Source organism: Myxococcales bacterium (assembly GCA_016703425.1).
GTDB lineage: Bacteria > Myxococcota_A > Polyangia > Polyangiales > Polyangiaceae > JADJCA01.
The window spans coordinates 342625-399987 of sequence record JADJCA010000029.1 but is presented as its reverse complement, the minus strand read 5'-3'; the positions used below and the strand labels follow the sequence as shown (position 1 = coordinate 399987).

52 protein-coding genes (2 of these 52 cut by a window edge) are annotated in these 57363 nt (G+C 69.2%); 28 read left to right on the top strand and 24 right to left on the bottom strand.

All coding sequences use genetic code 11. From position 1 onward, the window contains the following. A protein-coding gene (locus IPG50_35155) for a hypothetical protein (GenBank protein ID MBK6697392.1) crosses the window boundary here: on the bottom strand, positions 1-1033 show its 5' portion. 266 nt of this gene lie to the left of the window's left edge; the window shows 1033 of its 1299 coding nt (coding positions 1-1033); it begins with the start codon at positions 1031-1033; its stop codon lies beyond the left edge, outside the window. Between the two features lie 183 nt (positions 1034-1216). Next, complete coding sequence (locus tag IPG50_35150; protein ID MBK6697391.1) at positions 1217-2221, bottom strand: LamG domain-containing protein; 1005 nt, start codon at positions 2219-2221, stop codon at positions 1217-1219. A gap of 227 nt (positions 2222-2448) precedes the next feature. Here IPG50_35150 and IPG50_35145 point away from each other — a divergent pair, with 227 nt between their 5' ends. The 5 genes from IPG50_35145 (at position 2449) to IPG50_35125 (ending at position 7189) form a co-directional block, all read left to right on the top strand. Further along, positions 2449-3753, top strand: a complete 1305-nt coding sequence (locus tag IPG50_35145; protein ID MBK6697390.1) for a DUF4388 domain-containing protein — start codon at positions 2449-2451, stop codon at positions 3751-3753. Positions 3754-3909: 156 nt separating this feature from the next. Then, the gene (locus IPG50_35140) at positions 3910-5184 is read left to right on the top strand and encodes a hypothetical protein (GenBank protein MBK6697389.1); all 1275 of its coding nucleotides are present in this window, start codon (positions 3910-3912) and stop codon (positions 5182-5184) included. 73 nt (positions 5185-5257) lie between these two features. Beyond that, on the top strand, positions 5258-5827 hold the full coding sequence (locus tag IPG50_35135) for a hypothetical protein (GenBank protein ID MBK6697388.1): 570 nt from the start codon (positions 5258-5260) through the stop codon (positions 5825-5827). Beyond that, complete coding sequence (locus tag IPG50_35130; GenBank protein MBK6697387.1) at positions 5824-6174, top strand: hypothetical protein; 351 nt, start codon at positions 5824-5826, stop codon at positions 6172-6174. Before IPG50_35135 ends, IPG50_35130 begins: the two co-directional genes overlap by 4 nt. Positions 6175-6370: 196 nt before the next feature. Continuing rightward, entirely contained in the window at positions 6371-7189 is an 819-nt protein-coding gene (locus tag IPG50_35125; protein ID MBK6697386.1) for a hypothetical protein, read from the top strand. A gap of 6 nt (positions 7190-7195) precedes the next feature. On the opposite strand, the gene IPG50_35120 is transcribed toward IPG50_35125, so the two are convergent. The 3 genes from IPG50_35120 to IPG50_35110 all read right to left on the bottom strand — a co-directional run bounded on the left by IPG50_35120 (position 7196) and on the right by IPG50_35110 (position 11381). Further along, positions 7196-9475, bottom strand: coding sequence for a tetratricopeptide repeat protein (locus IPG50_35120; protein MBK6697385.1), 2280 nt, complete (start codon positions 9473-9475; stop codon positions 7196-7198). A gap of 101 nt (positions 9476-9576) precedes the next feature. Beyond that, complete coding sequence (locus IPG50_35115) at positions 9577-10053, bottom strand: response regulator (protein ID MBK6697384.1); 477 nt, start codon at positions 10051-10053, stop codon at positions 9577-9579. Positions 10054-10115: 62 nt separating this feature from the next. Further along, positions 10116-11381, bottom strand: a complete 1266-nt coding sequence (locus IPG50_35110; GenBank protein MBK6697383.1) for a HAMP domain-containing histidine kinase — start codon at positions 11379-11381, stop codon at positions 10116-10118. Between the two features lie 129 nt (positions 11382-11510). On the opposite strand from IPG50_35110, the gene IPG50_35105 reads away from it, so the two are divergent. The 6 genes from IPG50_35105 (at position 11511) to IPG50_35080 (ending at position 15803) form a co-directional block, all read left to right on the top strand. Next, positions 11511-11876, top strand: coding sequence for a hypothetical protein (locus IPG50_35105; protein MBK6697382.1), 366 nt, complete (start codon positions 11511-11513; stop codon positions 11874-11876). A 10-nt stretch (positions 11877-11886) separates the two neighbouring features. After that, on the top strand, positions 11887-12786 hold the full coding sequence (locus IPG50_35100) for a hypothetical protein (GenBank protein ID MBK6697381.1): 900 nt from the start codon (positions 11887-11889) through the stop codon (positions 12784-12786). Then, entirely contained in the window at positions 12783-13382 is a 600-nt protein-coding gene (locus IPG50_35095; protein MBK6697380.1) for a redoxin domain-containing protein, read from the top strand. Before IPG50_35100 ends, IPG50_35095 begins: the two co-directional genes overlap by 4 nt. A gap of 215 nt (positions 13383-13597) precedes the next feature. Beyond that, positions 13598-14140 (top strand): hypothetical protein, encoded by a 543-nt coding sequence (locus tag IPG50_35090; protein MBK6697379.1) that lies wholly within the window; start codon positions 13598-13600, stop codon positions 14138-14140. A 124-nt stretch (positions 14141-14264) separates the two neighbouring features. Next, positions 14265-14849: a hypothetical protein gene (locus IPG50_35085; protein ID MBK6697378.1), complete on the top strand. Its 585-nt coding sequence runs from the start codon at positions 14265-14267 to the stop codon at positions 14847-14849. 261 nt (positions 14850-15110) lie between these two features. Next, entirely contained in the window at positions 15111-15803 is a 693-nt protein-coding gene (locus IPG50_35080; GenBank protein ID MBK6697377.1) for a hypothetical protein, read from the top strand. 138 nt (positions 15804-15941) lie between these two features. Here IPG50_35080 and IPG50_35075 read toward each other — a convergent pair whose 3' ends face one another. Further along, complete coding sequence (locus IPG50_35075; protein ID MBK6697376.1) at positions 15942-16733, bottom strand: hypothetical protein; 792 nt, start codon at positions 16731-16733, stop codon at positions 15942-15944. Positions 16734-17053: 320 nt separating this feature from the next. Here IPG50_35075 and IPG50_35070 point away from each other — a divergent pair, with 320 nt between their 5' ends. Then, complete coding sequence (locus IPG50_35070) at positions 17054-17515, top strand: FixH family protein (protein MBK6697375.1); 462 nt, start codon at positions 17054-17056, stop codon at positions 17513-17515. A 38-nt stretch (positions 17516-17553) separates the two neighbouring features. Here IPG50_35070 and IPG50_35065 read toward each other — a convergent pair whose 3' ends face one another. Genes IPG50_35065 through IPG50_35045 form a run of 5 tightly spaced genes read right to left on the bottom strand, consistent with a single transcriptional unit; the run spans position 17554 to position 25401 of the window. Further along, positions 17554-18909, bottom strand: coding sequence for a hypothetical protein (locus IPG50_35065; protein MBK6697374.1), 1356 nt, complete (start codon positions 18907-18909; stop codon positions 17554-17556). A gap of 43 nt (positions 18910-18952) precedes the next feature. Further along, positions 18953-21127 (bottom strand): cyclic nucleotide-binding domain-containing protein, encoded by a 2175-nt coding sequence (locus IPG50_35060; protein ID MBK6697373.1) that lies wholly within the window; start codon positions 21125-21127, stop codon positions 18953-18955. 54 nt (positions 21128-21181) lie between these two features. After that, positions 21182-22411, bottom strand: coding sequence for a hypothetical protein (locus IPG50_35055; protein ID MBK6697372.1), 1230 nt, complete (start codon positions 22409-22411; stop codon positions 21182-21184). Continuing rightward, complete coding sequence (locus IPG50_35050) at positions 22412-23890, bottom strand: hypothetical protein (GenBank protein MBK6697371.1); 1479 nt, start codon at positions 23888-23890, stop codon at positions 22412-22414. It abuts the gene before it with no gap. A 44-nt stretch (positions 23891-23934) separates the two neighbouring features. Continuing rightward, positions 23935-25401, bottom strand: a complete 1467-nt coding sequence (locus tag IPG50_35045) for a S1 family peptidase (protein MBK6697370.1) — start codon at positions 25399-25401, stop codon at positions 23935-23937. Positions 25402-25640: 239 nt separating this feature from the next. Here IPG50_35045 and IPG50_35040 point away from each other — a divergent pair, with 239 nt between their 5' ends. Then, a complete protein-coding gene (locus IPG50_35040) occupies positions 25641-26495 on the top strand; it encodes a hypothetical protein (GenBank protein ID MBK6697369.1) in 855 nt (284 codons plus the stop codon). 226 nt (positions 26496-26721) lie between these two features. Then, positions 26722-27339 (top strand): hypothetical protein, encoded by a 618-nt coding sequence (locus tag IPG50_35035; protein MBK6697368.1) that lies wholly within the window; start codon positions 26722-26724, stop codon positions 27337-27339. A gap of 28 nt (positions 27340-27367) precedes the next feature. Here IPG50_35035 and IPG50_35030 read toward each other — a convergent pair whose 3' ends face one another. Next, positions 27368-28444: a PEGA domain-containing protein gene (locus tag IPG50_35030; GenBank protein MBK6697367.1), complete on the bottom strand. Its 1077-nt coding sequence runs from the start codon at positions 28442-28444 to the stop codon at positions 27368-27370. Then, a complete protein-coding gene (locus IPG50_35025; protein ID MBK6697366.1) occupies positions 28441-30012 on the bottom strand; it encodes a serine/threonine protein kinase in 1572 nt (523 codons plus the stop codon). Before IPG50_35025 ends, IPG50_35030 begins: the two co-directional genes overlap by 4 nt. Before the next feature lie 207 nt (positions 30013-30219). Between IPG50_35025 and IPG50_35020 the strand changes: the two genes are divergently transcribed. From IPG50_35020 to IPG50_35005, 4 genes are all read left to right on the top strand, one after another. Then, positions 30220-31245, top strand: coding sequence for a hypothetical protein (locus IPG50_35020; GenBank protein MBK6697365.1), 1026 nt, complete (start codon positions 30220-30222; stop codon positions 31243-31245). Positions 31246-31286: 41 nt separating this feature from the next. Continuing rightward, the gene (locus tag IPG50_35015) at positions 31287-32123 is read left to right on the top strand and encodes a hypothetical protein (GenBank protein ID MBK6697364.1); all 837 of its coding nucleotides are present in this window, start codon (positions 31287-31289) and stop codon (positions 32121-32123) included. A 67-nt stretch (positions 32124-32190) separates the two neighbouring features. Beyond that, positions 32191-32607: a hypothetical protein gene (locus tag IPG50_35010; GenBank protein MBK6697363.1), complete on the top strand. Its 417-nt coding sequence runs from the start codon at positions 32191-32193 to the stop codon at positions 32605-32607. A gap of 17 nt (positions 32608-32624) precedes the next feature. Then, complete coding sequence (locus tag IPG50_35005) at positions 32625-34046, top strand: hypothetical protein (GenBank protein ID MBK6697362.1); 1422 nt, start codon at positions 32625-32627, stop codon at positions 34044-34046. 534 nt (positions 34047-34580) lie between these two features. Here IPG50_35005 and IPG50_35000 read toward each other — a convergent pair. The 4 genes from IPG50_35000 to IPG50_34985 all read right to left on the bottom strand — a co-directional run bounded on the left by IPG50_35000 (position 34581) and on the right by IPG50_34985 (position 40205). Further along, entirely contained in the window at positions 34581-36137 is a 1557-nt protein-coding gene (locus IPG50_35000; GenBank protein ID MBK6697361.1) for a DUF1552 domain-containing protein, read from the bottom strand. Beyond that, positions 36137-37795 (bottom strand): DUF1588 domain-containing protein, encoded by a 1659-nt coding sequence (locus IPG50_34995; protein MBK6697360.1) that lies wholly within the window; start codon positions 37793-37795, stop codon positions 36137-36139. Before IPG50_34995 ends, IPG50_35000 begins: the two co-directional genes overlap by 1 nt. 111 nt (positions 37796-37906) lie before the next feature. Then, positions 37907-38734: a LamG domain-containing protein gene (locus IPG50_34990; GenBank protein ID MBK6697359.1), complete on the bottom strand. Its 828-nt coding sequence runs from the start codon at positions 38732-38734 to the stop codon at positions 37907-37909. A 91-nt stretch (positions 38735-38825) separates the two neighbouring features. Further along, complete coding sequence (locus tag IPG50_34985; protein MBK6697358.1) at positions 38826-40205, bottom strand: sigma 54-interacting transcriptional regulator; 1380 nt, start codon at positions 40203-40205, stop codon at positions 38826-38828. 19 nt (positions 40206-40224) lie between these two features. Between IPG50_34985 and IPG50_34980 the strand changes: the two genes are divergently transcribed. Together IPG50_34980 and IPG50_34975 are read left to right on the top strand one after the other, a co-directional pair. Further along, on the top strand, positions 40225-41664 hold the full coding sequence (locus IPG50_34980) for a serine/threonine protein kinase (protein ID MBK6697357.1): 1440 nt from the start codon (positions 40225-40227) through the stop codon (positions 41662-41664). A gap of 30 nt (positions 41665-41694) precedes the next feature. After that, positions 41695-42531, top strand: a complete 837-nt coding sequence (locus IPG50_34975; protein MBK6697356.1) for a hypothetical protein — start codon at positions 41695-41697, stop codon at positions 42529-42531. A gap of 21 nt (positions 42532-42552) precedes the next feature. Here the strand turns inward: IPG50_34975 and IPG50_34970 are convergent, their stop codons facing one another. From IPG50_34970 to IPG50_34960, 3 genes are read right to left on the bottom strand one after another with little or no spacing between them, the layout of a single operon-like run. Then, a complete protein-coding gene (locus tag IPG50_34970; GenBank protein ID MBK6697355.1) occupies positions 42553-44664 on the bottom strand; it encodes a hypothetical protein in 2112 nt (703 codons plus the stop codon). After that, the gene (locus IPG50_34965; protein MBK6697354.1) at positions 44661-45440 is read right to left on the bottom strand and encodes an enoyl-CoA hydratase/isomerase family protein; all 780 of its coding nucleotides are present in this window, start codon (positions 45438-45440) and stop codon (positions 44661-44663) included. The genes IPG50_34970 and IPG50_34965 overlap by 4 nt, the downstream gene beginning before the upstream one ends. A 21-nt stretch (positions 45441-45461) precedes the next feature. After that, positions 45462-46196: a hypothetical protein gene (locus tag IPG50_34960; protein MBK6697353.1), complete on the bottom strand. Its 735-nt coding sequence runs from the start codon at positions 46194-46196 to the stop codon at positions 45462-45464. 48 nt (positions 46197-46244) lie between these two features. Here IPG50_34960 and IPG50_34955 point away from each other — a divergent pair, with 48 nt between their 5' ends. Both IPG50_34955 and IPG50_34950 read left to right on the top strand, forming a co-directional pair. Beyond that, positions 46245-47153, top strand: a complete 909-nt coding sequence (locus IPG50_34955; protein ID MBK6697352.1) for an EamA family transporter — start codon at positions 46245-46247, stop codon at positions 47151-47153. 228 nt (positions 47154-47381) lie between these two features. Next, positions 47382-48500: a hypothetical protein gene (locus tag IPG50_34950; GenBank protein ID MBK6697351.1), complete on the top strand. Its 1119-nt coding sequence runs from the start codon at positions 47382-47384 to the stop codon at positions 48498-48500. Between the two features lie 16 nt (positions 48501-48516). Here IPG50_34950 and IPG50_34945 read toward each other — a convergent pair whose 3' ends face one another. Then, positions 48517-49425, bottom strand: coding sequence for a LamG domain-containing protein (locus IPG50_34945; protein MBK6697350.1), 909 nt, complete (start codon positions 49423-49425; stop codon positions 48517-48519). A 236-nt stretch (positions 49426-49661) separates the two neighbouring features. Here IPG50_34945 and IPG50_34940 point away from each other — a divergent pair, with 236 nt between their 5' ends. Both IPG50_34940 and IPG50_34935 read left to right on the top strand, forming a co-directional pair. Then, complete coding sequence (locus tag IPG50_34940) at positions 49662-49913, top strand: hypothetical protein (GenBank protein MBK6697349.1); 252 nt, start codon at positions 49662-49664, stop codon at positions 49911-49913. A 91-nt stretch (positions 49914-50004) separates the two neighbouring features. Further along, complete coding sequence (locus tag IPG50_34935) at positions 50005-50457, top strand: hypothetical protein (GenBank protein MBK6697348.1); 453 nt, start codon at positions 50005-50007, stop codon at positions 50455-50457. Between the two features lie 6 nt (positions 50458-50463). On the opposite strand, the gene IPG50_34930 is transcribed toward IPG50_34935, so the two are convergent. Together IPG50_34930 and IPG50_34925 are read right to left on the bottom strand one after the other, a co-directional pair. Then, entirely contained in the window at positions 50464-51204 is a 741-nt protein-coding gene (locus IPG50_34930; protein MBK6697347.1) for a hypothetical protein, read from the bottom strand. Between the two features lie 287 nt (positions 51205-51491). Continuing rightward, positions 51492-51917 (bottom strand): hypothetical protein, encoded by a 426-nt coding sequence (locus IPG50_34925; GenBank protein MBK6697346.1) that lies wholly within the window; start codon positions 51915-51917, stop codon positions 51492-51494. A 257-nt stretch (positions 51918-52174) separates the two neighbouring features. Here IPG50_34925 and IPG50_34920 point away from each other — a divergent pair, with 257 nt between their 5' ends. Together IPG50_34920 and IPG50_34915 are read left to right on the top strand one after the other, a co-directional pair. Further along, positions 52175-53680 carry an RtcB family protein gene (locus IPG50_34920; GenBank protein ID MBK6697345.1) on the top strand — a complete coding sequence of 502 codons (1506 nt, stop codon included), beginning with the start codon at positions 52175-52177 and terminating at the stop codon, positions 53678-53680. Next, positions 53677-54747: a 23S rRNA (adenine(2503)-C(2))-methyltransferase RlmN gene (locus IPG50_34915; protein MBK6697344.1), complete on the top strand. Its 1071-nt coding sequence runs from the start codon at positions 53677-53679 to the stop codon at positions 54745-54747. Before IPG50_34920 ends, IPG50_34915 begins: the two co-directional genes overlap by 4 nt. Positions 54748-54761: 14 nt before the next feature. Here the strand turns inward: IPG50_34915 and IPG50_34910 are convergent, their stop codons facing one another. After that, positions 54762-55652 carry a polyprenyl synthetase family protein gene (locus IPG50_34910; protein MBK6697343.1) on the bottom strand — a complete coding sequence of 297 codons (891 nt, stop codon included), beginning with the start codon at positions 55650-55652 and terminating at the stop codon, positions 54762-54764. Positions 55653-55709: 57 nt separating this feature from the next. Here IPG50_34910 and crtI point away from each other — a divergent pair, with 57 nt between their 5' ends. Together crtI and IPG50_34900 are read left to right on the top strand one after the other, a co-directional pair. Further along, entirely contained in the window at positions 55710-57233 is a 1524-nt protein-coding gene (gene crtI, locus IPG50_34905) for a phytoene desaturase (GenBank protein ID MBK6697342.1), read from the top strand. 125 nt (positions 57234-57358) lie between these two features. After that, positions 57359-57363 carry the 5' end (the start) of a carotenoid 1,2-hydratase gene (locus IPG50_34900; GenBank protein ID MBK6697341.1) on the top strand. The gene runs 763 nt beyond the window's last position, so 5 of the gene's 768 nt are visible here — the first part of the coding sequence; the start codon lies at positions 57359-57361; its stop codon lies off the right edge, out of view.

Here is a 57363-nt window from a genome sequence, read left to right as displayed (position 1 = left end):
CGTTGGCGGCGAGCGCCGGATCGAAGCGGGTCACCTTGTTCTTGAAGTCGTTGATGTACTTGGTCGGGATGCCGGCGCTTCCGCCGCCGTTGTCGATGAGCGCGAGGCGGAACGTGCCCTTCGTCTTCTCGATGAAGATGTTCATGTTGGTGCCGAGGCCGTAGCGGTCGCGCTGACCGTTCAGAACGTCGACGACCATCATATGGTTCAGCTGCTGGGCGACCTCGAGCTCCGTCGATTCGGCGGTGTGGCTGGCCTTGGCAGCCTCGTAGCCGGCGTCTTCCCGCGTGATGATCTCGTAGGTGCCGCCCTTCGCGATCAAGTAGACCGCGTCGCTGGTGGGCTGCCGCGAGCCGTTGCTCAAGAACTTCGCCACCGCGTGCGACGCGTTGAGGCCATCGTCCTTGACGAGCCCCTTCACGTCGCCAACCTTCGTGTCGGGCAAGAACTCCTTGTAGATCCCGACGAAGTAGTTGGGGTTCTGCGCCATGTATTTCAGCTGATGATCTTTGTTGCACGCCTGGATGCCGCGCACGTTCATCCCCTCGATCATCTTCTTGTACGCGGCGCTGCCGGTGCCGTTGAGCGTGAGCCGAGACGCCGGGCCGGCCCAATCGCCGTGCCCGAAGAGCCGTGAGAGGTTGAACGCGAAGATCTCTTCGACGATCCACGTCGAGGCGTTCGGCGGAATCCACAGCCCGTGCCGCTTCGCGCCTTCGTCGACGTAGGCGTAGAGCGAAGAGCCACCGATCTCCTTGGGCTTGAACGAGAAGGTCTCGCTCCCGGCGTTCATCCCCTCGGCGATGGCCGCTCCGCGGCGATACATGTCCGCCCAGCGGTCGGCCTCGGGCAGCGCCTGCCCCTTGTCCCACGCGAACGCGTAGTCGCTCGGTAGCGCGGCCGCCTCCGCGGAGAGCGCGCCTTCGTCTTCTTCACCGGTCTCGGCCGTGCTGCTGCAGCCGGCGGCGAAACACGCGGTGGTGAGGAGGGCCAGGGTCGAGACGGAGCGAAGAGCAAGTTTGGATAAGTTCATGCCCGCTTCGTCGCAACGCGCGTGCCCGGCGGTTTTCCCCTCCGAGCGGAGCCACAGGCTCCACAAACGCCGAGAAACTTCAGCGCTCGGGGTGGTGCCTAGGCGACCACAGCCGGATCGCTTTTTGGCTGCGTTGGCCGTCGGGGACCTCGCTGGCCCATCGCTCTTGGGTGCGACGGGAGCTCAGAGAGCGCCGCCGACCCACGGCGACATCGCGAAGGTGAAGTTCGTGAGGGTGCCGTGGTGCGCCCCAGCGGTCTGGTCTTGGGCCGTGGCCGTGGAACCCGACTCGTCGAGCTTCCAGTAGCCCTGAAGGCCCGCGCTATTGGCCGCGACGGCTTTGTTGTAGTTCGCAGCGATCTCGGCGCCGGTGCGCTCGACGCTCCACAAGCGAACTTCGTCGAGGTCGCCGGCAAAGGAGACGAGCCCGCTCAAGAAGCCGATGTGGCCGTAGCCGAGGACGAAGTCCGTGTCCCACGTGAAGGTCGACTTGTTGGGCGTCGCCGCGCTGCCCGCGAGGGCGCCGTCGACGTAGAGGCGCATGCCGCCGGTGGCGCCGAGGGTCCCGGCGATGTGATGCCACTGGCCGTCGTTGAAGCCGGCCGTCGCGCCGCACATCTCCGTCGTGGGGCTGCCGTAGACGTAGAAGCAAGGCTTGCCGGCTTCGAGGTAGATGAACCGATCGGCGCCGCCGGTCTTGCCGTAGACCTCGAAGAACGTCCCCGTCAGCGCCGTCGTGCGGAACCAAAGTTCAACTGTGAAGGCCGTCTCGTTGGCGGCCCCTGCGTCCGGGGTGGTCGGCAAGTACACGCGGTCGTTGACGCCGTCGAAGTGGAGCGCGCCGATGCTCGCGGCGCCATCGGACGCGTCAGCGGCCCCGTCGCTCGGCGCGTCACTCGGCGCGTCGCTGACGCCGGTCGCGTCGGTCGCGGCGCCGTCTCCGCCATCGAGGCTCGCCGCATCGCTCGTGCTCGTCGTCGTGTCGGGCCCGGCATCCGCGCTCGGCGAGGGCGTGTTCACGTCGGGCGCCGCGCTCCCGTCGGCCGACTCTTGGCCCTGAGCGTCGAGCGCGCCGGCTTCGAGGCTGAGCCCCGGACCGTTCTCGGCGTCGTCGGTGCACGCGCTGGCGAGGGCGAAGGCCGAAAGGAGGACACTGACGACCGACACAACGCGGGCGAGCTTCATCAAGGGGCGGGACCTTACCTGAAGCCCCGGGATCCGCCACAGGTCGCGGGCGCCGGGCCTGGTCACCGAAGCGACCAGTGCTGCGCCGTTCAACTTCCGCCGGCGGCAGATTTGATCCGTCGCTACTGGACAGCGCCCCCTTCGGCTCGCGGAAGTTTCTACGAACTCCGTTAACGACCGCCGCTGCGACTGGCGCGCAAAGACTCTCGGCCTAGACTGCCTGACCCGTCATGGAGTCCGCCCGTCGTCCCCCCGTCCAGCTCGGCGTCCAGCTCGGCACCGCCGACAGTGGTGCGGCGACGGTGGGCGGCGCAGAAGGGATGTTGGCGCGAACGCCACTGGCGCACCTGCTCGCCTACGCCGAACAACGGAAGCTCACCGGCACGCTTCGCCTCGAGTCCCCCACCGAGAAGGTGGAGCTCGGCATCGAAGACGGCTCCGTGTGCGCGGCCTCCACCACCGCGCCCGTCGCTTACCTCGGCCAAGTCCTCTACGAACTGGGCGTCATTGATTCAGCGGCCCTGAACAGCTCGCTCGCGGAGCTCGCTTCGCGGCGTCGCGTCACGCCTGGCGTGCGCCACGGCGACGTCCTCATCGACCAGGGGCTCGCAGACGCGCGAGGCGTCGCCAGCGGCCTTCGCGAGCAGCTGGAGCGCAAGGTCGTCCACGCGTTCTCATTGCCGCCGAGCACTCGATACGTCTTTGCGTCCGGTGAACTCAGCGCCAACCGCACGAGCATCGTAGACCCGCTCCGGCTCGTGTGGCTCGGCGTCCGAGCCCACCGCCCGCTCGAGCAAGCGCTCTCGACGCTGAGTCGATTCGGCGTGCCGACGTTTCGCCTCGACGCGGGGGCGGAGCTCGAGCGGTTCGGCTTCTCGAAAGAAGACCGCGCCCTCGCCGAGTCCTTCCGCGTGCTGCGCGCGCCCTCGGGCCCGACGGAGACGCTGCTCGCGTACACGCTCGTCATCACGCGCGCCCTTCGAGCCGAGCGCGAGGCCACGCCCATGACCTCGCAGCCGGCGCCGCGGATGTTCACGCCTCCGGCCATGGCGGCGACGCGCGAGGAGGTCGCGCCAAAGTCGGTGCGGCGCCCGCAGACGCAGGCCCCCGCCCGCGTCTCCAACGACGCCCGCGTCAATTTTCAGAACGCGGAGATCGCCGTCGCGCAGCGCGATCTGAGCGCCGCGGAGATCCTCTGCCGACGCGCGACGGAAGACGAGCCGCATCAGGCCGAATACCTCGCGCTGCTCGGCTGGGTTCGCTTCCTCCGCACCGACAAGACGAAAGAGCCTCTCGAGATGTTGGATCGCGCCTTGGACATGTTCCCCGGCTGCGAGCGAGCTTACGTGTATCGTGCACAGGTCTACCGAAAGGCCGGTGAGCTCGACAAAGCGATGCTGGACTTCCGCACCGCCCACACGCTCAACCCCGCGAACGTCGAAGCCGCGCGAGAGGTGCGCCTCGCCGAGATGCGCGCCAAGCAAGGCGTGCGAAGCTCAAGCGGACTCTTCCAAAAGATTCTGAAGAAGAGCTAGGCGGGTCCAACCTTCGCTGGACAGGCGGCGACGGGCGCCCCCCCGCGGACGGGACGGGCGCTCCTGGTGCAGAGACACCAAGGGAGACGCTTGGAGACCAATATCCATCGAGTTCTGGGGCCATTTTGATGGCCTCACCTTTGCTTACATGGCGCCATGCTCCGCTGGTCCGCCCTCGCCGTCGTCGGCGCGCTCGTGGTGGGCTGCTCGGCCACCGGCGCGAGCGCCGACTCCGAGAGCGGCGCCATCACCGACCGCGTGCCGGTCGCCGTCCGCGACCAACGCGAGACCGGCAACTGCTGGCTCTTCGCGACGGCCGCGTGGATCGAGCACCACGAGACCCTCGCGCTGCGGGAGCGCGCTCCCGACGCCGTGGCCGAGCCGCTATCCGTCGCCTACCTCGACTACTGGGATTGGTACGAGAAGATCACGCGCGGGCGCCTCGTCGGCGAGGCCGCGCGTGATCTCGTTGACGAGCTCGACAGCGGCGGTACCTGGGGCGCCGCCACCGAGCTCGTCCTAAAGTACGGCGTCGTCCGCCGCCGGGACTTTCATGGGTTCGGTGGGCAAGGCGCGGCGACGAAGGACGCGACCAGCGTCGAGCGCGCCAAGAAAGCGCTCGCGACCTCCCTCGCCAATGGAGCGCTTCGCACAGAGGCGTCGCGACAAAATGGAGCGCTGGTGCGGCGCGAGCTCGACGCCGCCTTCGAACTGAGTGACCGAACGAGCCGAGCCATCACCGAGGTGTTCGGCAAAGACGGCGCGACGAACTTCACGAGCGGCGCGGCGGCCGCTCTGCCCATCGGTTCGCCCAAGGAGCTCCTCGTCGCGGCGCCGAAGCCCGACGGCTCGCGGCCCGTGGTCGCGCTCACGGAGCTCATCGGGAAGCGAGCGCGCGGAGGCAACCCCGACGTGCGAACGGGCGCCCACGCGTGGACCAGCGTGCCCTTCACCGCGAACAGCGCCCGAGAGACGCGCGTCTTCTTCCGTCGCATCCAGCGGGCGTTGCACGCCGGCGCGGCGCTCCCCTTTGCGTGGTTCTATCCGTCGAACGCCGACGCCGATGGCTCCGGCGAATTTCGGTCGGTACCTGAGGAGCCCGGCGACGACGTGGAGTCGGTCGAGCACGAGACCTTGATGGTGGACTACGAGGCCGACGGCGTACCAGGCTTCGGCGCGCTCAAGGCCGGCGCGGCAGCGTCGCCGGAGGCGCGCGAAGCGGCGCTCCACGACGACACGAAGATCCGGTTCTTCCGGGCCGTCGACTCCTATGGCGTGCTCCACGAAGGGCGTCGACGCGACACGTCGGACCTCTACGTCGACTACCTGCTCGGGGAGTTCGTGACGTGCCCCAAGGGCGTGATGCCGCCTTCGCGCCATTGCGAAAAACACCGAGGCTTCGTGGAAGTGACCTTGCCCAACGGCTTCTGAGCACGTGCCGGCTCGCGCGAGCCGCCCCTCGGAAAGCTGTGCCCTGCGGAGGCTTCGTATAGTCTCCGCGACCATGCAAATCGCACGCGCTCTCCCATGGGCATTGGCGTTGAGCTTGGCGGCGGGAGCCGCCAGCGCCGACGCCGGAACGAAAACGGCCACCCCCGCGGCGTCAGCGCCGACGACGCCCGCACCTGGTGCATCAAAGGGCGACGCAGGCACGAAGGACGAGAGCGAATCGCTCTCGCTCCGCGAGCGTCGCAACTCGTACGTCTCGACGACGCGCAAAAAGATCCGCGAGGCCGTTCGCGCCAACGGCAAGGCGACGACGCAAGAGGAGCGCATCGTCATTGGGATGCACTGGCGCCATACGATGCGGCTCTTTCGCGTCCGCCACTTCGCCGAGAAGGCGAACGACATGGCGACGGTCGGTCGATGCGATGGCCTCCTCAGCAAGGCCGACACGAAGTTCTTTGCCAAGCTGGCGGAGCTGAACGCCAAGGCGCCCCCCAAAGAGGCCAAGGACGCGAAGGCGGGCGACGGCGGAGCGCCCCCGAAGGGCGAGCACAAGGGTGACGGCAAGGGCAAGGGCGAGGGCAAGGGCGACAAGGACAAGGCCGAGAAGAAGGGCGACAAGCAATGAAGACCGTCACCAAAGCGCTCCTCTCGGGCCTCGCCGCCGTCGCGTTGGCCTCGTTCACCGTCGCTTGCGACAAGAAGGACGACAAGGCCGCCACCCCCAGCGCGCCCAGCGCCTCTGCGGTCGCGGCCACGCCGACGCCGTCGGCGAGCGCGGCGCCTTCAGCCTCTCAGGCCACCGCCGCGACGGCGACACCCAAGCCGGCCGAGGCCGCGAAGGTTGAAGCGGTCGACGACAAGGACGACGACACACCCAACGAATCGGAAGCGAACGAGAAGGCCGCGAAGGAGATCACCGCCGCGAACTTCAAGGCGGAGCTCGACCGCGTCGAAAAAGAGATCGGCAAGTAGGCGTCTGGCTCGCTTCGGGGCGGGTGCTCGCGCCCGCCGGTGACCGTGCCCGTCACGCGGTCCGCGGTGCACACCGCGCGAACGAACAGGAAGTGCAACGCCGCCCCGCGAGGGGCGGCGTGCCGCGCCAAGTCGTTGATGCGGAACGGGAGCGACGGGCCCAGCGAACTGGCGCGCCCCTTGCGAGTGAGGGTGCATGCGCCTCGCTCCGCGGCCCCTCCTCGTGCTGTCTCTTGGTCTCCTCACCGCCGCCTGCAGCGACAGCGTGACCCGCGGCGACGACCTCTCGGGACGCGCGGAAGAGGTCACGGCCCCGCCGTCGCTACGGCCTTCCGGCGACGCCGGCGTGGCGGCCACGACGATGTCGGCGCCGAGCCAAGAGATCTGCGGCAACGGCCTCGACGAAGACGGCGATGGGCGCGTCGACAACGGCTGCGGCTGCGCCGCCGGCGCCACGCAAAAGTGCTTCGTCGGAAGCCCGAGCCTCGCGGGCGTGGGCGCGTGTGCCATGGGCACGCAGACTTGCGTCACCGTCACCTCGGCGAGTGAGATCAAAGCCACCGAGTGGGGCCCGTGCGGCGGCTCTCGTGGCCCCACGGCCGAGACGTGCAACGGCACCGACGATGACTGCAACGGAAAGGTCGACGACGGTCTGTCGGCCGGCTCATGCGGGCCGAAGCCGAATCCCGGTCCGGCCCCCGACCCGGCGATCGCGTGCACGGGTACCGGGCTCATCTGGCAGAGCGTCGGCGACAAGTGCATCGACGATGGCGGTCAAAGCGACGAGGACGACGACCTCCAGATCTACTGCGTGAACAACATCGCCCGCTATTGCCTCTCGAAGGAGGCTTGCCCGTGGCGCAGCGGCCAACCGACAAGCGACGCCGTCACGTGTTCGCGCGCCGGTCTCGCCGGCACGTACCTCGCGTCACCGCGCCAGGCGTGCGGCGTCTTCCAAGGGCACAACCGCTTCTGCTGCAGCGCCGCAGGGCAAATCAGCTTCTCCGGCTGCTGACGCGCGCTACGCCACTTCGAGCGTGCGGAGCGTGATGCGACCCGCGAGCGGAACGGCGCGCGAATCGAGCGCGCGGTTCGTCTCGCGCACACGCGCCTCGACGGCTTCGCTCCACGGGCGGTTACCGACGAAGGTGAGGCTCGCGATGCGGCCGCTCTCGAGCAGGGACGCCCAGAGGCGAACGTCGTCGGCGCCAAGGTGAGCGTCGCCCATGACGGTCGCGTCGGCCTCGAATCGCCCTACGTAAGCGTCACCGCTGTGCGTGAGGCCGCTCACCGAGAGCGCCTTCTGAGCGTGAGTCGCGACGCCCCACTTGCGCGCAAAGGCGAGCGGCACATCGAGATACCAGCCGGCCACGAGCAGACGACCTTCGGGGATCATCGACGCGACGACGGTGATGGGAAAGAGGTCGGCGGCGCCGCTTCCGCCCAACATGGCGCCGGGGGCTACGGCGCGACCCGCTGGTGGCTTGGGCCCCCCCTTGTAACCGTCGGCGGCGGCCCTCGCGAGCTCGATCTCGGCCGCCATGGTCGCTGGCGCATGGGAGAGGAACGCTTGAAGCGCTGGCCTGCCGTCGTGGCCCAACGCGAGCTGGGTGCGCCCCTTCATGAGGAGCGCGAGCGGCTGCCTCGGCATGAGCTCGAGGGCCCGGTCGAAGAACTCGATGGCTTCGTCAAAGAGGCGATTCTCGGCCACCCTCGCGCCCTGCTCCGCCCACGCCTGCGCCTCCGTCACCTCCGGCTCGCTCTTGACCTGTCGACGCAGGTCGTCGAGGTACGCGCTCAGGCGTTCATCACCGTATTTGATCCGCTTGAACGCGCGCATGAAGGGCAAGACGAGGACGCTCTCGTTGCCCGGAGCGACCACGCCGGTCGAGTAGGGCGCCGGGTTGTCGTTGCAGCGGTCGACCCACGTTCCGCCGGTTACACGTCGAAAGACCTCGCCCAGGTAGGCGCCCACGCCGACGATGAGATTTCTCGTCGGCTCATCGGGCGCCCACTCGTCGCCGGCGCCAACGGGCACCGGGACCGAAAGGTCGAGGAGCAGATCGAGCGCCATGACGCTGGCGGGCGAGAAGTCGAGATGAACATGGGTCTGCGCACCGAAGCCCGCGGCGAAGCTCTCGGCAAAGGTCGTGTAGTCGAGGCGCGCGGGCGAAGGGTCGTTGCCGATTGCCGCGGGCTTCGCACCGGTCAGAAGGCCCTTGCCCTTCATCCACTCGAGCGAGTTGCGCGCGTTTGTGTTCCGAGGATCGACGGCGAGGGCGCGATCGTAGGCGTAAGCCGCGTCGGGGTAGCGCTGGAGGCCCAAGAGGGCGTTGCCCTTGTTGTTCCACGCCAGCGAATCGCGCGCGTCGATGGCGAGGGCGCGATCGTAGGACGCGAGGGCCTCTTCGGCGCGCCCGAGCTTCCGTAGCACGGTCCCTCGATCCACCCACGTCTTGGCGTTCGCCGCGTCGAGCTCGACCGCCTTGTCGAAGGCGGCCAGCGCCTCACCGGCGCGACCGAGGTCATCGAGGACGTCACCCCGGTTCGCCCACGCGAGCGCGTACTTGTCGTCGCAGCGCAGCGCCGCGTCTTGGGCCGCCAGCGCGTCCTCGAGGCGCCCCAGCACCTTGAGGCAAACGCCGCGGCTCACGTGCAGCGGCGCCGCGGAAGGGTGACTCGACAGGCCCGAGGTCTGCGTGAGAAAGACGTCGAAGATCGCCAAGGCCTCGGCGTGTCTGCCCTTCTCGATGAAGGTGCTCGCGCGCCGCAACATCTCGTCAGGGCTCGCGTCGGGGACCGACGTCAAGCTCGGCCGGGCTGCGGGCATGCTGCCGGTGCGCCGGGCCGCGCTCGCCTCCAGCGTGGCCTTCAGGGCGCGCGCCTCGTCGAAGTCGGGCATCACCGACAGGCAGCGCGCCAGCGCCTGTACGCCCAGGCTCGGCTGCGCCGCGCTCGCGTAGGTGCGGGCGAGCGCGAGCCATGCGCGACCATGGTGCGGGTCGACGGTGACGACCTCCTCAAGCATCTGCGCCGCATCGCGAAAGTGACCCTTTTCGCGCGCCTTCTCCGCGTTGTGAAAGAGTTCGACGCGCGCGATGGCGATCTCCGACGCCGTCGGTCGTCGAAACTCAGAGGTGGCCCGCTGCTGCGTGCCGCAAAGGGCGCAGCGTGGGGCGCCCGGCTGAAGGGGGCGTCCGCACTGGCGGCACGGGACAAGGGCCGAGAGCCGCGTGCCGCAATACATGCACGCGGGGCGACCATCAGGCACCGGCCGTGTGCACTTGGGACAGGCGGCCACGAGAGCAGCGTACACCGCGCGATCGGGGCGAGTCCCGTTTGTCACGAAGTTTGGCCGCCTCGGTCATCGCGGCGCGCTCGCATCGATAAGTGGCCGCAGCTCTACCGTTTGACGGGATGCTTGTTCAGCTTTCGCTGCAGCGACCGGCGGTGAAGGCCCAAGACGCGCGCGGCCTTCGAGACGTTGCCGTCGCTCTCCATGAGGACCCGGTTGATGTGCTCCCACTCGACACGAGCGAGGGTCGGCGGCTCGGAGGCGAGATCAACGGCCACATCGGCGCCGTCGCGCGAAAAGGCCGCGAGCAGATCGTCTACATCGACGGGCTTGGTCAGGTAGTGGCACGCACCGCGGCGCACCGCTTCGAGGGCCGTTGCGATGCTCCCGTACCCTGTTAGGACAACGACCTTCGTGCTCGGGTCGACGGCGCGGAGGGTGAGAACAACATCGAGGCCTGAAGCATCGGGCATGCGGAGGTCGACCACGGCGAGTTCGGGGCTGTCCCGCTCCGCGGAGAGCTGCGCTTCTGCGGCGTTGCGCGCGCCGCGGACGTCAAAGCCGCGGGCCCGGAAGGCGCGCATGAGGCGCTCCCGGAAGGTGTCGTCGTCGTCGACGACGAGGATCGAACGGGCCTCGGCCGCACTCACAAGTCGCCCCGAGGTAGCGACAACAAGGCGACGGTGCCAACCCCAGGCGAAGACTGAAGGCGAAGCGCCCCACCGAGACGCTCGGCAACCGCGCGTGCCAGGAACAGACCGAGGCCCATGCCGCGCCCTGCGTCTTTCGTCGTGAAGAAGGGCTCACCGGCGCGGGCCAAAACCTCCGCGGTCATACCTTCGCCGCGATCTTCGATGGCGCACCGCAGGATGCCGGGGCGGAGTGACAGCGAAACGCTGACCTCGGTGTGGCTGGCCTCGAGACCGTTGCGCACGAGCGTGCGCAGAGCTTGAAGCACGGCGACCCTCGGAAGGCGCGCGTCGGCGTCTTCCGCGTCGACCACGACGCGCCTCCGCTCCTCTGGCGCCAACGAATCGACGAGGTCGCGTCCGAGCTGCGAGAGCGCGAGGACCGACTCGACCTCGCCCGTCGATTCACCAGCGCGCGCATGAAGCTGATCGAGGATCTTCCGACAGCGGTCTACCTCTCGACGAATCAAGCGCGTGTCGTCGACGAGTTCGTGACGGAGGGCGCCCGGCGTCGTTGCGAGGCATCGCTCAAGCTCCTTCGCCGCAATGGCAATGGTGCCGAGCGGGGTGGCGAGCTCGTGGGCTGCGCCGGCCGCCAGCGTAGAGAGAGAGACGAGCTTGTCGCTTCGTGCCTTCTTGTCGTTCAGCTCGAGGATTCGAGCCTCGCGGAGGCGAAGCTCGGCGGCGAGGCGGGTCACGAAGAACACGATGGTCGTCGCGGCGGCCGCGAAGGCGAGCCACATGCCTTGCAGGTGCATAGGGCCGTGTCGCACGTGGCAGGGAGCGACAAGGAAGAGCGCTCCGAAGGCACAAACGGCGACCACCGCGAGCAACCAGGCGAGGCGCGCCCCAAGCACCACGGCAGCCAACGTGACGTGCACCATGAGTAGTGTGCTCATGGGATTCGCTGGCCCGCCCGTCAGCGCAAGGATGGACGCCAACAGCGCGACGTCGACCAAGAGCGCACCGGCGAGCACCCGATCGCCCCGCTGCACGGTCTCTTGGCGCAAGAAGTGGCCCGCGAGCGCGACGTTGCTGGCGGCCATGAGGCCCACGAGAGCCAGGGGACCTGCCAAGCTGACGGCGTCCGGCGCCTCTACCTTTGCGAAGGCCACAGCGAGGAGCTGGCCGAAGACCGCGGCCCAGCGGAGGCTTACGAGCCAACGCCACGGCACGAGGGCCGGCTCGGAAGGAGCAGCGGGTCTCTCAACGGTCTCGCTCATGACGGCTCTGCCTATAGCGCCGCTGCACCCCGTGTGCACGTGCGGCAACATGCCGCAGGGAGGAGCCCATCTGATGGGGTAGGGTCCCGCCCGAGTCATAGGGGCAACACGGCCCCGCCCTGAGGTCACATGCTTATCCGCACCCTTTCCGTCTCTTCGTTGCTGGCTCTGCTCGTGCCCCTCACCAGCGCGTGCCACTCCGACGACGACCACAGCCACACGAGCACCTTCGCCTCGTGCACCGCCATCATCGACGCCTGCCACCCGGTCGACGTGGGAGCGGGGGCCATTCACGACTGCCATGAGGCAGCCCACAACGCGACGAAGGAAGACGACTGCGCTCCCAAGAAGGCGACCTGTGTGGCCCTTTGCGCGGCCGCTGGCGACGGCGGGGCCGCCGCCGACGGAGCACACTCGCACGCTCCCGCAGACGCAGCCCTGTCGGTTGATGCCCACGATGCAGCGCACGCGGAAGACGCCGCGCACTCCCACTGACCCACCTTTCATGTTCAGGGCCGCAATCGTCGCGGCGCTCCTCGTAGCCGCCAGTCTCCACGCCTCGACCGCGCACGGGCAGGCGTGTTGCGCGTCGGGCAGCGGCCTCACCCCCGGCTGGCTGGGCAACCACGACAAGGCGCTCGTTGGGTTGCAGGTCCGGGGCTCCGCCACCTGGGGCACTTACCCCTACGGGGACGGCTTCTTTGAGCGCGCGGCCACGCGCGACGCACGCTACGAAGGCGGCCTCTTCGGTGCGCTTCGGCTCCTGCCACGGGCGCAGGTCGCGGCCTTCGCGCCCGTCGACGTGACGCGTCGCTTCGGCGCCCACGGCAGAGAAGCGGGAGGCGGCGTTGGCGACCTCTCGCTCATGGGCCGCTACGATCTCGTCCGCACCGGCGAACTGCGGATCCCGGGCATCGCCCTCCTCGCTGGCGCGCTCCTCCCCACGGGACGGCCCGTCGACCGAGCCACCGGCCTCTTGGCCGCCGACGCGACCGGCACCGGCACCTTCGAGTTCGATTTGGGCATGTCGGTGGAGCAGACCTTCGGTCGAGCGCTCCTGCACGCGACCGCGCTGGCCGGGCCCCGCCTCCCACGGGACGTCCTTGGTCAACGGGAAGCGCTTGGTACCCGCGGCCTCTTCGTGCTCGCCGGTGGCTACGTCTTCGAGGGCGAGACGTCGCTCCTCCTCTCGCTCTCGCACGCGTCCGAGGGCGACGCCTCCATCGACGGCGCCCGGGCGCGTGGCACGGGAACACGCACGACACAGGCCGCCGTGATCGCGGTCGTGCCGCTGTCCGATTCCTTGAAGCTGCGCTCAACGGTGTTCAGTGACTTGCCGCCGCTGGGCGAAAACCGACCGACCCTCGCCGGCTCCTCGTTGGCGATCCTCTGGAGCTTCCGATGAAACGCGCACTCGTTATCTTCATGGCCCCGCTCGTGATGAGCCTCGCGGGGTGCGGCGCCGGGAACACGGTCGCTATCGCCCCCAACGCACCGCTTGTGGCCGCCGAGGGCGACACCTCGCTCGAAAGGCTGCATCATGCACGCTACACAGTGCTCGTCTTCTTCACCGCGCACTGCCCCGTGCAAAAGGCGCACGATGCGCGCATGCGGGAGCTCGCCGACGCTTTTCGCGCCCAAGGCGTGGCCTTCGTGGGCGTCGCGTCGGAGGTCGGTGCCGACGCACCGTCGGTCAACGAGGCGGCGCGGACCCGTGGCCTTCCCTTCCCCGTGGTCGTCGACCGCGGGGCGCGCCTCGCCGACGCCCTCGGGGTCGAGTACTCGACGCACGTGGTGGTCCTCGGCGAGCCTTCCAAGGCGGCCGCCAACGCCGAGGCACGGCGTTCGGTCCTCTACTCGGGCGCCATCGACTCCGACGGCGCGTTCCTCACGACGTCGGCGAAGCACTACCTGAAAGATGCGCTCTCGGCGCTCGTGAGCGGGACCACGGTATCGACGAAGCGCACGGAGGCCCTCGGCTGTCCGCTTCGGAAGCGGTGAGTTGCCGCAGAGGGGCGCGGCGCCGTGCTGGCGCTCAAGCGGCCCTTCAACATCGACACGGTCGGCGGCGTGCGTGGGCACTCCCGATCCACGCTGATCGATTCTGCGCCTGACCGTCGTGCCCCGCGGTGGCACAGATCGCGCGGACCGGCGGAGCAGCGGAGCGTCCGACCTCGACCAACAGCGTGTGGCATGCAGACTGCACACAGCGTGACATGCGATACCCCATCCTCGTGCTCGTCGTCGTTGCCAGCTTCGGCTGTAGCAATTCGGCGCCTCCTTACGCGAGGCAGGTCCCCGAAGGTGTCCCCGCGGGGACCGTGCGCTTTCTTCTCAGCAACCCAACGGGCGTGCCGCTTTACGCGGTCGTCAGCTGGGTCAACGGTGTCGTCCGCGAGCTGGATGTGCTGGCCACCACGGAGGCGGTCAGCCCCTACACGACGACGCTCTGCGACGGCGACGGCACGCACGACGATCCCTCCTTCGACGTCCGCCAACTCTCCCCGGGAGGCGGCGTAGACTACGTCTGGGGCGGACGCACGGGCGGCGCCGCCGAAGTCATCCCTGATTCGGCGCGCAACTGCGACCACATCCGCTATGTGGCGCCGGGGCCGCGCACGGTGAGGGCTTGCCTCTTTGAGAGTGCTCCCAAGAATCCGAACGGTCTGCTCGATGACGCGCCTCGGCGCTGCCGGGATGCACAGTTCGAAGTGCCGGCCTCGGGCGAAGTCACCGTGGAGCTCACCTTCGGACCGTGAGAACCGAACGACGGCACTGCGCGAAAACGATCCGCGCTGAGTCGTATGACGAGCTCGTTCACCGCCCACGATCAGAGGATCATGGTCGGCGCGGCACGTGGGCGAGGGCGCCGCGGAATCCAGCGTGGCATCGCTGTTGCTCGGCGCCGCGGTCATGCGCAAGGTCTCTCTTCTCTCGCTTCTCCCGGCTCTGGCTCTCGCCTGCGGCGGCGACACCATCACCGCGAGCACCAGCTTCGATCCGACTACCGGCGGACTCCAGGGAACACCGCCGGTGGCGCTCGCGCCCTTTTCGGCGGCGGAGGTTGCCGGCGCGCTCGCAACGTGCGCCGGACCACACGGCTCGGTCGACGAGCCCACCTCCGCGCAAGACCTCGCGACGAAGCTCGTGGGCGCTTGGATCTCGTGCAAGGCGAAGAGCAAATACGATGCGCTCGAGCTTCGGGCCGACGGAACCTTCGCCTACCTGGAGCGTCAGGCGCACGGCGATCTGGAGGCCGCCACCGGCGCCGTCGACGCTGGTCGCTGGAAGCTCAACGGCATCGATAACCAACGGCAGCCGGCCGACGGCGCCGGGGCGATCTACTACCTCGACCTCTACTGCGGCGCCTGCGGTGCGAGCGAAAGCCCCGTGCTCGAGAAGAATCCACGCCGCATGGTCCGTCACCGCTGGGACGGAGGGCCCTACTGGGTGCCGCTCACGCACTGATCTCGGCGCGCCCAAAGCAGAGAGCGCTCCAGCGCGAGCTGTCGTTCTGCGATCGGGGGATTTTGGCGCCTCGCGCGCAATGTGTGGGGCCGGCACGAGACGGCCTGCGCTACTTCTCTAGGGAGCGGCGCTGCCAGAGCCGCTGGTCACCAGGACTGATGAAGGAAGCGAGCGAGCCCCGCGGATCCAGCGCAAAAATCGCTGCGAAGGAGCCTTTCCCGTGAGCCTGATGGATGGCCTGGTTGATGCGTGGGCACGACCATGCATACGCCCTCCTTGCGGATCCTCTCTGCCTTGACCCTCGCCGGCGCGTTCATCGCGTGCAGCGACGTGCCCAACCCCACCACCTGCCGCGACGACCCGAACATGGCCCGTTGCAAGAAGGCCACGCCTTCGATGGCCGAACCGAGCAGTGGCGCAAGCACCATGGCGGCGCAGCCACCACCGCAGCTGCCGGCGGTTCCCGATGCGGGACCACGACCGCGAAAGCCCGATGCGGGGCCTCCGGCGCTGCCGCCGTCGACGATGGCTTGCAGCGACCTCTTGCGGTGCTGCATGCGGGTGAGCGACATCATCGAGCGGGCCGCGTGCCTCGCCATTGGTTACGCGAAGTCCGTCGACCAATGCGCCAACGCCGTCATCGCGTATCAGGTCTTTGGTGGATGCAACCACGACCCGTTCTCCCTGCCCGACATCTTCAATTCCGACGGCTCGCGGAACGAAGCGCGCGACTGCGCCTACTTGCAGGACATGTGCGATCGCTACGGGCAGTGCGACGCGTACAACCAATGCATCGGCATCCAGTCGCCTTCGGGGGGCTTTGGCGGATGGGGCTCGGAGAGCGGCGGCGACCCCTACGGTCCACCTAGCCCCTGCGACGGCTACCCGCGCGGGAGCCAGGATCGCGAGTGCTGCGTCGATCCCTACTCGTACGCTTGCATGGGCCCCACCTAGGAAGAGACACGCCCATCATCTGGCGCCAATGTCGCTCGACCCCAATCGCTCCGTGGCGCACCTCGCCGCGTGCGAGAGCCGGTCGCGGTGATCGCTTCTTGAACGTGCCGCTGAGCGCCCTGGGCCGAGCGCTCATCGCTACTGCTCGAAGCAGTAGAGCCGCGCTCGGTTGTAACAGGGAGCTACGGCGTCGACCCCTCTCAACGAGTAGTCGCTCACGGCGGCCGACCACTCGTTGGCCTTCCTGCAGTCGCCCATCGTGGCTGTCGGGTCAACGGGGAGCCAAGGAGCTCTGCCGAGGGCCCAACTACCCGCGTGGACGTCCGTGCAGCCTTGGGTGAAGGAGCCGAGTCGCGTTCCGGTCCACACGGCGGCCTCCGCGGTCCTTGTGACGCGCACTCCAAGTTCATCCAGATCGATCGCGTGCGAGAGTGTTGCGCTCAACTCGTCGACAGAGGCAACCGCTACCGTGCCATCCAGGAGGTGCCACGGGCTCATGTCCGCGATCCGGGAGGCAGCGTGCACAGTCACCCCGCCGACGACCCCCGAGACGAAGGCCTTCCACGTTCCGCCGAGGTGGGCGCCGGTGGCCGCCGCCTTACAGAGCTTGTCGGCTCCCGCAATCCCGTCGGGAGCGTTGCCCGCTAGTTGCAAGTTGCCCTCGAACGTCGCCGCCGTGACGAAGACGCGCTTGCGCGGAGCGCTCCCCGCGTCGGCTCGCGAGGAAGGGACCGTCTGCGGCGCCGTATCAGGCTTCGGGCTCGCCCCAGCCGCGGGCTCACCAGGCCCGGCGGAGCCATCGACCGCAGGAGCGCCGGCGCCGAGCACTGCCACGGGGGGGTCATCCGCGGCGCCGCCGCACGCCAAGGATGCGAGGCCGACGCCTAGCAAGAGGCCCGTCACGCACCGCCTCAGCAGCGAGTCGCTCAAGCTGGTCACTCGTGCGGGCACCCTCGTTTCTCGGCTCATTGTTCAACTCCCTTCGCACGTTTCTTCGCGCTCGGATCGTCAGCAATTCAAGCGTCGAGCCAGAGCCCTCGCGCGAGCAACACCCAAGAGAAACGTGACCTTGGCGGGGGTTATGCGTTCGTCCTCCGGGGTGACGATTGGTGCGAACCGGATCGAGAAGGGGACCGGGCCACGGCGAATGCGCATCTCGCGCAAGTGCATGCGGCGGGAGGTCGCGGAGCTGAGAGCCACTTCGGTCTCTGGCGGCCACACGCCAAACATGCGCTACAGTAGAGCCTCTCATGGTTCGCTCCGTAGGCCTCTTTGCGCTAGCCGTTGCGACGCTCGTCGCCTGCAGCTCCGATGGCGGCGGCGGAGGCGGCACCGGCACCACCGCGTGCGACAAGGACTCGCGAAAAGACGTCTACGTGAGCGGTCTGTCGAAGAGCGCCGCGTCGCTCTCAGTTCGCATCGTCGAGGCGACGCCGGGCCCGCCGGTGAAAGGCACCAACGCCATGACCCTCGAGATCGTCGACGCGGCGGGTAAGGCCGTCGAGGGCGCGTCGGTGGCGGTTGTTCCGTTCATGCCGGATCACGGTCACGGCAGCGCGGTCACCCCGGAGGTCACGCCGACCGGCGGCGGGCGCTACGCCGTCTCGAAGCTCTACTTCGCGATGGCCGGACTCTGGCAGGTCACCGTCGCGGTTACGCCGCAAGGCGGAACGAAGTCGGAGGCGACGTTCGCCTTCTGCCTCGAGGGCTGACGGAGCTCACTTCCGCTTCCTTCACTTCGCGCGTTCCTTCACTTGCCACAGGGGCCTTCGCCGTCACGCCACTCTTTGACCGCACCGGCCAGGTCGAAGGTCGGCACTCGCTCCACCACGGCGCGCTCCAGATCTCCCGATTGTACGAGGTCGTCCAAGACGTCGAAGTCGATGGGCCGCATCCGGACGCGCATCTTGATGCGATCGGGCGCCGCGCCGCCGATGAGGTAGCTCCGCGTGACGGCGTGAAAGAACGCCGGATCGCTCGGGTCGCTGGTGACCGCCGCCGGCAGCTGCTGGGGCTCGACGCGCGCGGCCTCCCAGAACATGTGCACCTCGCGACCCGCGGCGTCGAAGATCTTGTCACGCAGGAGCCAAAGGTTCGGGTCGGCGAGCTTCGCGGCCGCTTCGCCGTCGCGGACGACGCCGCTCGAGTAGACGACCGCGTCGCCACGTGTGGCCACGAGCTCCACCCAGACGCGCCGGTCCTGCGCAGCCCCGCTCGGGAACGCGTGACCGGCGAAGGCGTTATCGAGCGAGACGTCGGCGACGAAGCCTTCCTCCGAACGCCGCACGCAGAGCTTCGCGATGAGGGAGCCGTCGAGGAACTGCTGCACGCGGCGCCGCTGATCGTCCGCCTCGGGGAACGGCGTGAGGGCGACGTCGACGGCGGGCATCGAGTGGTCGTGGAGCCGACGCGTCGGCGCGTCGGCGACGGCGGCGGCCTTGCCGAGGCGACTCTCCATGTGGCACTTGCCGCAGGTGAGCTGTGTCTTGGGGCTGGGCTTCGCGTAGAGCGACTGCGTCCACTCGAGGAACGTCCGCTCGATGTGGGCGCCGTGCGGCGTGATCACGTCGTGGCACGCGCCGCAGAGCGACGACGACTCGGCGCGCTCGCGATCGTGGAAGGCGGAGGCCCGCGCGCCGTGCGGCGTCCCCTTGATGGGATCGGCGATGGCGCCGCCGAACTGCGCGTCGTCGAGCGTGAGGGCCGCGTCGTGGCTCCCCGTCACGGCGGCGACCGAGTGGCAGAAGTAGCAGGTGACCCCGCGAAGCTTCTGAGGGAGGTCGGCGAGGTTCAGGCCATCTCTCGTCTTGCCGAGGCGCACGGCCATCGGCGCGTGGCACTTGACGCAGAAGTCCCCCAGCGCGCCGTTCGACTCACGCTGCATGCGCCGGTTCATGGCGAGGAACACGGGGTCCTCGGCGGCGTAGGCGTGCATGCTGCCGCTCCACTCGCGAAAATGATCGGGATGGCACGAGGCGCAGGTGTTCGGATCAAGGAGCGCCTCGCCCGTCAACGTCGGCCGCGGCGGGTCCGACGAGCACGACGCCAGCGAGGCACCGGCCAATAGGCCGATGGAAAGGAGCGTGAGCGCGCCGCTGAGCCGCATGCGTCTCCTTATGTACCCCGGACCGAAGCCGGCCGCGAAGGCGTCAGTATTCGAAGCCGCTTTCGCCGATGAACTCCCGCAAGATCGACGTCGACGGCACGTGATCCGGGTAGATGGTCACGAAGCGGTCGAGCAGTTGGCGGAGGCGATACGCCGTGGTGAAGGCCGGGTGGTCTTGCGGCACCTCGAGGAGGTAGCGCTCGGCGTACACTTTGATGACGCTGGGCTCGTAGACGAGCGAGGAGTCGAAGACCGCGTCGGCGAAGCGAAGGAACGGAAAAATGTGGAGCTGCTCGCCACGTCGGACCGACGCCCACCGGTCGATGTTCTCGGTGGCGCGGTAGCCGCGCGAGTGCCGGTCCCGCACGATGCGGCGAAGGAGCCTCAAGTCGGGCGGCGAGACCACCGTCAGGCGATCCAACGGGAGCGTCGTGGCGGGATGCACGAAGACGCGAAAGGCCTCCTCCGGCGCCACGCTGTCGCCGAAGAGCAGCGGGTTGAGGCCGTGGATCCCTTCGACCAAGAGAACGGAGTCCTTCGGGAGCGCGAGCGCCTTGCCGCCGGTCGGCAAGCTGCGGCCCGTGATGAAATCGTAGCGGGCGGTGAGCACCTCTTCGCCGGCCATGAGGCGGCGCAGGTGCGCTTGCAGGAGCGCGTGGTCGATGGCCTCGAAGGCTTCGAAGTCGTATTCGCCCTTTTCGTCGCGCACCGTCTTGTCGCGGTCGACGTAGTAGTCGTCGAGAGAGAGCTGCAGCGGCCGGAGGCCGTTCACCTCGAGTTGCACCGTGAGCCGCTTGATGAAGGTCGTCTTTCCTGACGACGACGGCCCCGCGATGGCGATGACACGCACCGTCGGCCGGCGCTCCGCGACGATGTCGGCGATGCGAGCGATGCGCTTCTCATGAAAGCCCTCGCTCACGCGAATGACCTCGCTCACGCGACCCGAGACGCAGAACTCGTTGAACGTGCCGATGCCCGTGACGCCCATGGACCCGAGCCATCGCCGTTGCTCGAGCGCCATTTCGCCTCCGAAGCGCGGCAGCGCGGCTTCGCCCACGAGCGGATCGACCTCGTCGCCACGGCCGCTCCACGACATGTGCGGCCGTAGCGCGTCGCCGTAGTCCACCAAGAGGCCGTCGGGATGCGGTCGCATGACGAGCGGGCGGACGAGGCCCGCGTGCGGCAAAAGAGCGCCCGTCGAGAGCGCCACGACACGACCGCAAGTCGCGAGCATCACCGTCGGCTCGCGAATGCCCAAAAGGAGGCTCGCCGTGTCGCGCCAGCCGCGCTCGGAGAAGTGACTGCGCGCCTCGCTGACGGTCCACAGCTCCTCGCGGAAGGGCGCGCAGGCGTCGATGAGCGCGTGCAAGCCGCGCTGCAAGCGGCGCGCGAGCTCGGCCGGATCGAAGGTCCCCGACACGCGCATCAGCTGGCCGGCGCTCAACGAAGGCCCCATGCGAACGCTCACCTCGGGCGCGACGCGCTCAGCCGCCTCGAGCAGCGCGAGGCCTGCGCTGCGGCGATAGACGTCGCGGCCGGCCCAGTCGGCGAGCGTCAGCGGCTCGAGCGTACCGTCGGAGACGATGGGCGCGTCGAGCGCGATGGGCTTGTGGTCGTGGAGCGCCGCCACGACGGTGAGGCCACCTTCGATGGGCGCGAGGAGTCGCCGCGCCGGTGTGCCCGTGGCGGCGATGACCCGCTGGCCCCGAATCAAGAGCGACACCTCCGCTCGCCGCGGGAGCGAGCGCGTCCGGAGCAGCGTGCCCACGCGGTCGACCAAGATCGAGAGCTCGCCGGCGAGCGACGACACGAGCGATTGCGTCAGATGGAGCGCCAGCGACGGGTGATGCTCGGCGAGCGTCACGTACCGCGCCCGCGACAAGCGGGCGAGGCGCATCGTCGTGGCCGCTTCGACGCTGCTCGTGTGCTTCACGCCGACGAGGGCGAGCTCGCCAAAGTGGTCGCTGGGGCCGAGCGTGCCGGGCCCCATCTGGCTGTGCCGGACCCGAGCCTCGCCCTCGAGGATGAAGAACATCATGTCGCCAAGGGTCGCCTCGGCGATGAGCTCGGTGTCTCGCGTGACCGCCACTTGATCGAGGACGTCGATGAGCTGCCCCAGCTCTTGCGCGCGCAGACGACCGAGCAACGGATCGCGGCCGAGGGTCTCGAGATCTTCCGGCCTCGCGCCGTATTTCAGCGGAGTCACTTCGTCGTTCATGGCCTCGGGGAGAGTAGCCGCGAACGGCTCGGAGGGCTCGACTCGGTGAAGGAGCTAGGGCGTCACGATCCACGGATTGTGGCGCAGCATCGAGTATTCGACGGGGCCCGCGCAGAAGTCCTCCTTGCGCACCAGCGGAGCCATGCGCGGGACGTTGGACCGCCGCGCGTCGACCGAGACGTCGACGCGTGCCGCATCACCGCGCGCCGCAAGCAGGCGGCACAACCGCTCGGCGGTCCCGACAATCACGATGGGGTCGCAGCGCACGCGGTACTCGAGGTTCAGGTTGATGAGGGGGACGAAGCGTCGCTCGCCGGCGCTCGTGGTCATCACGGCGCCGCCCTCGCACTCGACCTTGGCGTCGAACATGTGGAGGGCGAAGAGGCGGCCCTCGCCGGTGAGCCCCGGATCGCCAGGAAACGTGTAGGGCACGAGCTGAAAGAGGGAGAACACGACCGCGACAGCCGCGGCCGTGCGCCACGCGCCCGCGTGAGAGACGGCGGAGATGGCGGAGACGGACAGCGTCTCATCGGGTGCCAAGCGCCAGACGATGGGGAAGAGCGCGAGCAGCCCGAACATGAGCAGCGGGTAGAAGAAGCCCACAACGGCGAACGAGACGGCGTGAAAGAGCGCCAACTGCGCCAGCACCAAGAGCCGGACGCTCGTTCGCTTCGAGTAGAGGCCCCACACAATGGCGAGCTCGAGCACCAGCACATAAACGCAGGCCGCGGGGATGAGCGCGTCGGGCACGAGGCTGGGCTTCGCGTAGAGCGCGGAGCCGCTGATCCACTCGCTGTTCATCTTGAGCGTGCCGGCCCAGAAGTAGAAGAGCGGCAAGAGCGCCTGGAGCGCCACCAGCTTCCGCGGCGCAAGCAGCAAGACGACGATGACCCACGAGAGCATGTACGACTGATTGAAGCGCAGCCGGTAGTCGAGCGAGTAGATGGCCAGGCCCACGACGAAGGTCGCCACGAACGACGCGAATGCGAGCGCCGAGCGTCGACGCAGGATGGCCCAGAGCGCGAGGAGCGCGAGCGCGACGTACGCGCCGACGAAGGTCCGCACGAGGCCGGGTGTCAGGTGCGCTCTGAGCCGCCAACAGTCCGCGAAGAGCGGCCAGCAGACGACGTCCTCGCCGCTCACGAGCGAGACGATGTGTTTTTGCCTGAACCACGCGTGCGCCGTCAGCACATGCAGCGCAGCGAGCACCGCACCAAAGGCGCGCAGTGCCGGCGAGCCGAAGGTCGCCTCACCCCGCGCCGCGAACCAACCGGCGACGTTCACTCAGTCGATGGGTTCGGTGACAGCCGTCAGCTTGAGCGTGCCGTCGGCCGGGAGGATCGGCACGAGGCCACCGCCCGGTCGATCCTCGTACATGTTTTGCGACGGCCCGACGGAGGCAGAGACCTGCCGGAGCTCGCGGTAGCCCGGCAAGAGGCTCGAGTCGACGAACACGAGCGTCGGCGTCTGGTTGACGGACGACGTGGCGCTCGGCGCGTAGGCGGCGAGCGCGGGGGGCAATTGCGGCGCTTGGATCACCTGAGTTTGCGGGGGGACGACCATGGTCCAGTGTCCCGAGACGTACGGCCCGCCGTCGGTCGGCGACTCCCACCAGCGCACGCGGACGAAGAGGCCGTCGGCGGTGACGGGCGTGCTCGAAGCCCAAGTGACTGCGGGACGAGCCGGGACACCGGCGTCGACGTCCGCCGCCGTTAGCGCTGGCATCATCTGCGCGACGTCGATACTCGGACTTCCCCCGCTGGCGCTGCGCCCAGCGATGGCGCGAAAGGCGACACCGCTTGAGAGGTCCTCCCGATAATTAACTTCGTATTGACCGTTTGCCGCGACGCCTGGATGCACCTCGAAGGAGAGCTGCAGCGGCCCGCCGTCTGCGTTGCCGACGACGTTCGTGAACGAAGAGATGGCTCCGCTGTTCATGATCTCGGAGTAGACCGCATTGCCAGAGGCGACTGGGTCGGCGCCGACGACTTGCAGCGCCTGCGCTCCGGCGTCGGCCCACGTGCCGCCAACGTCGACGGGCATCGGCGTCACGACACCGGCGTCGGCGATTGACGCGCTCGCCAGCGAGGCGAAGCCTAGCGTCGCGGAGCCGGCGCTCTTGGCCTCCACGACCACCGACACGGTGGACCCGTTCGTGCAACCAGGATCGAGGGTCACGTTGATGGGGCCGGTCTGCCCGCCGTCGACGACGTTGACGCTGTTCGAGCAGGAGCCCACGCGCGCCACGTAATAGGCGGTCCCCGCCGGCGGCGACGCCGGTGCCGATTCGATGTCAATCGAGGGGAATGGCGGCTGGGCCGCCGCGAGCGGCTCAGCGGCGCGGAGCACGTCGCCTGGTTCGACGCCGGCGATGGTGACGAGCTCCGGATTTGTGACGGTGCCGAAGACCGCGGTGACTTGCGAGCCGGCGGGCACGACCATCGCGGCTTGGCCGCTGGCGTCGGTGGTGCGCGTGTCGAGCACGGCGCCGCTCGCGTCGTGGAAGACCACCGTCACGCCGCTCGCGGGCGCACCGGCTCGCGTCAGGATCACGGTCACGGGCGCCGGCGCGGCGTCGCCACCGGCATCGATGCCGACGGGCGGCACGCCGGTCTCCGGCGTCGTGCCGTCAGGCGAAGCGGCGTCGAGACCGCCGCCGTCGAATTGGAAACCCGGGTTGGACGGATCGTCGTCGACGCACGCGGCGTAAGTGCCGACGGCGACGATCATGGACGCTAGACCGAGAAAGGAAGTGCGGCGCATCGCTGGATGATAGCGCGGCGCAGCGGGTCAGCACACGGCTTCGCTCAGGGTATGCGGCGGCGCCGCACCCACGCGAGGAGCGCCATGGCCAGCCACGAGGCCGACGACGTCGGGGCGGAGGACGCCCTTCCGACGACCGCGCAGCCTGAGTCCTCGGCAGGCGGTGCCGCCGCGGGCGCGGGAGGCGCCGAACCCGCGTCACCTTCCGGTGGCGCCTCGGCGAGCGGAGGCGCGGACGATGACGGCGGCGCGAGGCCACAATCGGCGGCGCACTTCGAGGCGCGACACGCCTCCACCGCCTTGTAGGCCGCGTTGGACGCGCACCCGGCGAACGTCCCCTTGGTGGCGAGGCACCGGTTGCCCACGGGCTCGTGCGCCGCCGTCGTCACCTCGCTGCAGCAGCTCGCCTCTTGGCACTTGCCGCACGGGGTGAGACCGACGTCGACGCTGCACTTGGGGACATTGCCGCACGCCGACACGCTGCCGCACTTGCTCTTGCACTCGCCGAGGCACGCGCAGTTGGCCCACGCGAGGAGCGGCCCCACGGCGAGCGGGTGTTTGGACTCACACGTCGCGAAGCAGGCCGCGGTACTGCACGTGCTTCGACAGTCGCGGAGCGCGGCGCATTCGGCTTCGCTGTTGCAGCGCTCGTAGGCCGCGTGACACGCGTGCGAGCCGACCGTGGAGACCTCGCGGCACAGATTGCAGCCGCTCAGCGCCGGCGCCTTGTTCACCTCGCCGTCGATCCATGCGAGGGCCGACGACACACGCTCCGCGACCGCGTAGACCTTGCAGTCCGAGTCCGAATACGACGTGACGCCAGCGACGTATTCCTTGCCGCCGGAGACGTAGAGCGACGGGCCTCCGCTGTCGCCCTGGCACGTGCTGCCGATGGCGTAGCTGGTTTCGAGCTCCGTCGCCGACACCTTGGTGAGCGTGGTGGTGACGCTCCGGCGCTTGGAGTTGTCGCCAGCGTCGACGACGCCGCTGATCTTGCCGTACCCAACCTCGACGATGGACTTGCCGATCGCCAGATCGTCCAAGTTCGCGGGCAAGATCGGAATCACCGGCGTCGAGGCGTCGACGCCGAGGATGCGCAAGACGGCGAAGTCATTCTGCGGCGGCGTCGTGCCCGTGAGGGCGACGTAACCGGGGTGCATCACGGTCTCCGAGACGACGAAGTCCGTCGCGCGCAGGTACGGCTGGGGATCGTTCTGGCCCACGGTGTAGTCGTCCACCATGCGCACGTACGCGGCCTTCTTTCCGTCGACGCAGTGGGCGGCCGTCAGGACCCACCCGACGCCGGTGACCGGGTCGGTGCGAACGATGGTGCCGGTGCAGACGCCAGCGTCGAGCATCACAGCGACGACCGCCAGGTGCGTCGCGTCGAGCTGCCCACCGATGATTCGGCCTCGAGCAGAGCCGAAGGTCGCCGCCGACTCGGAGCCGCAAGCTGCCACGGTGGTCACGAGGCCGAAGACCGCCGAGAGCAAGACCGTGACGTGACGCATGAGACCTCTGGCCAGGTTGTGGGCGCCGGCGCGCTCTCGAAATCGGCGCGCACCGGGACGCCACGAGCGTAGCCCAGGGCAGCTCCGCGCTGACAACAACGCTGGCGATGCCGAGCCCTTAAGGGCTCGCGCATGCGGCCGTTCGCAAGGGTATGGAGTGCCTTCCGTGGTTCCGTGGTGCACCTCCTCGTGGGCACGGCGTCGGGCGTCTTCTTGGCGGGGCGCTCTTGGTGGCGACGATGGGCGGCCTCCCCGCTTGTGGCGGCCAAGTGGTCGCGACGCACACGGTGTCGCCGGCCGAGGCCCGCCGCGACGCGCTTCGGCCGCTCGCGATCATTCGCTCGACCAAGCGAATCCCCCTGCCGGAGGGCGCGCGGGTTGATCGCGGCGAGATCACCCTCGTCGCAAGCGAGCCCGTCGAGTTCGGCGCCGTGATCGAACAAGACGCGGCGGGCCAAGTCATCGCCGTGCGGCACACCAACGGCAGGCGCGTGGTCTTTCGACCCGGCACGGCGGCGATGTCGCGCTCCGGCGATTCGGTGCGCGGCGTGACGACGGGGCCCGACGCCACCCTCGAGCTCCTGTCGCACGATCGCATCGAGGTCGAGAGCGCGCCACGGCAGGACATCGAGCCGGTAAGGACGCGCCCTTCCGCCGACGGGGTCGCCTCTTCGGAGGTGTCGAGGCCCACCGGCCTCCTCATCGGCGGCGCGACGGTCTTGCTCCTCGCCTACGCGCCGACGGCGTATTTCGGCGCCGCCTCGAAGCGCAGCGCCGATCGCGAGCTTCTGATCCCCGTCGCGGGGCCGTTCATGGCCTTTGCGAAGCGCCCCAACTGCACCCCGCCGCCCGGCTCCGAGTTGATTCCCGTCGATCCGTGCATCGAAGAGACGGCCACGCGCGCCGCGCTCATCACGAGCGGCGCCATGCAGACCTTCGGCGCGTTGCTCGTCGCCCTCTGGCTGCCGCCGCGCACCGTGAGCGTCGGCCCCGCGAGCGCGACACCAAAGACCAGGCCGGCTCGGCAAGCGAACGTTCCGTCGATCGCGTTCGTTCCGATGGGCGCCGGCGCAGCCGCCGTCGGAACCTTCTGAAGGGCCTCTGACCGCTGAGGGCTCCAGCCAAAGGGTCTGCAGAAAGTTGGCCCGACGGATCCCGACGTGGCACCTGTCGACGGTGCCCAGCGAGTGTAATTTTCGCGCAACGGCCCGGCGGATCTCCGCTGGTCCATCGGTCGCCGACGAGAGCCTCGAGAGCGGCACCATGAGCGGAAATGGGACACCGAGGGCGTCCGGGCGGTTCCAAACGACGCCCGCAGGCGTGAGCACCAAGTTTGCAGAATCCATCGAGGTGGAGCCGTTGGACCGCGCGGAAGAAACCCCCTCGACGTTTGCCGAGGCCTGTCGCGAGACGGGGCTTGCGTTCCTCGACGGGGCTCGCGACGGCTGGGACAAACGCGACTTGGCGGAATGGCTATGCGGTCCATATCGCGCCCTGGCGAACGTGAGCGCCGAAGCCGAGGGGGCGGACGACGACGGCGCGAGCGAGTCACGCCACGAGGCCGCGCCCATCAGCGAGCGCTCCATCGCCGAGCTCCTCGCGGCGACCCGTCGCGTCGTCGTCGACGCGTTGGTTGAGCTCTCGGAGGGCGAATGGAACGCAGTGACGCTCGCCATGCGCGACGGTCATCTCGAGCCAGCGCGTCATGCCGGAGAGCTCGTGTGGCTGCCCGTCGATCAGCCCAAGATGCGCCTCGCCGCGCGCGTCCTTTCGCTCTTCCTCGTCGACTACCTCGTCGACGCCACGCCCTACGAGGCGCTCACGGTCTGCCGGAGCTGCGACGACGTCGGCTTCGACGGCGCATGCGCGTCGTGCCACGCGCCGTCGTCGGCGAGCTACCTCCGCGAGATTCGACCGCGGCTCGCGAGCTCGAGCTGACGGGCGCGTCGGTGGGCCTGACGCCGGCTTATCGGAAGCGGACCGACGCCTGCACGTTGCCCGGCGCCAGGTTTCCGATGGGAGCCGGTTCGGTGCGATCCTCGGGGCGAAAGATGACGACGGCGCCCACGGTGGCACCGGCCGCGAGGAGCACGCCGCCGCCGATCCAAACCCAGGCGGGAACCTTCGAGGGCGCTTCCGGCTCCTTCTCGAGGGTCACCGGAACGGTCCGGGCCTGCTCGTCTTGCACCACGATTTCTGACTGAAACGGCCTCATGCCCGGAGCGATGACGCGAATCTGGTGGCCGCCGCTCTTGACGACGCCGTCCCAGCGGCCCGTGCCCACGAGTTTTCCGTCGACGTAGATCGATTGCCCGTCCTTGGCCGTGACCGACAACTTCCCTTCGTGCACGATCGGCACGAGCGAGGCGACGAGGGCGACCTCCGCGCTCCCGCCCACAGGCATCTGCGTCGTGAACTCCTTGTGGTCGTCTTTGCGAACGCGCACGCGACGCATCCCGATGTCGACGATCACGGGCTCCGTCATGGGCGACGTGCCGACCACGACGTCGTCAATGGCCACCTCGGCCCCGGGCACGTTGACGTTGACGCGAAGCTTCGTGGTGAGCGGCTCGACGGTGCGAAGAAGGTCGGTGGCCTCCGCGCGATCCTTGTCGTCGAGCTTGTCGCCGCCCTCGGCGAGGTACCGGCGCACGAGCTCGAGCACCTTGGCGTAGTGGCGAAGGTTCTTCTCGCAAGCCGCCATGTTCCAGAGGAGGCGCGCGTCAGCGGACTTCTTGTGCGCGCTCTCGAACTTCACGAGGGCGCCGGCAAAATCGCCGTCGCGGAACAGCTCGCGACCCGAGTCGTAGTCGGCGCGCGCATCGCCGCTGAGGGATTCGGCCAAGGTCGGCCGCTGGGGCGCCACTGGTGCGACCGGAGCGACGACGGGCACGGGTGCGGTCGGTGTGACGGGCCGAGGGCGGCGTCGACGTTGCGCCTCGGAGGGCGCTGCGCCGAGAAGTGTGGCCGCGGCGAGGGCGACGACCAAGCACCAGCGCGGCGCGGCGGTGACGAAACGCGAAGACCCGATGCGCGTGCTCATTTCAGCTCCATAAAGAGGCGACCTTTGTCACTCGAGGCAGCCGGTGGTGCCGGCGGCTTCTTGGGTTCCGTTCGCGTTTCTGTTCGTGCAGGCGGTGCCGCGGTGCCGACGCGCACGGGGGCCGGCGTAGACGAAGACGGCGACGCAGAAGAAAGCGCGACGGCGGCGCTCGGCGAAGGGGTCGTCACGACGGACGCCGACGCCGACGCGGGTGGTGCGGCAAGGACGGACGGCACCGGGGCCTCCGGCGAAGCCGACGCCGGCGCATTCTCCGCGGTGCGCGCGCCCGCCGTCGTGGTCGGGGTACTCCGCGCGAGCGTGAACGCGAGGGCGCCGCCGCCGAGGACCCCGAGGACGGCGATCACAGCCCGAGAGCGCGACGACGACGACGGGCTCTCGGCGCGCGCGTCCATCGACTGGGCCACCGCAGTCTTCGGGCCCGTCGCGTGGCCAGCAGACCATGCCGTCGCCTTGCCGGCGCCCGGCGCGGCCTCCGCCGACGGCTCCGTTGACGACGGCGACGAGTAAGGCCCCGACGAAGGAGCGGACGAAGCCTCTGACGAAGCCTCTGACGAAGAGAGCAGCGTCGCCGCACCGGCACGCGGCGTCTCCGTCGCTCCCTCGGCGCTGCTGGCGGGCGGACGAAAGGTGGCCGCGTGAGCGGCGGTGCCGGAGAGGCGCGCGACCGAGTCGGCAGAGGCGTGCCCCTCGGCGTCGGCGACGAACGGGGCGAGCGCGAGTGCGAGCTCGCCGACATTGGCGAAGCGCGCCTTCGTCTCGGTCTCGAGGCACCGGTGCACCGCGCGCGCGAGGGCCTCGGGCACATCGCGACGCACCTTGCTGAGCGGCTCGGGATCGTTCTGCAGGATCGCTGCGACGATCTGCGGCATCGAATCGCCGGGGTACGCGAGGCGCGCCGTGAGGAGCTGGTAGAGGATCGTCCCGAGGGCCCAGATGTCGGTCCGTTGGTCGACGCGCTTCGAGGAGCTCAGCTGCTCCGGCGACATGTAGTGCGGCGAACCGAGGATGGAGCTCGTGCTGGTGAGGGCGCCGGTCGTTGGATCGAGGGACTTCGAGATGCCGAAGTCGAGCACCTTGACGATGGCGGTCTTGTCGGGGCGACGCGCCAAGAAGAGGTTCGCCGGCTTGAGATCGCGGTGCACGATGCCCGCCGCGTGAGCCTCGGCCACGGCCTCGAGCGCCTGCATGACGTAGGAGACGGCTTCGCTGACCGGCAAGGGGCCGCGCTCGTTGACGATGTCCTCGAGGTCTTTCCCCTCGAGGTACTCCATCACCATGAACGGCGCGCCCGAGGCGAGCTCACCGACGTCAATGACGCGCGCCACGTGCTCGGTCTTGATGCGCGCCGCGGCCCGCGCTTCGCGGCGGAAGCGGTGAACGATCTCTTCGCTGGCCAACGCCTCCTCGAGGAGAAACTTCAGCGCGACGCGCTGTTCGAGCTGCAGGTGGGTCGCCGCGACGACGATGCCCATGCCGCCTTCCCCGAGCACGCGCTCGACGCGGTACTTGCCGGCGAGGACCTCGCCCTCACGCACGGGGGCGCTCATCGCGACCTGCCCAAAACGCGGCCCACCGAGAGCGGCGGCACGAAGAGGTGGGCGCGTGGGCGGAGTTTGGGCACGACGAGCCATGTTATCGAGGCGAAGGGCTCGTGACCACAGGAGCGCCGGAGGGCCGTGACTCCCCCCGCCGGCTTGCGAAAAACCCGTCGTCGCGAGGTGCATTCGCGGCGCAAAGTGCGCTACACGACGGCCATGAATCGCGCCCTCCCGCTCGCCCTCGTCTTTGCCAGCTCGGCTCTTGCCTACAGCGCCTGCGGCGATGACGACCCCTCCCCTTCGACGGGTGGCTCACTCGATGCGAGCTTGGATCTGAACCAGCCGACAGCCGAGGCCGGTGCGCCCGACACGGCCGTCGCCGATAGCGGCGGGCCTCCCGACGCAGCGAGCGCGGACAGCGGCGCTGACGCCGACGCCGACGCCAGCACGCTCGACGCGGCGGGCGACGCCACCAACGATGCGGACGCCGCGACGGCACCGACGCTCTACGCGCACTTTCAGGGAAGCCTCTATCGCGTGAACCCGTCGACGGCAGCGCTCACGCTCGTCGGCGCGACGGGACACACCGACGTTCGCCTCGCGTGGAACCCCGTCCGCGGAGGTCTCTTCGCCGTCGTCGACGCGCTCACGGCGCCCAAGCTCGCGACGGTGGATCGCTGCACCGGCGCCATCACCGTCGGTCCGCGCGTGACGAAAGCGCCCACCGGCGGCGGAGACGCGGGCCTCCTGAAGCGCATGGAGTGTTTCGCGGCAAACCCCATCACGGGCGAGTTCTACGCGTCCGGCGACTGGGTTGACAGCGCGACCAGTCTCACCGGCAGCTTGGTGAAGGTCGACTTCGACGCGAGCGCCGCGTCGCGCCTCGGCTCGCACCAGACGCTGCAAGACGACGGCGACAGCTGCTCCTTCCGCGGCGGCACGCTCTACATGATGGACGTGATGCAAACGACGCCCACGACCGGCAGCAGCGCCATCTACACGATGAACCTCGCGGACGCCGCGGCCACGCTCGCCATCACGACGACGCCCCGCATCACGCGCATCGGCGTCGAGAGCACGCTCGACACGATCTTCGCCATCAACGGCACCGACAAGACCCTCATGCGGCTCGAGTTCGACGCCGGCACGAGCCTCATTGGGTCGTTCGGCTTCGACGCGGCCACAACGGCCGCCGACTTGGACTCGCTCGTGGCGGCGCCGGAGCCGGCGGTGTGTCCGTAGGGCTCAGGACTGCGCAGCGCTTGCGGGTAGACTGAGCCACAATGCGACTCGGCCTCGTTTACTTGCCCGACCCTGAGTCGATGGCGCGCTGCGTCGCGCTCTCCGAGTCGCTCGCGCGCGGCCAAAAGGCGCGCGTCGTGCTCGGCGACGGCCGCGTCCCGCACGTGACGTTGCTGCATGTCGAGACGAACGGCGCGGGCGCGGCAGAAGCACTGTGGCGCGAAGCCGTTGCGTCGCTCCCGAAGGCGATGCTCATGTCGTTCCGCGCGCTGGCGCTTCTTCGCTACGACCGACCCTACAACGCCCCAGACAACGCGCCCGACGGCGCACCGCCCGCCGCGATGGCGTATCTCATCGTGCCGTGCACCAAGGCCCTTCGCGAGGCGGAAGAGCGAGCCCTGGCGCTCCCCTTTGTGCGCGGTGTGACGGTGACGACAGGCAACGGCGAGCGCTTCATGCCGCACGTCACGCTCGCCATCTGGGAAGGCCTTCGTGGCCCCGAGACGTTGACGCTGCCCCAGGACACCGTGGAGCGCGACGGCGTCGTCGGACCCTTGCGCTGGGTGTCATCGGTCCGAATGGCCGCGGGGGGGCGGCGGCCCCGGGCCGGGGGGGGGGGCGGGCGGGGGGGGCCCGGGGGGGGGGGGGGCGCGCGCGCCGCCGGGCTACGCCGCTGCCCGCGAAGTAGCGCGGCCGCACCGCGTCCCTCGAACTGCGCCCACCGAAAGTTAGGCAATCGCGCGACGTCCCTTCGCTGGGGGGAAGGAGAATCGGCGCGGCGCGACGACGTGGTCGCCAACGTAAGGCCAACCCAGACCTCCTCAATTCACTGTTCTGAAGCCGTTTTCACGCGCCCGGCACGCGCGCCATCGACGTGAAGGGCGCGCTCGTGGCATCGCGCGGGGCGGGTGGCGCGGCGCGACAGCTCGGCTATATGCTGGGGTCGTGACTTTCTTCCGCCCCTCGGCCCCTCCCTCGTCTTCGTGGCCTCGCGGCGGGCGGCTCGCGCCGGTGCTCGCCACGTTGCTCCTCGCGGCAGCGGCCGGCGCCGCCAGCGGCTGCGTGAAGAACGATCCGCCGATCATTCCGCCGGAAGGCGCGGACGCGTCGATCCCGCCGCTCCCCAGCGCGAGCACGACGAACTTGCCACCGCCCGTCGTTGACGCGGCGCCCACGCCGACGCTCGACGCGGGCTTCGATGGCGCGGCCTTCGCGTCAGGCTTGGGCGCCGGCGCGGTCGTCACGAAGAGTTCGAAGTTCACGCTCATCACCAAGACCGGCGGTAGCCCCGGCGGGCACGGCATCGCGGCATCACCGGCGCACACGGTCGTCAGCGGCGCCGCCGCTGGCGCGAAGAAATAGATCGACGGAGGTTCGTTGTGACACGAAGCGCAGACCAGCGGCAGGACAGCAAGCGCTCGAGCCGGCCGAAGCGAACGCGGGGCCTCTACGTGCTCGGCATGGTGGCGAGCCTCGCCATCGCGAGCCACGCGGCAGCCGCGGTCCCGGCGACCATCACGCAGCAGGGGCTCTTGCTCGACGCCGCAGGTCAGCCCGTGTCGGGCCCAGTGACGTTTCACTTCGCGATCTACGACAGCGCCGCCGGCGGCACGCCCATCTGGACCGAGAGCCAGGCGCTGACGCTCGACAACGGCTACTTCACGACGCAGCTCGGCAAGCTGACGCCCATCGGCGCTGCGCTCTTCGCCGACGGCGGGACGCGTTACCTCGGCATCCGCATCGAAGGCGACGTGGAGATGGCTCCGCGCGAAGCGATGTCGAGCGTGCCTTACGCGCTCGTCGCTGAGAACGCCGTCGGGAACATCCATCCCAACACGGTGACCGTCAACGGCACCCAAGTGATCGACAGCACCGGCCACTGGGTCGGTCCGCTGACGGGACTCGCGGGCACGCCCGGGCCGACAGGCCCAGCTGGAGCGACGGGCGCGCAAGGCGCCACGGGCGCAGGCGCAACAGGCGCCACGGGCCCAACCGGCGCGACGGGCGCGATCGGCCCGACCGGCCCTGCCGGTGCAACCGGCGCGCAGGGCGCGACGGGTGCAACAGGCGCAGCAGGCTCCGCGGGCGCGACGGGTGCGCCAGGCGCTGCGGGCGCCACGGGCGCACCAGGTGCAGCGGGGGCCACGGGAGCACCGGGCGTAGCGGGCGCTACCGGAGCACCGGGTGCGGCTGGCGCCACAGGAGCAACAGGAGCACCGGGCGCCGCGGGCGCGACGGGGGCCACTGGGGCTCCCGGAGCAGCGGGCGCCACTGGCGCGACGGGCGCTCCCGGAGCGGCAGGCGCAACGGGAGCCACCGGTGCACCGGGCGGACAAGGCATCCAGGGGATTCAAGGCATCCAAGGAATCCAGGGCGTGCCGGGCACGACGAGCCCCGTCTCGTCCGGCGGCGACACCAAGATCCCCGGTGCGACCACCGCGGAGTTCTCGCCGCTCGTGCAGATCAACGTGAAGGCGGGGCAGACCGTCTTCATGACGAGCACCGCCGCACTAATGGTCTCGCAAGTCGATGCCCAGAGCGCCCTTGCCTACGCCTGCTACTACGACGGCAAGAACTGGTCGCCCTTCGACGACGAAGCGCCGCCCGCCGTGGCCCAGACGATGGCCATCAAGCCGCTCCTGGCCAACGTGGCCATCGGCGTGACGCGCGTCGGACTCCAGACGTTCAAGAGCGCCGCGACGGTGTGGGTCGCCATGTGCGGCACCGCACCAAACGGCTCGAAGGGCACGCCTTGGATCAGCGGCGGCTCCGCCAAGACCGTCACGATGATTGTCGAGTGACCTCCTGAGTCCGTCGTGACCCCATGAGCCAGGCCTCACGCACGACGCCGCTGGCCATCGTCGGCGGCGCCTGCATCATTGCACTATCCATCTATTTCGGCCTGCGCGCTCGGCCCGCGGCTAGCCCTCCGGCGCCGCTGGCTCCCTCGACGTCCCAAGCATCAACGCCGCAGCAGGCTTCGCCGATCGCCAGGCCGTCCCCGTCGATCGTGCCGCCATCGATGGCGAGGTCACGCTGGCCCTGCAGGCGCAGCGCCCGCTCTTTCGCCAGCGATGCGCCGCCCAGCTAGCGACCGCCGACGCCGGCGCGGCGACCTACGGCTTCGACATCGGGCTCGCCCCGGACGGTCGGGAGATCAGCCGCGGCGTGAGTCCACGAGCGGGCGCGCGAGGCGAGGTCGCCGATTGCTTGCGCATGATCGTCGCTCCGATAAAGGTCACGCCGCCGGGCCGCTCGATGACCGTGCGAACGACCGTCGAGCTGCCCGGCCTGGTTGACGACGCCCCGCTTCAACCACTCCAGTCGGGCAGTCGTTAGAGCAAGAGCTCCGGCACGTTGCCGCTCACGTCGCCGAGCGTCGTCGCCGGCACGCCCACGGCGTTCATGCACGAGATGAGCACGCTCGCAGGATGGCGGGGCTTGGCGCTGCCGTTGGGGTGCGTCCCGCTCGCGGCGGGCCGGATGTGTTGCCCCTTGCGCAGCTTGCCGCCACCGCCGCCTCCGATGAGCATGACCATGTTGTCGGTCGAGTGCGCCGCGAAGTAGTTGCCTTCGCCTTGTTGCCCGTCACGGCCGTGGCCCGCTTCAAGGGCAAACACCACCGCCGTGTTGTCGAGCACGGTGCCGTTGCCTTCCGGGAGCGCCTTCAGGTTTCGGACCAACCGTCCGAACAGACCCACGTGCCACTTGTGCGACAAGAGGAAGTCGGCCGCCGAGCCGCTGTGGCCCTCCTCGTGGACATCGATGGCATGCGCCGGGAGACGGAACATGGGCATGCTGAAGGAGATGAGCAGCGAGGCGACGCGGGTGAGATCGCACGCGAAGGCCATCGTGATCAGGTCGACGAGCAGCTCGCCGCGCTTGATCTCGTCGTTGTAGTTGGCCCCCTTGGTGAATGCGCCAGGTTGCGTCGGCTTCGAGCACGAGAGCGTGGAGGTCATGGGAGGCGGCGCCGACGGAGACGAGGGCGAAGACGGCATCGTGGGCAACGCGGCTCCCGAGAGGAGCGCCACGCGCTGTTCGAGGGCGCGCACCTGATCGAGGTGATCGCTCAACCGACGCCGGTCCGCGGCGCCGAGGCGCCCCGAGAGCTCCTTGGCGCTGTTCATGACGGCGTCGAGGACGCTACGTCGACGGAGGTTCTTTTGCTGGAGGGCGAGGTCGGCGGCGGAAGGGCCGCCACCGCCTACCGGCGTCCCTCCGCCGCCACCTCCACCACCGCCGCCTCCGGCGGGCGGCGCCGGCGGCACGAAGGAGCCGAAGAGCGACTGCCAAGCGAGCGCCGGATCGGCGACCGAGTTGTTTACGGGCTTGTTCGCGGCGGCGTAGGAGATCTCCGCGTAGTGGCCGTTGAACTCGTCGAGCTGCACGCGGTAGACGAGCTGCTTGTAGACGCTCGACGCGCCGAGCTGCTGCGCCACGAGATAGTCGGACGTCGCGCCGTTCGCGCCGTAGGAGCCATTGGAGTGCGCCTTGCCCGCCAAGAGCGGGCTGAGCGTGCTGTCGTGGGTTGCCTGTACCTTACCCGCAACGGGCACCGAGCCGTAGCCATCGAGCCCCAGCGACGGAATCTGGAGGCCCGACACGATGCTGAACTGATCGACGATGTCCGCGAGACCGGCGACGGCGGGCCGAAGCTCGGCGGCCTTGAGCGCGCCGACGGTCGCCGGCACGTAGAGGCTGGGCGCCACGTTCTGCCCCGAGTCTTGCCCCGTCGACTGACCCGAGGTCATCACAACGTAACGCTTCACCGGTGCGCCTTGGGCGTAGGCGGGCTTCGCGTCGAGCATGACGTCGAGCGCGGGAAGCGCCAAGGCGAAGCCGCCGACTCCGCGGAGGACGGCCCTGCGACTGAGCTCAAGCTTCTTCATCACTTCTCCTCCCGACGGTGCGTGAACGTGTAGTCGCTGACGAGCTCGCGAACGAGCGTGACGAAGTGGCGCCCATCGCCTGCGAAGGCGGGGCCGATCTTCTTGATCATGGCGAAGTCCTCGGGCCTAAGCTCGCGCCCCAGCGCGAACGTGTAGAGCTTCTCGGCGACGCACTCTTCGAACTTGCCCGAGTTGAGGACCAACTCGCCGAGCGCGGCGGGGCCCTGAAACGCTCCGCCTCCGCTCGCGCCCGACAGCTCGCCTTGCCCGGAGACGGCGCACTCGGGGCGACCGTCGTCGTGGGTCCGGTAGCGCCCGAGGGCGTCGTAGCGCTCGAGACCGAACCCGACGGGGTCGATGGATTGGTGACACCCGGCGCAGCTCCCCGACGCGTGCTCCTTGTAGCGGTCAGTCTTGCACGCGTTGGGCGTCGCTCCCTTCGGCCCTTGGTCCGCGTTCACCGTCGGCGGCGGCGGCGGAATCGCTTGGCACATGAGGCGCGTGCGAATGAAGATTCCGCGGCGCGTCGGGCTCGTGTCGCCGTTCTTGCTGCCGTAGGAGAGCACAGCCCCGTGCGAGAGAATCCCGCGTCGCTCGGGTGCCTTCGTTTCGACCCACGCGCCCCCTGCAGCCGACGGCGCGGGGAGTCCGTAGTGCGTGGCGAGGGCCCCGTCGAGCCACGTCTTGGGGCTTCGAAACAGCTCTGCGTAGTCGCGGCTACCTTCGAAGAGCGTGGCACCGACCAGCGCGTCCGACTCAGCGCGCATCGAACGCGCAAGCGCTTCGCTCTCCGTGAGGCGGCTGTAGCCGAGCCACATGGCGTGGAACCGCTGGAGGTGCGCCTTCGCCTCCGGCGTCCCGAGGAGTCGCTCGGCGGCCGCCGTGCGCGGCGCGAGCTCTTCCAACTCGCCCTTCGCGGCGGCGTCGAGGAGCGCGTCGTCGGGCGTCGTGCCCTGCAAGAGAAACGAGAGGCGCGCGGCGATCTCGAAGGCCGTGAGCGTGACCTCACCGGCTGCGTCCACGCTCGCGCCGGCTTCGAAGCGATAGAGGAGCGACGGATGGGAGAGCATGGCGCGAAGCGCGAGCGCCGCGCCGCTGTCGAAGGCGTTGTCTTCCACGCTCGCCGCGTGGAGTGGAAGGAGCGAAGTGATCTCGGCTTCCGTGAGCGGCCGGCGAAAGGCGCGACGACCGAAGCGCTCGACGAAGGTGCGGAAGCAGGCGGCGTCTTTGGCGCCCGTCGGCTGACACCCGTAGAGGCGCGCCTTGACCGCCGGCTGGGTCATGACCCACGCCGCCACGGCTTCGGCGATGGCGTCAGCGCCCTCGACGAGCACGCCGCTCGCGTGCTGCAACGCGATGTCGTTGTCGAAGGGCACACCCTCGTCCACGGCGAGTTGCTCGAGGGCCACGGGCGCCTCGGGGGCGATCAGCGTCCGAAGGGTCGCCGCGTATTCGGCCTTCGTCAGGCGACGGGCGCCAACGGCCGCCGTCGTCGGCGCCCCCGGCTCGCCAGGGCCACCGGTCCACTTGACGCCCGGGCCCGGCGCCCCGCCGAAGGCGCGACCCGCGAGGAGCTCGTCCTCGGCGCAAGCGGCCGCGAGGGCCACGGTTCCCACGAGAGACGCGAGGGCGAGCGAGGAGCGAAGAGGCACGTGCATGACGGCACCCTCGAGCACGCGTCATGCCCGGAACTCGCCGTGCGAAATCGAGGAGTTAGCTAGTCACGATCCCTGACTGTCAGGGGACGTCAGGGGACAGCGTGGCGGCGCTCATTGGCACTTTCCAGCGGCCTTGCAATGGGCGACCACGCGCTCTTCCGAGAGCGCCTTGGTGTAGAACGCGAGCTCGTCGATGCGGGCGCCGGCGTACAGAGCCAAGGCCGGCGTCCACTGGCTCCCCGTCAGCGCCCCCGGCGAGCTCACCCAGTCAACCCCCACGCCGTCGACGAACATGGTGAGCTTCAAGCCGTCGTAGGTACCTGCAAGATGCACCCATCGTCCGGTGGGCACATCGACGGTCGCCGGGTGATCCCAATAGCCGCAACAGTGGCGGGAGATCAGAACCCCGGGCTTCGCCGTCGACACATCACCAATGATGAGATCGATCTCTTCGCCTAGCTTCACCGTGAAGCCGGTCTGCCCGTTCTCGAGATAGCCCCAACACTCGACCGTGAAGGGCGCGTTGCCGGCGCCGGAGATCGCTCCGATCAGGGCCAAGTTGGCCGCCTTTCCGCTGACGCCAACGGCGCGGCCCACGGCCCCCTCCAGGTCGCGAACCATGGTCCCCGGGTACGAGCCCGCGTGGCGCCCCGTGGCATCGCGCACCGTCCCGGACGCGGCGTCGTCGTCGAAACGAAGGTAAGCCTCCGGTCCGTCTTCGAGCACCGCTTGAGCGTAGGCGTTGACGCCGCCGTCGGCCTCGGTCGCGCCCACGCCTCCTTCGACGTTGAGAGGGGTCGCGTCGCCGCCGGCGCCCGCGTCCGCCAGCGTCGACTGTGCGCCGGCGCGGGGACGCTCGAGTTGGTCCCAGTCAAGGAGCGAGCACGCCGACAACGCGAGCGCGGGCGTGATCCGCAGGAGATGCCGCCACGCGCCCATGAGCCTCATCATTGCTGCAAGGCGCGAAGACGGCAACCCAACGGACAGCCGCGCGCGTCGGCATCGTCTCCGTCGCGTAAGACTTCGCGCGTCAACGGAAGCTGTTGGGGTCGAGTCCAAACTTCTTCAGCCATCGGTAGAGCTGCGTCGGATCGCGCTCGAGCTCGCGGGCCACGGCGGCCACGTTTCCGCTGTGCCGCGAAAGGAGCGCCGCCAACGCTTCCGCGCTCGGCGCCGCCGGCTTCGCGTGTCCCGCGGCGGGGGTCGCGCCCGGCGCGCCCGGCACCCGAGGCGCTAGAGCGACGCCAAAGTCCTTGGGCAGATGGGCGACGCGGAGCTCACCGTCTTGGCTCAGGCTCGCGGCCCGCTGAACGACGCTGACGAGCTCGCGAACGTTGAACGGCCAATCGTGGCGGACGAGCTTCGCCATAAAGGGAAAGCTCACCGCGAGGCCGCTCGTGAGCGCGCGCACCAAGAGAGCGATGTCTTCCTTCCGCTCCCTGAGCGGCGGGACGAAGATCGTGTAGCCGGCGATGCGCGAGTAGAGATCGGCGCGGAAGCGCTGCTCGCGAACGAGCGCCGGCAAATCCTTGTGCGTCGCGCAGACGACTCGCACGTCGACGGCGACGGGTCGCGTGGCGCCGACGGGCAAGACCTCGCGGGCCTCCAAGACCCGCAGCAGCTTGGCCTGCGCTTCGAGGGGGAGATCACCGACCTCGTCGAGAAACAAGGTGCCGCCATCGGCGCTTCGCACGAGGCCGTCGTGTTGCCGCACGGCGCCGGTGAAGGCGCCTCGCTCATAGCCAAAGAGCTCGCTCTCCACGAGCTGCGGCGAGAGGGCGGCGCAGTTCACGGCGGCCAGCGAGCCTTTGCGGCGCGAGTGCTCGTGCACGGCTCGCGCGACGAGCTCCTTCCCCACGCCCGTCTCGCCGAGCACCAGGACCGAGACGCCGGAGCGGGCCGCGGCGGCAACTTCCATCGACAAGCGCGCCATCGAAAGCCCGCCCACGGCGTCGGGGATCGTGATGGGCATCGCGGCGGTGTCGCACGAGCCGTCGAGTCGGTACTGACCGTGAAGCGCGGCGTCGTCGTCGACGAAGACCAAGATCGCGTCGCCGATGCGGACGTCGTCACCCGCCGAGAGCGGCCTGTCGCCAGCCAATCGCTCGCCGTTCACCCAGGTGCCGTTGCGGCTGCCCTCGTCCTTGACGAAGACCGCCTCGCGCGTCACGCGAAACGACGCGTGATGGCGCGACACAGCCGGCTGCGCGAGCACAAGGCCCCCGGGACCGGGCTCGCGGCCCACGACGTGAATGCGGCCCGCCAAGACAAACGAGCGCGGAGAGGCCAAGGGCGCCGCCGCATAAGCGAGCACGAGGCCAGGCTCGCGGGCGCGGCTCGCGCTGTCGTCGTCGGCGTCTTTGCCCGCCATGGTGCTCGTGTGCTCGGACATTGGGCCGCGATCGCGCATGGTACGATGTTTCGCTCTTATGGCCGAGTGGATCGGGCGCTACCGAGTCTTCGAACAGATTGCCTCGGGCGGAACGGCGACGGTGCATCTCGCGCGCATGGCCGGGCCGCACGGCTTTTCGAGGGCCCTCGCCGCCAAGCGACTCCACCCGCAGCTCGCGACCGACTCGGAGCTCGCGCTGATGCTCCTCGACGAGGCGAGGCTGACGAGCCGCATCCGAAGCCCCTTCGTCGTGTCCACCGTCGACGTGGTGGCGCAAGGTCAGGAGCTGCTCATCGTGATGGAGTACGTGCTGGGCGAGTCGCTCGCGGGCATCCTGCGGCCCGCCGGCAGCGCGGTCACCCGTGAATCGAGGGGCGTGGCGCCCGACGTCGCCGCCGCTGTCATGGTCAACGTCTTGTCGGGCCTTCACGCGGCCCACGAGCTCAAGAACGACGTCGGCGAGAGCATCGGCCTCGTGCATCGCGACGTGTCGCCGCAGAACATCCTCGTCGGCGCCGACGGCGTCGCTCGCGTCCTCGACTTTGGCATCGCCAAGGCGATGGGGCGTTCGCAGACGACGCGCGAAGGGACCATCAAGGGCAAGCTCGCGTACATGTCTCCGGAGCAGATGCGCGGCATGGAGGTCGACCGCCGCACCGACATCTTCGCGGCGTCGATCGTCTTTTGGGAGCTCTTGACGGGCGAGCGCCTCTTCGGGGGCACCGACGAGCAGAGCACCATCGGCAAGCTCCTCATGGCAGAAATTCCCGCGCCATCGACGGTGCGGCCGGAGCTGGGCCGAACCGTCGACGAGCTCGTGATGAAGGGCCTCTCAAGAGACCCCAGCGAACGCTACGAGACCGCGCTCGCGATGGCATCGGCCATCGAACAGGGCATGCCGGTGGCGTCCACGTCGCGGGTCGCCACGTGGCTCGACGAGCTCATCCACGACGACTTGGCGAGGAGGCGCGAGCGCTTGCGTGTCGTCGAACAGCTCGAGGACGACGACACGACGCCCCCGCCCATGAACGCGCCGATGAACGCGCTGCTCGGCGAACAGACGGGCTCGGCGCAGAGCTTGTCGGTCGACTCGTGGAGCCAGCCACGCGCTCGGCTCCCAGCGCGGCGTCGCGTCGTCTTTTCTTTGGCGTTCGCGGCGGCGTTGGCCATCGGCGCCGGCGCCTTCGTCGTGTCGACGCGACCGGACGCTGTGGCATCGCCCGTCGGTTCAGCGACAGCAGCACCCACGACCTCGGCCGAGGCCTCCGGCGAAAACGGTGCGGAAGCCGCGCCGACCGCGAAGGGCGCTGCTCCCCTACCGTTGGCTGGCGAACCGAGCACGGCAGAGCCGCCCGCCCCACCGCCTGCCAAGGTCAGGACAACAAAGCCGGCGCCTGCGAAACCCGACTGCAAGAACCCCTACACGTTCGACGAGCAAGGGCGGAAGCGCTACCGCCGCGAGTGCCTCAAACCATGAGTTCGCCGAGGACCATCGAAGCGCACTACGATGGCGGCGGTGTTTTGGGGCGAGACTCTGCGCACGTGGGTGAAGCGCGGCGCGACGGCGCCCTTGTTCGCGTGCCTTCTCATGGCGGGCACGGCGCGCGCCGAGACGGCCGACACGGCTGATGCGTGTGCGACGGAGGCCGAGCGGGCCAGCGACGCACGCGACGCCGGCCGAATTCGCGAGGCCCTCTCGGGGTTCGCCGGCTGCGCGAGAGCCACGTGCCCCAGAGTCGTGCGCAACGACTGCCGCGAAGCGTTGGCGAGGCTGCGCGAGAAGGCGCCCCGCATCGTCGTGCGGGTGCGAGACCAAGAGTCTGACAAACCCGAGGCGACCGTCAGCGTCGATGGCGCGGTGCTAACGGCAGAGGAGCGCGCGCAGGGCGTCATCGTTGACCCGGGAACGCGCGAAGTGCGGGCCACCCTCGCCGACGGCCGCTTCGTCGAGCGCAAAGTCGCGATCACCATTTCAGACCGAACGCGCCCCGTCGAGCTGGTGCTGCCTCCCCCTCGCCGAGGTCCGCTGTCGCTGGGACCGCGCCAGCAAGCGAGCACGGCGGAAGGGCCGATGACCTCGCCCGCGGTGTCCCGCGACCGAACCGCGGCGTACGTCACCGGCGGCGTCGGCTTGGGTCTGCTCGCCGCGTTTGGCGTGCTCGGCACGTGGACTTACCTCGACTACCAGCGCCTCGACGAGCGCTGCGGCGCGGGCTGCAGCGCGAGTGAGGTGCAGGGCCCGCAAACGCGCGCGCTCGTCGCAGACGTGACGCTCGGCGCTTCCGTCGTGACGCTGGGCATCGCTACGGTGCTCTACTTCACGGCGCCGCGTTCTGCGCGGTAGCGTTGCTCACGCTCGCGCCGCTCACTCCTTGGGCGGCAATCCGAGATCGAAGCGGAGGGCGCCCTTCAGCTGCACTGTGGCGCGGCAATCGGCGAAGGGCTTGAGCTTTCCGTTGACGACGCAGCCGAGGACGCCGTCGGGCGCCTCGCCGCCGAAGAGCTCGACCTTGCCTGTGTCGAAGCGAACGGCCGCGAAGGTGTCGAAGAAGAAGATGCGCGCGAGGGCCACGCCGACCCGTGAAACGACGGTTCCCTCGACGACGCCGGCGCGGTAGTGCGGCTCGAGCGCCACGTTCGTTTCGCCAACCGCCAGAATGGTCGACGGTGCTGGCGAGTAAAGCGACTGGGTGCGCTCCGATCGAAACGGCACGCGCCGCGTCACCGCGAGGTCCGGCAGGGATAGTTCAACCCAGCTCACCTCGTTGGCGTCGCCGACTCGTGTCGTGCAAAGGGTCAGCGCCCGCGCCTCGTTCGCCGTAAGGGCGCTGCATCGACCGTCGAGCTCGACCTCGCGATCTTGTTCGCCAAGAAGGAGCGCCACCTTGGTCTGCACGCCGGCGCTGGTCGCTTGGCCTTTCGGCTTCGGCTTCTTCCAGGACTCGAGCGCCAAGGCGCCGTGCGCCGTCGCACCGCGAAACGCGAATCCCGGTGGGAGCGGCGGCACGGAACACGCGCCGTCGGCGCAGACGCAGTAGACGCGGCCGTCGAAGTACGCGTCTTTGGCTCCCATCTTTCGATGAACGCGCCCGGCCATCGCGGGGCAACCGGCCGGCACGGCGTCGTCGGCCTTCGGCGCGACCCCGGCGCCGACTTGGTAGAGGCCCGCCACGGCCAGCGGCGGCCCCTTCTTCGGGGACCCATTGATCCGAACCGCCTCGACGAAGCCTGCGCCGGCGCGCACCTCGAGGCGCGTTTCGCTCGCTGGCGCGCCCCAGCGACTGAACGCTTCACCGGTCTTGGCATCACCCCATTCGAATTGGTGACGATGGAGAAGCAGGTAGCGGGCCCCATTCGGCGAGAGGCGGGCCTCGCACGCGCGGCTGCTCGGCTCGAGGTTCCCGAGACGACAGGTGTCACCGTCCTTCGAGAACGCGACGTCGACGTCGTGCTCCGCGTCGTAGCGCATCGGCGGCGGACTCGAAGTCTCGCGCACCGACTTGGCGCCCGGGTCGGCCACGAAGAAGGCGCCTTCGTCCCATCGAAGAACAATGGTTGCGTCGCGGCCGACCCACAGCAGCGGCGAGGCGAATTGACTCTGAGGTGGCACCTTGAGGGCAAGCTCGACGCGCGACAGCGGCTCGACGCCCACGACGACGAGCCGCTTGCCGCAGAAGCGAATGGCCCGCTTGTTTGTGACGTCGATCTCGTCGGTCGTTGGCACCTCGCCGCAACGCGTGGGCGTTGGCACAACGGACCCTTTCGCCGCATCGACGACGACGATCTCGTCCTCCTCCATGAGGATCGCGCGCCCTCCGATCCACATCGGCTCGCGCCCCGGGGTTGCCCGCTCGTAGACGCTCTTGCCCTCGGCCGTGTAGACGCCGCGCGATGTGACGACGAATTGCCCCGTCGGATCGAAGCGCGCGCTATCGCCAGGCACCTCCGCCAACGGTTTGCCCGACAAGACGTCGAGCACAAGGATCGTGTCACCGGAAGCGCCAGCGCCAACGGCGGCCCGCAGACCGTCGGCGCTGAGCGCCGCCGTCGCCCGAACCGACGGCACCGCGATGACGTGGTTCGGCTTACCTGGCGTGAGGAACGTCACCTTGTCGTCTTGCGTCACGACCATCGCGACGTCGGCTTTGTCGGCGGACGCGACGGCGACGATGTTGGCGTCGAAGGGGAGCACGGACACATCGAGCGCGCGCTCCGGAGCGCCGCGGTACAGCGAGCGGCGCGAGTTCGCCAAGAACTCGCCGGTCTTCAGCCACCGCGCCTCGGTGATGGCATCGTCTCCCGCGAAGACGACGGCCTTGGCCGCTGGGCGCGGCGGGGGCGGCGCCGCGGGTGCTTTGGTTTGGGCCAACGCCGGTGGCATCGCAGCGGGAGCCGGCGGCGTGCAGGCCGCGAGTGCCAACACCAGCGCGCTGCCGGCAACCACGAGACCTTGGGTCAACATGAAGCGCGCCGTCATGCTCCCACAAACTTCGCCGGTCGCTTTTCGATCCACGCCGTCACCCCTTCGATGCAGTCCTTCGAACGAAGGAGCTTGAGCTGCGATTCCCGCTCGCGGGCCAACGCCGCGTCGAAGTCGCCGAGGCTGGCGAGGATGGCGGCCTTTGCGGCCGCGTACGCCAAAGGAGGGCCCGCTTCGAGGCGCGCCGCGAGCGCCAAGGTCGTCTCGCGGAGGGCCGCCGGCGCGACGACGTCGACGGCAACACCAAGGTCCTTTAGGGACGCGGCGTCGAGCTTGTCGCCGAGCAAGACGAGTTGCATCGCGCGCGCCTTGCCCACGAGGTGCGGCAGCCAGAAGGTTCCACCACCGTCGGGCATCAGGCCGATGTGCGCGAACTTCTCCTGCACGTAAGCGTTCGTGGAGCAGACGCGGAGGTCGCACGCGAGCGCGAGATCCGCGCCGAAGCCAACGGCCGCGCCGTCGACCATGGCGACGACAGGTTTGGGCGAGCGCACCACGGCGCGCACGAGGTGATGAAAGTCGTCGATGTACTCGTCGAGCCGCTCCATCAGGTTCGGCACCTCCGCGAGCGTTCGCCGAAGGTCGGCGCCGGCGCAGAAGTGTCCCCCCGCTCCCGTCAGGACGATGCAGCGCACGTCCGCATCGGCCGAGGCCTCGTCCACGCCTCGACCGAGGTCGCGGACGACGTTCATGGTGAGCGCGTTGCGGGCCTCTGGTCGGTTCAGCGTGAGGATGACCGTTCTCCCCGTTCGTTCCGTCAGCACGTCGCTCATGGCGAGCAGCGTAGCGCGGCTTCAGCGCTTCGGTAGGGTCGGAAGGCGCAAGCACAAATCGGCGCCGGCACGGCGCGGCGTCACGACAGCAGCGGCGGCGGGCCTCTCTGCGTTGCTCGCCGGTTCAACGCGAATCGCCAGCAGCTCCGACGTCTCTTGCCCGCAGAAGCGAGCCTCGGGCATCGCCGAAAGCTCCTTGTCGGACACGACCTCGAGGCGGCCCAAGACGAGGGGCCCTGTTGGCCCGTCGCCGAGGCGCACGAGCAAGTCTTGGCTACCACCGGCGACCACCGCCGGCTGAACCGCACGGATGCGCAGCGCGGCCATGTCGCCTGGCGCGAGCGCTCGCGTGAGGACGTCGGCGGGCAGCCGCACGGCGATGCCCGCCATCGTGGAGCGACCCAAGAGCGGCGAGGCGTTCGCAGGACGCCGACGCTCGTAGGTCCAGGAGAGCGGCACGCCGCGCTCACCGCGCGGGGCCTCGAGGTGCCCTTTGGCCACGGGCACGAGGTGAACGTCAATGGCGCGAGGAACGCCTGGTGCTCCGAAGGCGACGAAGACCTCTTGGTCCTCGCCGCGCCAGCTGCCGCGGGAGAGGTTGACCTCCTGTGTCACAACGACGCGTGTCGAAAGCTCTACGCGCACTTTCGCCACGCTCGCGGCCAGGAGGAGCGGCCTATCGCCGTCTTCACCGGCCGCAGCACGCGTCAGCGCGAAGACGAGGAGCCCCACGACTGCGCCCTTCTGCCCGTGCACGGCGCCAGCATGGCACCGCGCCGTGGCGCGCGACAAGCGTCCTCCGCCGTGTTTCTGTGGACGCGTGATCGTTTCGCCGCGAAGCCCGAGCGTTGCACACCGAGGCTGCGCGCCGTGATCTTGGCGCTCGCGTTGCTCTCCGGGTTGCTCCACGCCGCGTGGAACGTGCTGGTCAAACGCACGAAGCTCGAGCGCGGCGCGACGGTGGCAGTCTTGACCGGGGCATGGCTCATCACCTGTGCGGTCCTTCCGTTCACCGCGTGGCCGTCCACCTTGAAGTCAGCGTTGCCGTATGTTGCGCTCGCGGGCTTCGGCGAGGCGGCTTACGTCTATGCGCTGGGCCGTGCCTACGCCGCCGGCGATCTGGCGCTTACCTACGCGGCCTCGCGGGCTTCGGCGTTGGTCTTCGTTTGGCCGCTGTCGGGACTCTTCTTCGGAACGATGCCCTCGGCGTGGGCAGTCGCCGCGTCGACCCTCGTCGCCGGCGGCATCGCCCTCGCGACACCACGGACGAGACCGCTGACGACGCCCGCGCGCCGCGACGCCGCTTGGTCGGTGCCTTGGACCCTGGCCACGGGGCTCGCCATCGGCGTCTACCACTCGGGCTACAAGGGTGCGGCGAACGCTGGCGCCAGCCCCGTCGTGACGCTCGCGCTGGCGCTTTCGCTCGCGTGCCCGATCTTGTGGCTGACGGCGAACCACGACGTTCGCAAGGAGGCGGCGGAACTCGTTCGCTCGCCCATCTTGTGGCTCGCGGCGGCGGCTTGCGCGGGCTCGTTCTTGCTGGCGATCGTCGCGCTCGCGCGCACTGACTCGGGCCGCGTCCTGGGCCTCCGCAACTCGTCGGTGGCCTTCGCGCTGCTCATGGCCGCATGGCTCGGCGAGCGCCCGTCGCGACGACAATGGGGCGGCCTGGGCGTGCTGGCCTCGGGAGTCGTGCTGTTTGGGTTGGAGTGAGCGTCGCTAGCGTAAAATCGGGGCTCCGTGGTGGCGCGCACGAGGGAACAGGCCCAGCACGTCGCCATGAACGCCCCTACGAGCGCACGAGCGCGCCTCCTTTCGCCCTGGGCAGCGGTCGCAGTGTTCGCTTGCGGCTCCACGGGCGAAGGGGCCCAGGAGCCCGCTCAATCATGTGGCGCACAAGCCACCTGCCCGAGCGGGCTTGTCTGCGTAGACCTTCGCTGCGTGGCGGCTGGCGGCAGCGCGAACCCAGGGGCGGCAGCCCAGGGAGCAACCGACGGTGGCGCTATCGGCTCAGCTCACGCGGGCGCGAGCCACCCAGCGGCGCCTTGCCGCATTCCAAAGGGCGTCGGGATTCGGGTGGCGGCCCACGGCGGCGCCGACACCGCCTGGCCTGTGATGGTCGGGGGTTCGTTGCTCGTTGCGTTGCCAGACTTTGTGGACGAGTTTGGCGCCTTCCTCGCGCGATACGCAACGAACGGCGTGAGGCTCGGCGCGACGCGGCTGGACGGGTCAACGTACTTCATGGAAGGAGCGCTTTGGACGGGCTCGTCGCTCGCAGTCCTGTCGCTCCAGAGGTCGAGCCCCTCCGACATCCTCGAGGCTCGTCTCTTCGACGGCCTTGGCCAGCCGCTGGGGCCCACACGGCGCATCACGAGCGACAGCCGGGGCCCGAGCGACTCGACCGCACTCGCGGCGCACTCAGGCAGCGGCTTTGGAGTCGCGTGGCGGAGCAGCATCGACCTTCGGTTTCGAGCGTTCGACGCCACCCTCGCGCCGCTCGGCTCCGAGATTGCTCTGACCGATCCGGGGTACGCGGGAACAAGCCCTCAGGTCGTCTCCAGCGGAAAGGAGTTTGCCATCGTCTGGCTGCGTGGCGGTGCCGTTCACATGACACGGGTCGGCCTCGACGGAACCCACCTCACGCCCACGCCGCTCGTGGTGGCCGATGGCGCCAAGTACCCCCGGGCTTTCGTGCGCGCCGTTTGGACCGGTGCAAGCTACACGCTTCTGTTCGAAACGGACAGCGGCGAGCTCGCCCTCGCTGCGATCAGCGAAACGGGAGCGTCGCTGGCGGCGCCCGTCGTGGTCACCAAACTGGCAAAACATAGCGATGGCACCGGTCTCGATTTGGCGTGGAACGGAACCGATCTGGCCGCCGCGTGGGTCGACGATAGCGCGCCGCCGGCGGCCCCCCTCTTCGTCCGACGCTACACGCCTTCGCTCACACCGCACGGTCCGGCGGCCAAGGTCGCTGATGCCGCCGCAACGCCGCGCCTCGCGTGGGCCGGTGACGAATACGTCGTGACCTTTGGCTCGACGCTCCAAAGCGTTTGCGATTGAGCCCGCGCCGCCGCCGCTACTTGCAGCGAGCTGCGCCGGCCGCAAAGACCGCCTGGATCTCCGCGGCAGAGAGCGCGCGGTTGTAGATCGCCAGCTCGTCGACGGCGCCGTTGACGGGACGCACGATGCCCGAGTCGTGTGCGGCGCGCCCGATGCGCGCACCGCCGCCGGTCCCCGTGTTGACGGCGGCGCCCGCGTCTTGCGAGCCGATGGCCACGCCATCGAGGTAGATCGTGCTGCTGTTCTGAGACCGAACCGCCGCAAAGTGGTACCAGGTGCCGGCGGCGAGCGTCGTGGTGACGCTGAGATCGTTCCGGTTGCTCACCGTCTCGAGGACGGCGAAGCGGAGGGCATTGGGGGAGCTGAACTCGATGAAATACGACGGGTCGGCGGTCGTCGAACCGGAGAGCTTCTGGAAGATCGTCTGGTCTGTGGCGAGGGACGCGAGCTTGAACCAGACGTCGACGGTGAAGTCGCCCGCGCTCATGTCGAGGCTCGATTGCGCGTTCACTTGGACATAGCGATCGGTTCCATCGAACGAGAAGGCGACGCCTACCTTTCCCGTCGTGAAGCCGGCGTCGCCGGCGTCACCGATGAGGGTGCCCTCGTTGGCGCCCTTGGTGTCCTCGGCCGTGCCTTCTGCGGGCCACCAAGCGACGAGCCCGGGGACGCACGCGTCGACCGAAGCGTCGAGCGCGTCGGCGGGTGCGTCGCTCGACGCGTCGGGGACAGCGCCACCGTCCGTCGTCGCGTCAACGCCGCCCTCCGACGGCACCAAAGCGTCGGGACGCGCAGACGCGTCGAGCGAGACAGACCCGTCGACACCGGGGCCGGGGGTAACGTCGTCGTCGCTGAGGCATCCCCCCAGCACGCGGCCATAGAAGGCGAGTCCGAACAACGTTGCCACGAGGAAGCCACGATTCATGAACGGGAGCGTAGTCGCTTCAGCGACCGCTAGGAAACGAACAGCGGCGGTTCCACTTCGTGAGTGACCAACAATGGCTGGCGTGAAGTCGCCGTCGACGCTCCGAGCGCCTTGGACGGAGCCGTCGCACCCAGGCAAAATCCGTTTGAACGCCAACATTCCGCCACCAAGGCAGGAGACGCAGAAAACCTCGTCACGCCTTTGAAGGTCTCGCCGCTCGGCGCAACAATCCCTCGGTGCGGCTTGCCTCGACGTTGGTTGCCCTGGCGGTCGTGGGGCAACTGCTTGGCACGACGTCCGAGTGCGCCGCGAAGCCGAAGCGCGCGTCGCGAGCCAAGGCGCGAACGGCACCCATGGCGAGCAAGCCGCCGTCGGCGAGCGCGCCGGCTCCCCTTCGCGACAACGAGCGCGACAACGAGCGCGGCACCGGGCGAGCCCGCCTTCGGCCTCGCGCCAGCGGCGCCGCCCGTTCCGGAGCGCGCCGCTAGCAGCGCGCTGCCCGATGCCAGCGGGTCAGAGCGGCCGCGCGTCGGCCTCCTCGTAGGCGTCGGCTTCCCGCGGCCGCTCGCTGCCGAGCTCTTGGTCAAGGCGAGCCGCTACGTCGCCTTCGGCGCGGAGGCGAGCATGGCTCCAGAGATCGGCGTCTCCAGCGTGCAAGGCTCGCTCTACGGCGTCGCCGGCGACCTCCGCCTCTTCCCCGTGCCCGGTCCGTTCTTCATCGGCGTGCGCGGCGGCTACCAACGCATGACCCTTCGCACGAGCGTCGCGCTCCCGCCGCTCGGCGCACGGACCGACGCGGCCTTCGCCGAGACGACCTACGTGAACCCGCGGCTCGGCGTCTTGTGGACGCATCGCTCGGGCTTCTCGCTCGGCGCCGACGTCGGCGTCCAGATCCCCATCACGTCGCGCTACACATCCACCGTCCCGAAGGAAGCCGCCGAGGCCGACGCGATTCTCTCGAAGGTCGCGTCGACGTTCGGCAACGGCGTGACGCCCACGGTCGATCTCTTGCGGGTGGGCTTTCTGTTCTAGCTCGCGTCAGCGCCGGAGCCTCTCGCGCGCCCCGTCGTAGAGTCGATCCAAGTCTTGCACGCGACGCCCGTCGGGGATGTTCTGGCGGTTGATCTCGTCGGCCCAAGCGCGATCGTAGGCGCGCTGAATCGCGTCGGGGTCGTGCCCGGGAAAGTCTTCTCGGAGCTGCGGGAGCACGGATTGACCGTCGATCTCGCGCCACGTCTCGCGCTGCTGCTGAATCAGAAGGCGCTGAAACTCGCGTTTGTCGTCGAGCTTGTCGTCGGCGCGGTCCGCACCGCGTTCCAGGATGTCGCGAATGGCACCATCAGGCACCGCGTCCGCGCCGCGCCGCAGGAGGTCTTCGCGCACGAGTCCCTTCCACGCATCGCGGCCAAGGGCCGGGTTGTCGGGCACCGGCACCGGCTCACGCGCCCCGGTGGCCTCCAGAAGGTCGCCCGGTTCGCGCGGCAGCTCGCTCGCCAACGCTTCGGGCGAAGCCTCCTCGCTCAACGCTCCGTCGGGCGGCAGCGCGGCGTCGCTCTGCTCGCCGTTCCAGGAACCCTCGATGCCATTCGGCTCGCCCGTCGCCACGGGCGTGTCGACGCGCGTCTCAGGCGGGGTGCCAAACTCCATCGGCTCGCCGGCGCCGGCATCGAGGAGCGGCTCGCCGCCCGTCCCGTCGTCGTCCGCTCCGCCAAAAACGAGCGTGAGCGACGCGGCGTTCAACTCTGCCCACGACCCGGAAGTCTCTCGTCGGTGGTCCATGGGCAGTCACGCAGCAAGGGCCAAGCCGTGAGCCCCGTTCTCTTGCGTCGAACGGGCCGTTTCACGCCACACAACGAGCCTTCCCTAAGCGGCCGAGCACAGGCGTGCGCGGTGCACGTTTCCGATGAGCACGTGGGCTCGGCAGGATCCGTCTGCCTCGTCGTGGGCGACACCACCCGCTTGGCAAGCGCCCATCAACCCACACGCGCTCCGACACAAAACGCCGCGAGGGCCACCCATCGCTGGATGACCCTCGGGAGCCGAGCGACGCCGCCCAGCGGGCGCTCTCAGATGAAGCGGAAGACCGCGTACATGATCGACGTCACGATGGCGAGGCCACCGAGGGGAACTTGGAACGAAACGAGCTTCATTCGGATGGCGTTGCCGCGCTCGATGGCCATGGCGTTGCCGCGGAGCACGTAGGTCGACACCATGCCGAAGCCGAGGAGCAAGCCGACGGAGAAGTCCGCAACGCCCATGAGCATCCAGAACACGTAGAGCAGCGGAGCCTTGCTGATGAGGCCAACGTTCAAGGCGCACTGAATGAGCTCCCACGCGCCCCAGCCGAACATGGTGATGCCGATCGACCCTTGATACGGCGCGAGCTTCGCGAGCTTCTCGGCCGCGTCGGGGCGGTTCTTCACGATGAGCGACGACATGGCGAGGAGTCCACCGGCGAGACCAATGAGCGTAGCGATGAGCACGAAAACCATGTTGAGAACCTCCCGTTGTGTCCCGGCCCCCTCGCAACGCTCGGGCCAACGCGGCGGCCGCGACAAACCGCGCGTTTGCGCGTGGTGGGTGTCTTCGGGCAGCGCATGAGCACGCCGAGCGCTGCAACACGTTGCCGATTGGTGAGCGCTGCCGCCGTGTACCCCCGTCGCCTACTGGTGCATACTGCACACGATTTAGTTCCGCCGACTCGCGCATTCCGCGCCCCTTGAAACAATTCGCTTATGCTGGAACGACGATGACGAAGGGAAAGGACCTCGCCCACGAGGCCGATTGGAAGAGCCGCGCGCGCTGGAGGTCGAGCGGCTACTACGAGCTCGACACGAGCGACGTCGGCGACGTTCCGGTGCGCCTCTTTCTGACGAGCGCGCTCTTAGCGGAGGCCGAGACGACGCTCTACCGTCAGGTGGTTAATGCTGCGCGTTTCCCTGGGGCGAAGCTCGTCGCCGTCACCCCCGACGTGCACTTCGGCTACGGCGTGCCCGTCGGCTGCGTCATCGTGACCGATCGCGACGAGGGCGCCGTGGCCATGGGCCCCGTGGGCTTCGACATCGGCTGCGGCATGATGAGCGCCAGGAGCGCCGTCGACGCCGAGCGCGCGACGCCCGATCGCAAGCTCGAGTTCAACCGCGAGGTCATGAAGCGCGTGAGCCTCGGCGCCGGCGGGACGAGCAAGAAGCTGGGGCGCGTCTCCGAGCGCGAGTTCCAAGATCTCGTCCGCGGCGGCGCCGAGCACTACGCCGCGAAGTACGGCGCTGCCTTCGACCGGAGCCACGCGGAGCGGCACCGCTTGCCGGTCGCCGACGACTGGGACGTGCCGTGGGGAGCGCGCGGCACTCCCGAGCGCGGGATGGATCAGCTGGGCTCGCTCGGCGGGGGCAATCACTTCATCGAGCTGCAGCGCTGCGAGGAGACGGGCACGCTCTTCGTGCAGGTCCACACCGGCTCGCGCGGCTTCGGCCACGGCCTCGCGACGAACTACTTCGACATGGCAAAAGACGAGCGACCCGGCGAGATCACCGATCTCGATCTCGGGTACTTCACGCCGACGTCGAAGCACTACCGCGCCTACCTGAGCGCCGTTGCCGCCGGCGGCAACTACGCCATCATCAACCGGCTCGTCATCTATGAGCAGATCGCCGAAGCCTTCCGCAAGGTCTTCCGCGAGGACCTCGAGCTGGTCTACGAGATCAGTCACAACCTCGTTCAAGCCGAGGAGCACCCGGCCTTCGGTAAGGTGTGGGTGCACCGCAAGGGCGCGACGCGGGCCTTTCCGAAGGGTCACCCCGCCCTCGTGGGAACGCGATGGGAAAGCGAGGGCCATCCCGTGCTGATCCCGGGCTCCAACCGCGACAAGAGCTTCATCCTGCGCGCCGAGGCTGGCGCCGAGAAGAGCGGCTACAGCGTCAACCACGGCGCCGGCCGGCGCATGTCGCGCGGCGAGGCGCTCCGCAAGCTCGATCAGAAGAAGGTGGACGAGCAGTATCGACGAGACGGCATCCTCGTGAACGAGGACGGCCGGGTCCCGCTCGACGAGTCCTCGGCCTGCTACAAGAAGAGCGAGGACGTCGTGGCCGCCGTCGTGGCCGCGGGCTTGGCGCGTGTGGAGTACACGCTATTCCCGGTCGCGTCGATCAAGGGCGTCGAGGGCCCCTCACGAGCGGCCCGCATGGATCGGAAGAGTAAGGGGCGCGAGCGCGACCGAGAGCGCGAGCGCTCGCGAAGCCACAAGAGGCCACGATGACGGCGTCAACGCCCGTCGCGCGTCCCTCCCTTTGGGCGCAGAGCCCGGAGGCGCTCGAGGCCGCCGGCTACAAGCGCGACCCCGCCCACCTCTTCGGTCGCGTTCAACGTGTGACGACTTGGACCGACGATGGCCCTTCGTGGCCCAAAGAGAGCCAAGTCATTCGCGAGGCCTTCGACGACGCCCTGCCACGCATCGTGAGCCGCGTCCCCTCCACCGACGGTTCCGCTCGCGTCGTGCTCGAGCTCAACGATGGCGCCCGCATCGAGGCGGTTCACATGCCGCGCGCCACCAAGAGGCCGCGCGTCACCCTTTGCATCTCGAGTCAGGTCGGCTGTGCCATCGGCTGCACCTTCTGCGCGACGGGCCGCATGGGCCTCGTGCGCAACATGACCGCCGGAGAGATCGTAGGGCAATGCCTCACGCTCATGCGCGAGATGGGGCCCACGACCGCGTCATCGCTCAACCTGGTCTTCATGGGCATGGGTGAGCCGCTCCACAACGTCGACGCCGTCATCGGGGCGCTCGACGTCTTGTGCGACGTCCGCGGCCTCGGCGTGGCGAAGAGCCGCATCACCGTCTCCACTTCGGGCCTCGTCCCCGGCATCGATCGGCTCGCGTCGGCGAAGCACCGACCGGAGCTCGCCATCAGCGTCAACGAAGTGACCGACGAGGCGCGCCGCTCCCTCATGCCGCTCACGCGTCGCTACCCCTTGGCGGAGCTGCGCGGCGCTCTCGAGCGTTGGCCGCAGCGACCGCACGAGAAGCTCACCTTCGAGTATGTCGTCCTCGGCGGCGAAAACCACTCGGAGGCCCACGCCGAACGCCTCGCGGCGCTCGTTCGCGGCTTTCGCCACATGCTGAACCTCATCCCGTGGAACCCGTGGGACGGCGCCGCTCACCGCGCCCCGACCGACGACGAGGTGGCAAGCTTCGCGGCGGCGCTCTACGCGCGGGGGTGCTTGATCACGGTGCGCAAGACACGCGGCCGCGACGCCAAGGGTGCCTGCGGGACGCTGAGCACCGCCTCGCGGAGGCGCGTCGGCACGGCCCCCGGCGCGCTCTGACCGGGCAGCGCACCTCAGCCCAGCGAAGGCGCGAGCGCCGCGAGGCGTCGCTCGAAGGCCGACAGCCACGCGCGCGGCGCCGTCTCAAAGGGCGCGCGCGGGATCGCGAGGGTGGCCTCGCGGCAATGCTCACGGAGCCGCGCCCGCGCCCCTTCGACGCCCTGCGCCTTGACAAGGCTCGGCCGGTGCCGCGCGACGTCGCGGCCGACGGACTTGCCGCTGTCCTCTGAGCGACCGACGGCGTCGGCGAGGTCGTCGGCGGCCTGGTACGCGCGACCGACGATCTCTCCAAAGTGAGCCCACGGCTCCGACGAGACGCCCGCCGCCATTGCCCCGAGCGCGGCCGCTGCCTGGAAGAGCGCGCCGGTCTTCGCGCGGTGGTACTCATCGAGCGGCGCCACCGGCTCGAGCTCCCAAGCCTGGCCCGCGATGAGGCCTCGACTCGCGCCGACGGCGGAAGCCGCGACGACCACCATCGACGACGCGCCGCACGCCGCCAACACCTCAAACGCGGAGACGATGAGCGCGTCGCCCACGAGCACGGCAGTGGCTTCGTCGAAGCGCTTGTGGACCGTAGGCTTGCCACGCCGGAGCGCCGCGTCGTCGAAACACGGGAGGTCGTCGTGCACGAGCGACGCGCAATGAAGCAGCTCCACGGCGACGGCAGCGGCGTCCGTCAGCTCGGGACGCGCGTCGCCGTGAGCCAACGCGACGGCGACGGTGAGGAGCGGCCGCAAGCGGCCCCCTCCCGGGAAGAGAGCGTATTCGAGCGCCTCCCGGAGGCGCGCCGGCCCCTTTGCGCTGCTCATCCGCTCGATTTGCAGCCGAAGGGCCTGCTCCACGCGCTGTTGAACCGCGTCTTCCGGCCGCGGCGCAGCTCCGAGAGGAGTAGCCCACGCACTCATGGCACAAACTCTATGCAATCTATGGACACGGTCAAGGCCTGACATATAACCATTGTTATGGGCACGACCAAACGCGTCGCCATCGCTGGGGCCGGCGTCGGCGGCCTAGCGGCCGCCATCGACCTGGCGACCCACGGGCACGCGGTGACCGTCTTCGAACGCAAGCCAGGCGCAGGGGGCAAGATGTCGACGGTCATCGTGGATGGCGTCGCCATCGACGAAGGGCCCACGGTGCTCACGATGCCATGGGTCTTTGACGGCCTCTTCGCGGCCGCAGGCGCCCGCTTCGCCGACTACGTGCAGCTTCGCGCCGCAGAGATCCTGGCGAGGCACGTGTTCCCGTGCGGCACCGCCTTCGACCTGTTCGCCGACGAGGGTCGGTCCGCGGACGCCATCGGAGACGCCTTCGGCAAGCGCTCCGCCGACGCCTTCAAGCGCTTTCAGTCGGAGACGAGGCGCATCTACGACGTGGTGCACGGCCCCTTCATCACCGCGGAGGCTCCCTCCGCGCTCGATGTGGCGAGGCACATGGCGCGGATGCCGAGCGCCCTCGTCGCCATCGACGCCTTTCGTCCCATGTGGAAGGCCCTCACCGAGCGCTTCGAGGAGCCCCGCCTGCGGCGTGTCTTTGGGCGCTACGCAACCTATTGCGGCGCATCGCCTTTCGAGGCCCCGGCGACCTTCAACGTCGTGTCGCAGGTTGAAGCGCGCGGCGTGGCGCGTGTCGACGGCGGCATGGCGGCGCTGGCGGCCGGGCTCATGGCGCTCGCCAAGGACAAGGGCGTCGTTTTCCGCTTTGGCCACGAGGTGGAGCGCTTGCTTGGCGGTGGCGGCGGCGTTCGTGGCGTTGTCGTGGATGGTGAGCCCATCGCCTTCGACGCCGTTCTCTGGAACGGCGATCTGTCAGCGGTGGCAACGGCTGTAGACGGACGCGCGCCGAAGCCCACGGTGCCAGCCGATCGCTCGCTGTCGGCGGTGACGTGGGCAGTGAGGGCACGCCCTCGCGGCGTGCCCTTGGTGCATCACAACGTCTTTTTCACTTCGGAAGACTACGAAAACGAGTTCGTTGATCTGCTGGGCCGCAAGAAGACGCCGGCCACGCCCACGGTCTACGTGTGCGCCCAGGACCGAGGTGACGACGACGCTCTTCGGGATGGAAGCGAACGATTCCTGATCATCGTGAACGCCCCCGCAACCGGCGATGAACCCCGACGTTGGACCGAAAGCGAACTTGCCTCATGCGAACACGCCATGTCGAAGACCCTCGCGCAGTGTGGCCTCGAGCTTTTGTCGGCGACGAGCCGCGTGTCGACGCCCGTCGACTTCGAGACTCGCTTCCCCAAGACCGGCGGAGCCCTCTATGGCCCACGACCGAAGAGCGCGATGGCGCCGCTGTCGCGGCTGGGGGCGCGGACCAAAGTGCCGGGCCTCTACTTGGCGGGCGGGAGCGTGCATCCGGGTCCGGGAGTCCCCATGGCGGCCCTCAGCGGACGACTGGCGGCCCACGCCATCGACCGGGACCTGACTTCGATCGGCCGGTCCCGTTCGGCGGCTATCAGTGGCACTACCTCGACGTCCTGAGCGACGACGGCGCGACCGCGCTGGTCCTGATCGCCCTCCTCGGTTCGCCCTTTTCACCGCGCTACGCAGCGAGGCGGCGGCGGCAGGGCCCTCTCGCGGAGCCGCTCGAGTTCTGCTCGCTGAACGTGGC

What these genes read in the sequence shown, in the direction of transcription:
- IPG50_35065 (MBK6697374.1), bottom strand. Translation starts at nt 18,909, where the DNA reads ATGCGGCTCAGCGGCGCGCTCACGCTCCTTTCCATCGGCCTATTGGCC.
- IPG50_34930 (MBK6697347.1), bottom strand. Translation starts at nt 51,204, where the DNA reads ATGGACCACCGACGAGAGACTTCCGGGTCGTGGGCAGAGTTGAACGCC.
- IPG50_35000 (MBK6697361.1), bottom strand. Translation starts at nt 36,137, where the DNA reads ATGAAGAAGCTTGAGCTCAGTCGCAGGGCCGTCCTCCGCGGAGTCGGC.
- IPG50_35115 (MBK6697384.1), bottom strand. Translation starts at nt 10,053, where the DNA reads ATGCGCGCCTTCCGGGCCCGCGGCTTTGACGTCCGCGGCGCGCGCAAC.
- IPG50_35070 (MBK6697375.1), top strand. Translation starts at nt 17,054, where the DNA reads ATGGTTCGCTCCGTAGGCCTCTTTGCGCTAGCCGTTGCGACGCTCGTC.
- IPG50_35145 (MBK6697390.1), top strand. Translation starts at nt 2,449, where the DNA reads ATGGAGTCCGCCCGTCGTCCCCCCGTCCAGCTCGGCGTCCAGCTCGGC.
- IPG50_35080 (MBK6697377.1), top strand. Translation starts at nt 15,111, where the DNA reads ATGCATACGCCCTCCTTGCGGATCCTCTCTGCCTTGACCCTCGCCGGC.
- IPG50_35130 (MBK6697387.1), top strand. Translation starts at nt 5,824, where the DNA reads ATGAAGACCGTCACCAAAGCGCTCCTCTCGGGCCTCGCCGCCGTCGCG.
- IPG50_35095 (MBK6697380.1), top strand. Translation starts at nt 12,783, where the DNA reads ATGAAACGCGCACTCGTTATCTTCATGGCCCCGCTCGTGATGAGCCTC.
- IPG50_34970 (MBK6697355.1), bottom strand. Translation starts at nt 44,664, where the DNA reads ATGACGGCGCGCTTCATGTTGACCCAAGGTCTCGTGGTTGCCGGCAGC.
- IPG50_35135 (MBK6697388.1), top strand. Translation starts at nt 5,258, where the DNA reads ATGCAAATCGCACGCGCTCTCCCATGGGCATTGGCGTTGAGCTTGGCG.
- IPG50_34945 (MBK6697350.1), bottom strand. Translation starts at nt 49,425, where the DNA reads ATGAATCGTGGCTTCCTCGTGGCAACGTTGTTCGGACTCGCCTTCTAT.
- IPG50_35025 (MBK6697366.1), bottom strand. Translation starts at nt 30,012, where the DNA reads ATGAGCGCCCCCGTGCGTGAGGGCGAGGTCCTCGCCGGCAAGTACCGC.
- IPG50_35125 (MBK6697386.1), top strand. Translation starts at nt 6,371, where the DNA reads ATGCGCCTCGCTCCGCGGCCCCTCCTCGTGCTGTCTCTTGGTCTCCTC.
- IPG50_34980 (MBK6697357.1), top strand. Translation starts at nt 40,225, where the DNA reads ATGGCCGAGTGGATCGGGCGCTACCGAGTCTTCGAACAGATTGCCTCG.
- IPG50_35040 (MBK6697369.1), top strand. Translation starts at nt 25,641, where the DNA reads ATGGGCGGCCTCCCCGCTTGTGGCGGCCAAGTGGTCGCGACGCACACG.
- IPG50_35100 (MBK6697381.1), top strand. Translation starts at nt 11,887, where the DNA reads ATGTTCAGGGCCGCAATCGTCGCGGCGCTCCTCGTAGCCGCCAGTCTC.
- IPG50_35020 (MBK6697365.1), top strand. Translation starts at nt 30,220, where the DNA reads ATGAATCGCGCCCTCCCGCTCGCCCTCGTCTTTGCCAGCTCGGCTCTT.
- IPG50_34915 (MBK6697344.1), top strand. Translation starts at nt 53,677, where the DNA reads ATGACGGCGTCAACGCCCGTCGCGCGTCCCTCCCTTTGGGCGCAGAGC.
- IPG50_35090 (MBK6697379.1), top strand. Translation starts at nt 13,598, where the DNA reads ATGCGATACCCCATCCTCGTGCTCGTCGTCGTTGCCAGCTTCGGCTGT.
- IPG50_35050 (MBK6697371.1), bottom strand. Translation starts at nt 23,890, where the DNA reads ATGCGCCGCACTTCCTTTCTCGGTCTAGCGTCCATGATCGTCGCCGTC.
- IPG50_35030 (MBK6697367.1), bottom strand. Translation starts at nt 28,444, where the DNA reads ATGAGCACGCGCATCGGGTCTTCGCGTTTCGTCACCGCCGCGCCGCGC.
- IPG50_34985 (MBK6697358.1), bottom strand. Translation starts at nt 40,205, where the DNA reads ATGCGCGATCGCGGCCCAATGTCCGAGCACACGAGCACCATGGCGGGC.
- IPG50_35015 (MBK6697364.1), top strand. Translation starts at nt 31,287, where the DNA reads ATGCGACTCGGCCTCGTTTACTTGCCCGACCCTGAGTCGATGGCGCGC.
- IPG50_34965 (MBK6697354.1), bottom strand. Translation starts at nt 45,440, where the DNA reads ATGAGCGACGTGCTGACGGAACGAACGGGGAGAACGGTCATCCTCACG.
- IPG50_34990 (MBK6697359.1), bottom strand. Translation starts at nt 38,734, where the DNA reads ATGGGCGCGTGGCGGCATCTCCTGCGGATCACGCCCGCGCTCGCGTTG.
- IPG50_35140 (MBK6697389.1), top strand. Translation starts at nt 3,910, where the DNA reads ATGCTCCGCTGGTCCGCCCTCGCCGTCGTCGGCGCGCTCGTGGTGGGC.
- IPG50_35110 (MBK6697383.1), bottom strand. Translation starts at nt 11,381, where the DNA reads ATGAGCGAGACCGTTGAGAGACCCGCTGCTCCTTCCGAGCCGGCCCTC.
- IPG50_35045 (MBK6697370.1), bottom strand. Translation starts at nt 25,401, where the DNA reads ATGCGTCACGTCACGGTCTTGCTCTCGGCGGTCTTCGGCCTCGTGACC.
- IPG50_34925 (MBK6697346.1), bottom strand. Translation starts at nt 51,917, where the DNA reads ATGGTTTTCGTGCTCATCGCTACGCTCATTGGTCTCGCCGGTGGACTC.
- IPG50_34975 (MBK6697356.1), top strand. Translation starts at nt 41,695, where the DNA reads ATGGCGGCGGTGTTTTGGGGCGAGACTCTGCGCACGTGGGTGAAGCGC.
- IPG50_34920 (MBK6697345.1), top strand. Translation starts at nt 52,175, where the DNA reads ATGACGAAGGGAAAGGACCTCGCCCACGAGGCCGATTGGAAGAGCCGC.
- IPG50_34995 (MBK6697360.1), bottom strand. Translation starts at nt 37,795, where the DNA reads ATGCACGTGCCTCTTCGCTCCTCGCTCGCCCTCGCGTCTCTCGTGGGA.
- IPG50_35060 (MBK6697373.1), bottom strand. Translation starts at nt 21,127, where the DNA reads ATGAACGACGAAGTGACTCCGCTGAAATACGGCGCGAGGCCGGAAGAT.
- crtI (MBK6697342.1), top strand. Translation starts at nt 55,710, where the DNA reads ATGGGCACGACCAAACGCGTCGCCATCGCTGGGGCCGGCGTCGGCGGC.
- IPG50_35105 (MBK6697382.1), top strand. Translation starts at nt 11,511, where the DNA reads ATGCTTATCCGCACCCTTTCCGTCTCTTCGTTGCTGGCTCTGCTCGTG.
- IPG50_34910 (MBK6697343.1), bottom strand. Translation starts at nt 55,652, where the DNA reads ATGAGTGCGTGGGCTACTCCTCTCGGAGCTGCGCCGCGGCCGGAAGAC.